Origin of the sequence: Pseudofrankia coriaricola (genome assembly GCF_001854805.1) — a bacterium.
In the GTDB taxonomy this organism is placed as follows: domain Bacteria; phylum Actinomycetota; class Actinomycetes; order Frankiales; family Frankiaceae; genus Pseudofrankia.
This window is the reverse complement of sequence record NZ_MBLO01000236.1, coordinates 57482-114076: the sequence shown is the minus strand read 5'-3', so window position 1 is coordinate 114076 and position 56595 is coordinate 57482. Positions and strand designations below refer to the sequence as shown.

Here is a 56595-nt window from a genome sequence, read left to right as displayed (position 1 = left end):
CCCGCCCGCCGAAATCGACGCCCTGTTCGCCGCGAACACGGTCGCCGACATCGACCTGCGTGACGTCCCCGAAGGCTCCCCCTACGGCCCCCCAGCACCGCCGTCCTCCCGCTCCGCCGACGGCTGACCGGCGGCGACCCGGCCGCGGCCCACAAGGGACCGCCGCCGTTCGCCGCCGGCTGGAATGAGGTGGCAGACCGGACCGGTACCGTCCGCGGCAGATGTCACCCAAATCCGAACTCCGGGCCCTCGCCAGTTCGGATCCGAGTACAGATCCGCCGATCAGGCTGGTGGCGCGGTGGCGCGGCCGGGCCAACCTGGCTGAAGCGGTGCTAGGCGGCGGGCTCGGGGGAGATGAACTCGATCCGGTTGCCGACCGGGTCGGGGCTGTAGAAGTGGCGGTGGCCTGGGAAGTCGTGCGACCAGGTCACCGCGACGGCCGCGGCGGCCAGGCGCTCGGCTAGCGCGTCGAGGTCGTCGACGAGGATCGCCGGGTGACCCTTGGTCGCCGGGGTGAAAGCCGGGTCGACGCCGACGTGCAGCTCGAAGCCCGCACCGCGGAACCAGGCGCCGCCGCGGGCCGCCATCGGCGGTGGCTTCGGCACCTCGGTGAGGCCGAGAAGCCCGACCCAGAACGCCCGGCAGGCATCCTCCGCGCCGGCGGGGATCGCCAGCTGCAGGTGATGAAGGCCGACGACGCCGGTGAACGGCTTGTCGACGGCGGTGGCTGTGCTGGCGCTGCTGGTCACGTGGCTTCCTCCGAACGCCTGGTCCCCTCGGCCGAGCGTAGATCCGCCGCCCTGTCCGCGCCCCGCCCTCGAACGGCCGTCACCGGCCGCGACGGCGGCCACTTCCCCGGGACGGCCGGTATCGCTCCTGCCTATATTCGCCCTTGTCGGCAGGTGACGCCGACCGGACGGAGGGACGCACGCTGATGGCCCGCCTCGTCCCGCTGGTCGACCTGTCCGGATGGAGTGGCGGCGGCGCCCGCCGCCGGGAGATCGCCGCCGCGGTCGACGACGGCTGCCGTCGGGTCGGCTTCCTCGAGATCGTCGGGCATGGCGTCGAGCCGGCCACGATCGGCGCGGCGCTTGCCGCGCTCGACACCCTGTGGTCGTTGCCCGCCAGCGCCAAGCTGCGCCACGTCCCCACCGACCTCATGACCAACCGTGGCTACAGCCCGCCGCGTGCCGAGTCGCTGGCCTACAGCCTCGGCGTCGACGCCGGCCCGGACACGTTCGAGGCGTTCAACATCGGCCCGGAGGGCTGGCCGGCCGGCGACCCGGTGTACGAGCGCGAGCGCGACGGCGTCTTCGCCGCGAACCTGTGGCCGGGCGAGGTCCAGGCGCTGCGGCCGGCGCTGACCGCCTACTTCGGCGCCGTCGCCGGGCTCGCCCGCCGGCTGGCCGAGATCTTCGCCGTCGCGCTCGGGCTGCCGGAGGGCTACTTCGCCCCGTTCACCGACCACTCGACCGAGACGCTGCGCGCGCTGAGCTACGTGACCGCCGCCCGCCCCGACGCCAGCGACTCGGGGGAGCCGGCCCGGATGGGCGCGCACACCGACTACGGCATCCTCACCGTTCTCTACGGCGACCGGGTGCCCGGCCTGGAGATCGTCGGTCCTGACGGCGCCTGGCACTCGGTCGTCCCGGGGCCGGGCGGGCTGCTGGTGAACCTGGGGGACCTGCTCGCCCAGTGGACTAACGACCACTGGCGCTCGACCGTGCACCGGGTGGTGCTGCCCGCGCCAGTGGCCGGCCGCGAGGCCCGGCGCCGCTCGATCGCGTTCTTCCATGACGGCAACTACGACGCCGTCGTCGAATGCCTGCCCACGTGCACCGGGCCGGACGACCCGCCGCGCTACCCGCCGGTCGTCGCGGGCGAACACCTGACCGCGAAGCTCGCCGCGCCACGCCTGCATCGCCCGACCACGGCCACCTCGACGCTGGGTGACCGGGCCGACGCGGTCCATCCGTGACCTGACCAATGCCGCTTGCGACGGCGACATCCCGGGTTTGGCCGGAAGCCGCCTCTTTCCGCTCCCCTGACGATGCGGCGTCGCTGAGACCGCCAACCTGGCTCCTTCGTGGTGAAAGCTCGTTGGGGGCTCTTCTGGCGGTTTTCTGGCCAGGGAAAGAATGCGCGAGTGCAAGTCGGCTTGAAAGGTAGAGTGGGTTTAACCAGCGTCTTCCGGATTTGCTATTTCCTGTCCGTGTTCTTTATGGTTGACGGCATGCCGAGTGGGGAACACGAGTCGCCGCTGGAGCTGGCCGAGCAGAATCCGGAGGTCCTGGTCTGGCTGTTGGATAAACTTTTTGACGTCAAGGTCTCCGACTTTCACCATGCCCGGCCGCAGCCGACGGAGGTCCGGAAGCTGGTGCCCAGCACCTACCGCGCCGACGGGATGACACTGTTGTGCGACGCGACCGACAGGTCGTTGCTGTCTGTGGTGCTGGAGGTTCAGCGTGCCTGGGATCCGGGCAAGCGCTGGACCTGGAAGACCTACGTGGCGCACCTGGAAGCGGAGCTGGAGGTCAATGCCGCGCTGCTGGTCTACTGCCCTGGTGCGGCGGTCGCCCGCAGATACCGGGCCATGTTCGAGTCGGAGGGTGTGAGCCTGCACCTGCGCCCGCTCGTCTTCACGCCGGGCGACGTTCCTCTGGTCGTCGACGTCGAGCGGGCACAGGCCGAACCGGCGTTGGCCCTGTTCTCTGTACTCTGCCATGGCGGGGATGCTGACATCGAGGCCGCTTTTCCCGCACTGTTGGAGGCGCTGCGGGCGCTCGGCCCGAAGAAGAAACCCCTGTATCATGAGATCGTTCTAGCTGGGCTGCCAGAGGCGCTCTGGAAGCGTTGGGAGACGTATATGACCAGCACCGTCGGCCGTCGGTACCGCAGTGAACTTCTCAACGAGACCGACGCTCGTGCCCACGCCGAGGGCAAGGCCGAGGGTGAGGCCCTCGGCGCGGGGCGGATGTTGCTGACCGTGCTTGAGGCACGCGGAATCCTCGTTTCCGAGGACGTCCGCGAGCGGATCCATACCTGCACAGACCTGGACCAACTCGACACGTGGTTCCGCCGCGCGATGATTGCCAGCACCATCGACGACGTCATCCGCGAATAGACCAGGCCCTGGCTGGCAAGAATGTGCGTCGCAGCGCAGAACCGCCTCGGTCCGCGCGACGTGTCGAGGTGCACCTGACCGGCGGTGCCGGCGGTGCCGTCTGGCTGGTTCCGTGTCGGTAGGTAGTCAGGCCAGGAGAGTGCCGCCCTCGACAGCGAGGATCTGGCCGGTGACGAAAGCCGCTGCGTCGGAGGCCAGGTAGACGACCGCGGCGGCGATCTCCCGTGGCGTCGCGGTCTGGCGTTCGAGGACTGTGCGGCGCCCGATGCTGGGCGAGTCGCCGCCGTGTGCCCGCTTCGCGATGACGCCGTCGGCATGCCAGCGGCTGCCCGCGCTCACGTCGTTCGCCCAGTCGTCGGGGAGCGTGCCGTAAGGGGCGACGGCGTTGACCGTGATCCCATGCGGCCCGACCTCCTTGGCGAGGATCTTGGTGAACGTGTGCACCGCGCCCTTCATCGCCGAGTACACGGCGAGCGTCGGGTCACCGATCAGTCCCGCCGTCGACCCGATGTTGATGATGCGCCCGGAGGCTCGGTGGATCATGCCGGGCAGCACGGCGTGCGCACAGTTGAGCGTGCTGGTGAAGTTCAGGTCGACGTCGCGGCGCCAGGTGTCCGGGTCGGACTCGGCGAAGTAGGCGAACGCGACGTTGCCGCCGACGTTGTTCACCAGTAGGTCGACCGCGCCGAAACGCTCCTCGACCGTGGCCACCATCCTGCCTACCTGCGCGCGGTCGAGGACGTCGACGGAGTGGAACACAGCGTTCTTCGCGCCCGCGGCGAGCGCCTGCTCACGCACCCTTTCACCCGCGGCCTCGTCCCTCGCGGCGATTACGACGTTCGCGCCCTCGGCCGCCAGCGCCAGCACGATGCCCCGGCCGATGTTGGAGTTCCCGCCGGTGACAACAGCCGTCCGCCCCGTAAGACCCGTGTCCACGCCGAACCTCGTCTCCGTGATGCGCCGTGGCCCTCGCCGCGAGCGTCCTCATACCAGCACGGACCGCGGTCACCCGCACCCGTTGCGACCGCCATCCGATCCCGGGACGTCCGCCGCGCGTCACCGCAACCGTCTCGCGGACCACACGCATCGAGCGTCGGTTGGGTTTCCTTGCCGACCCCCAGGGCCCTGACGCCAGCGCCAGTGTCGGCGCCTGAGCCTGTGGGCCGGTCCGGCGGGCCAGATCACCGGACCGGCACACGGGTCGGGCCGCCGCGGTCAGGCCGCCGTGAGCTCGGTCCGCAGCCGCAGTGCCCGCTGGGTGACCTCGGCGAGGACATGCTTGGCGGCCGCCAGCTCGGCCGCCAGCTCGGCCGCCAGCTCGGCCGCCAGCTCGGCCGCCAGCTCGGCCGCCAGCTCGGCCGGATCGAAGCCGCTGAAGACCTGTCCGCCGACCCGCTGCACCGACGCGAACACGGCCGCGTGCAGCTCCGCCCCCCGCGTGGTCACGCTCACCGGGCCGGCACCGTCGAGCCCGGTGAGCAGACCCGCGTCGTCCAGGCGGCGCAGCATCGCGTCGACCTGCTCCTCGTCGCGGCGCAGCTGGCGCTGGCTCGTCAGGAAGGCCCGCAGCTCCGGGAAGGTCATCGGCGGGCGCAGCGATCTGGGAGGTCAGCGATCTGGGAGGTGAGGCTCAGCGCCTCAGGCGGCCTGGGCCGAGGGGCGTCGCGGGCGGTGGCCGGCGACCTGGTGGATACGCGCGGTGTCGATCGTGGCGGTGAGGGCCGTCCGCGGGAGGGCGAGCAGCGCGGCGCGCAGGTCGTCGAGGTGGGTGGCGGAGGCGAGGCCCGCGGCCAGAGTCGCGTCCCGGGTCGCGTCCAGAGCCTCGGCCAGCAGGAGCGGCGAGTCCAACGGCAGGGGAGCGGCGCTCAGGCCGGCCGAGATGTCGGTCAGGCCGGCGGCCGTGAACAGCGCGGGCAGCCGCGGGCCGATCTGTGGGTCACCGCCCTGGGCGCGGATCGTCATGGTCAGAAGCTCGATGAACTCGGCCAGGGCCCCTGGAAGCGGGTCGTCCGGCGTCGCCGTCGTCGACGGGACGGTGAAGTAGACGTCCTCGACGGCTACCACGCCGCCGGGACGGACCGCGGTGGCCATGGCGCGCAGCGTCTCCATCGGGTCCGCGAGATGCCCAAGCAGCAGCCGGCAGTAGGCCAGGTCGAACCGGCCGCGCGCGGCGGGCAGCCAGCCGGCTTCGGCGTTCAGGAACGCGACCCGCGCGCCCACCCGGGCCGCGTTGTGGCGGGCGACCCGCAGCGACGCCGGGTCGCCGTCGACGCCCACGATCCGCCCGCCGGGCCGGACCTGGCTTGCCAGCAGCACGCTGACCTGGCCGTGCCCGCACCCGACGTCCAGGCAGCGCCAGCCCGGTCCCAGGCCCAGCCCGGTCAGGAACGCCTCCGTGCCCGGTTCCAGCGCCCTGGACTGCCTGGCCAGCCGATGCGCGTCGGCCTCCCCGCCGTGCAGCGCGTAGCCGACCGTCGGCCGCACAGCCCTCGCACCGGCGGGTGTCTCGGCCGGCGGAGCGACGGCCCGCGCCGACGGTGCCGCGGCCGCACGCGTGGATGGCGCCGCTGCGGTCCGGTCCGACGGTGTCCCGGTGGACGGGGACGTCGCCCCGCCCGCCGCCTCGGCCGGTGGGGCGCCAGCCGGCGCCCGCGCGGGTGATGGCTCCGGGCCTGGCGGCCACGCGGCTGAGGACGAGGACGGCGGCTCGGCCGCTGGGACCTCGCCCGGTGGGAGGACCGGCGGCACGGGAGGCGGGAACCGGTGGACGGTGATCTCCTGGGGCTGGTCATGGCTGACGTGCTGGCCCGCGCGGAGGCCCGGGGCCGTGCCTGGCGGGGCGGTGGCGGGCGGGGCGACAGCGCCGGGTGAGGCAGCAGCGTCGGGTGAGGCAGCAGCGCCGGGCGGGGCGGTGGCGGCGGGCGGGACGGTGGTGCCGGGCCGCGCCGTGACCGGCGCCTGGTGCGCGGTACCTGCCGGTACTTCAGGTGCCGGCTCCTGCGTCTCCCGCGGGCCGGCGCTGCCCGGTGGGTGGGCGGGCAGCCGGGCCGCCGCCTGGTCGGCGAGCCTGCCGAACCAGGACCAGGCGCGCTCGGCGGCGCGGTCGGCCCGCTCCGCCCATTCGGCCAGGTGCGGATGCTCCGCGTGCCCCCCGGCCCCGGCGCTCCAGATGTGTCGCTCGACGACGTCGTGACCGTTGCGGCCGTGGTCATGGCCGGCGCCGGCGCCGGCGCCGTGGTCGGGATCGTGGCCGTGGCCAGCGTCGTCGTTGTGGCGGTCGTCGTGGTCATCGACGTCGTGTTCGCCGCGTTCATCAAAGTCTTCGTCGGCGACGCCGCTGTCCAAGGGGGAAGGCCCGTCCCGGCGCCGGGCGCCGAACTGGGCGTAGGGGTCGGGAGCGTACGGGCTGGACAGGCCGGAGCCGTACGGCCCCGGGCCGGCCGCGGGCCAGACGAGCCGGGTGGCGGAATCGGTGCCGTCGCCGTGGTCGTCGCTGTCGGCGTGAGCCTGGTCCGCCATGCGTCACCCCCCGGACCGTTGCCACCCCATCGTGCGCGCGGGAGCCGACCGCCCGCCACCCGGAGGGATGGCGGGGCACGACCGGTGCTCGGCAGGGCCGCTCAGGAGCGGCGGACCAGGGTGGCGGCGCGGTCGCGCAGCTCGTAGCGGACGACCTTCCCGGTGGCGTTGAGTGGGAGCGCGTCGACGATCTCGACGTAGCGCGGCGCCTTGTAGTTCGCCATGCGCTGCCGGGCCCAGGCGATGATCTCCGCCGGTTCGGGCGCCGGCTGGCCGGCCCGCGGGACGACGTACGCCATGCCGACCTCGCCGAGCCGCTCGTCGGGGACGCCGACGACGGCGACCTGGGCGATCACCGGGTGCTCGGCCAGCATGCCCTCGATCTCCGCCGGGTAGGCGTTGAAGCCGCCGACGATGAACATGTCCTTCTTCCGGTCGGTGATGGCGATGTTGCCACCGTCGTCCATCACCCCGATGTCACCGGTCCTGAGCCAGCCGTCGGCGTCGATGGTCTCGGCGGTCGCCTCGGGGCTGTCGAGATAGCCCTTCATGATGTTGAACCCGCGGGCCAGGATCTCGCCGGGCTCGCCGCGCGGCACCTCCTTGCCCGCGTCGTCGACGACGCGGATCTCGATGCCCTCGAGGGCGCGGCCGGAAGTGCGCGCGACCAGCTCCGGGTCGTCGGTGTGCCGGCACATGGCGACCGTTCCCGTGGTCTCGGTCAGGCCGTAGCCAGTGACGACGGTGCGCAGGCCCAGGTCGGCGCGCAGCCGGCGGACCAGCTCGACCGGCACCGCCGCGGCGCCGGTGACGGCGAGCCGCCAGCTCGACAGATCGTAGCCGGTCAGGTCGCTGTTGAGGATCGTCTGGTATACGGCCGGCGGGCCGGGCAGCATGGTGATCTTCTCTTCGCTGACGAGCCGCATCACGGCGGGCACGTCGAAGACCGGGTACGGGACGAGCGTCGTGCCGACCAGGATGGTCGCGAGCAGGCCCGCCTTGAGGCCGGCGGTGTGGAAGAACGGGTAGACGAGCAGGTAGCGGTCGCCGTGGCCGAGCCCGATGACGTCGGCCCAGGCCTTGTAGAGCCGGGTTGACGGGCCGTGGGCGAGCATCGCGCCCTTCGGCTTTCCGGTGGTGCCCGAGGTGAAGATGATGTCGCTGAGGCTGTCGCCGGTGAGCGCGGCCGCGCGGGCGGCGGTCGTCTCGGCGGGAACCGAGGCGGCGCGGGCGGTGAGGTCGTCCCAGGGGATGGTGCCGGGGCTGACCGGTCCGTCGAGCACGACGACCTCGCCGAGGTCCGGCAGGTCCGGCTCGGCGAGGATCGCGGCCGCGTAGTCCGTCTCGAGGAAGTCGGTGACGGTGAACAGGATCCTCGCCCGGGTCGCGCGCAGGAGATCCGCGGCCTCGCCCGCCTTGAACCGGCTGTTCACCGGGACGAGGACCGCGCCGGCCCGGTAGATCCCGAGCGCGGCGACCATCCAGCGGTAGCCGTTCGGCGCCCAGATCGAGACTCTGTCGCCGGCCTCGACACCGCTGCCGACCAGGGCCCGCGCCACCTCGTCGGCGGCGGCCGCGAGCCCGGCGAACGTCAGCCGGACGTCGCCGTCGACGACGGCCTCGTCTTCGGGCCACCGCCGGGCGGCCCGCTCCAGCACGGCCGGGATCGTGGCCGGCGGCACGTCCTCGACGGCTGACGCCCCCGCGCCCGGGCCGCCGTCCGCGCGGGCCCCGCCATGATCGCCCGGCTTTGCGCCTAAGTCGTCGTCGCTGTCTCTGGTGGTCATCCGGCGCTCCGCTCCCTGTGGCTCGATGGTTCGGTGGCCGGCGCGAGGGCCGCCCTGTCCGGGTGCCCTCCCGTGGGCCGCCCGAGGCTGTCTCGGCGGTGGCGAGAAGAAGCTGACGTGGGCCCGCGGCTGGACTCCCGCGCGCGGCTCATGACGATATGCGTTCTTCGAACGTGGGCCAATCGGATCGTGGATCGTCGCGAAGCGACGGCCTACGGCCGACGTGTGGGAATGCGGCGGATGTTTCGCGCCCAGATTCGTCCGCTTTGCGCCATAGCCGGTCCGTGGCCGTCCGGGAACGGCTATGGCGACGGGTGAAGATCACTTCTTGGGTATGCGGGCCGGGACTGCCTGTCCCGGTCGGACGACCTAAAAATGTCCGTCCGGCTAGAGGGTCAAAGGGTGTGCGAAAATGATCTTCCTTCGCACACCCGGCGGCCGTTGTCCCCAGGATCACTAGAGGGTCAAAGGGTGTGCGAAAATGATCTTCCTTCGCACACCCGGCGGCCGTTGTCCCCAGGATCACTAACGGGCCGGCGAGCCGTCCGGAGGCGGCGCGAAGGCGGCGGCGACAGTGGACAGGAAGATGTCGTCAGGAAGTGCCGCGCTGTCCGCGGAGACCTCCGGGTCCATTGCGTGATACGCGGTGACCATCGCCGAGTACAGCCGGGCAAGGCAGCCTGGGTCGCCGGGGCGCAGCGTGCCGTCGCGCTGACCCCTGACGAACAGCTCGGCCTCCAGCTCGATTGCCGCGTCGTAGCCACGGGCGAAGCCCTCGCGGAAGCCGGGTGTGCCGGGTACGCCGGGCGCGGACATGAGCTGGATCGAGAGCCGGCCGAACTCCGGGTAGCGCCGGTGGAAATCGACCTGTGTGCGGGCCAGCCGCGCCAGCAGCTCGGCGCCGGTGCCCTCGGCCGCCAGGCAGGAGGCCATCAGCTCCATCAGCTCGACGGTGCGCCGGTTGAGCACTGCCTGCAGCAGTTCTTCTTTGCTGTCGATGAACAGGTACAGGGCGCCGATCGAGAACTCGCACCGTTTCGCGACCTGCTGCAGGCTGGTGCCGCGGTAGCCCTGCCGGCCGAACAGCTCCTCGGCCGCATCCAGGATCTGCTCCCTGCCGACGCGCAGCCGCTCCTGTCGGCGCAGCTCGCGTGGGCTGAGGACCGCGGGCCCGCCCGCGTCGTCCTTCGCCGTGCCCGTGCCGTGCCTGGCCGTGCCCGTGGCGCTCTTCCCCGTGCCGCCGTCAGTCCCGGCCGCGCCCGTGCCCGCGCCGTCGGCCACGACGGCTTCGCCCCGCGCCGTGCCCGTGGCCCCGTCGCTCGCCGTCGCCGTCGCCGTCGCGTCCGCCGGCCGCGCGGTGCGCGCCTGCGCGCCGCGGGCGCCGGCGGCGGCCGCGTGGGTGGCGGCCGGGCGGGCCTCGGCGGGGGCGGCCGGGGCGGGACGGGAGGTCCTCCCCGGCGACGTGGTGGCCATGTCCCCCAGTGTCGCACCGGACGCGACCAGCGGCGCCGGTCAGGCCGAGGGGCGTCGCACGTCGCCCGCCCGCTGGCCACTGCCCAGGACTCGTCCGGTACTCGGCGGGACTCCCGGCGCCCAGCGGTGCTCTTTCAACCATTACAGGGAAGATTCTGTTCCCCCGCCGGCTCCACAACGAACCGACGGATGGCCCGCAACATCGGATGAGGCAGTGCCCTGGCCGCTCCGCGACGGTGATCCACTCAGGGTCTCCGCCGGACGCCGCGGGCCGTGACGAGAGGTCCGCCGACCTTGCTACCGCGGGCCCGTGCGGCGGCGCCTGTCGCCACGGGTCGGCGGCCCCGCATCCGGCGCGGAGCGGGAAGCCGCGGGCCAGTGGGAGGTGACTGCTGTCACGTTGATAGCCGCCAGTGCGCCCCCAGGCGGGCCACACCCATTACTCCGTGTACGGATCGGAGGGGGTGGGGAACACGGCGGCCGAACCAGGTGCGAACCCGCGGCGCGCGTCATTCCACTCCGTTGTTCGACCTGCGGGTTTGTTTCGTTCTCGCCGTCGGCGGGCGGTCCGGACGGACTCGGCGGCGAGAGGGTTGACCGCGCATGAGAACTACTGTGTGTGACGGGAGGTCACCGCTGCCAAAACGGCGGCCGTGCCCCGTTGTTCTGGCGATGCGATTCCGCTCGCCACGATGCTCGCGGTGGCTGTTCGCCGATGCCCCGTCATCCTGCGGATGCAGGGGGTCAGTACAGTTGCCCATACCTTCCAGGCAATGGGACGCGGCCAGGGGGACCACCCGGGAATCGGTGGTCCGCCAGTGCGCTCGCATCGTCTGGTGGGGGCAGTTGGCAGTTACGCGGACGGCGTGGCCCGCCGTTCACCCTACATAGTCGCCCCACACGTGGCCCGCACCCAAGGCGCCCTGCTGGCCGGGCGTCGGACGAGAGGACCGGATGCTCCAGAACTGGCCCATCCGCTCGAAGCTGGTGGTAATTCTCATCGTCCCCTTGGTGGCCCTCGCCGTGCTCAGCGCTATACAGGTGCGCGGCAACGTCGAGAGCGTGTCGTCCGCGAACCGGACCAAGGCACTCGCCGGCTTCGCCATCAGGGCGAACGCCCTGATCGCGGCCCTGCAGACCGAGCGCAACGGCTCGCACACGGTGATCGGTACGGGCTACGGGGCGCCGGCGGTCATCGTCAAACAGATCCTCACCGATGTCCGGCCGCTCGTGGACCGGGCGGCCGGTGACTACAACACCGCCGCGCGGGACCTGCCGGGGAGCGCGCGTAACAGCCTGGGCGACACCCTGGCCAGCATCGACGACCGGCTGTCCAAGCTGCCGGCCTACCGCCAGACGGTCGACCGCAGGCAGGCCACCCTGCCGCAGGACATCCTCTACTACGACGGCCTGATCACCGACCTCCTGGAGCTGGACGCCCGGGTGGCGTCCGGCAGCCGCAACGCCGACCTGATCTCGGGTGCCGCCACGCTGACGGCGATCTCGCGGGAGAAGGAAGCCGCCGCCCAGGTGCGCGGCAACATCGCCCGGATCTTCTTCCTGCAGCAGTCCGACCCGGACCTGGTCCTGCAGATTCAGGGCCAGGCAGGCGCCGAGGACGGCTGGCAGGCGCAGCTGAGGATCACCGCGACCCCGGAGGAGCGCCAGCTCTACGAGGCGACCGTCACCCCGCTGGCCAGGAACGTCGCGACCATGCGTGACGCGGTGCTCAAGTCGCTGATGATGGGCGGGCGGCAGACGACCGAGCGCGAGACCTGGCTGACCGTCTCGGCGCAGAAGATCTCCAAGATGGAGGACGTCGAGCGCCGGATCGCCACCGACCTCGCCGCCACCGCCGACCGGATCGCGACCCAGGCGACCCGCCAGGCCGCGATCAACTCCCTGGCTGTCGCGCTCGTCCTCGCGCTGTCGGTGCTCATCGCGCTGCTCGTCGCGAGCCCCATGATCCGCCAGCTGCGCCGGCTACGGGAGGGCGCGCTCGAGGTCGCCGACCACAGCCTGCCCGATGTCGTCGAGCGGTTGCACCGCGGCGAGCCCGTCGACCTCGCGGCCGAGACGTTCCCCGTCCCGGCGACCACCCGGGACGAGATCGGGCAGATGGCCGACGCGTTCGGCACCGTGCACGAGGTCGCCGTGCGCACCGCCGTCGAACAGGCCGCGATGCGCAAGAGCATCGGGGACACGTTCCTCAACCTCGCGCGCCGCAGCCAGGCGCTGATCCACCGCCAGCTGAAGATCATCGACGCGCTGGAGCGTAAGGAGACCGACCCGGACGAGCTCGAGGAGCTGTTCCGCCTCGACCATCTCGCGACCCGTATGCGTCGCCACGCCGAGGACCTCATCGTCCTCTCCGGCTCCAAGCCGGCCCGTGGCTGGCGCCGGCCGGTCCCGATCAAGGACGTCATCCGCGGTGCCGTCGCCGAGGTCGAGGACTACACCCGGGTCAAGGTCCTGCCGGTCGGCGGCGGCGCGATCAGCGGCCATGCCGTCGGTGACGTGATCCACATGCTCGCCGAGTTCATCGAGAACGCCACCTCGTTCTCCCCGCCGCACACCCCGGTGCACGTCACCGGCCACGAGGTCTCCAACGGCTTCGCCATCGAGATCGAGGACCGCGGCCTGGGCATGAACCCGGCCGAGTTCAAGTCCCTGAACGACCGGCTGGAGAACCCGCCGCCGTTCGACCTGACGACCTCCGAGCGCCTGGGCCTGTTCGTCGTCGGCCGGCTGGCCGAGCGGCACGGCATCAAGGTCCGCCTGCGCACCTCGCCCTACGGCGGCACGATGGCGATCGTCCTGATCCCCGGCACGCTGCTGCGGCCGAACGAAGGCGTCGTGGACGAGCTCACGCCCGCCGGTGCCGGCGGCGGGCGGGATGACGCTCGTGAGCTCGCGGCCGTCGGCGCGGGCGGCGCCCGGCCCGCGGGCGGTGCTGACGCGGAGCCGCTGGAGCTCGGCGCGCCCAACGGGCGCGGCGCCGGGGTCCCCGGTGGGATGCTCGCCCTGCCGCCGGCCGACGGCGGCCCCGCCGCCGTCGGCCGCGCGGGCGACCGGGGGCTGGCGGCCGACGAGCCGGGGTCGATGACGACGGACCTGGCGGTGCCGCCCGGACCGTTGTCCGGGGCGCTGGCGCTGCCGGCCCCGGCCGGCACGCTCGACCCGGGAGAGCTTCCCGCCCCGCCGCCGCTGACCAGCCCGGTGCCACCGGTGCCGCCGGAGCTGCCGGGCGACGAGTCCGGCCCGCGCGCGATGTTCGGCGGCCTGCCGGCCCGCGGCGACGACGAGCCGCTGCTCGACGACCTCCCTGTGTTCGCCACCGTGCGGTCGAGCTGGTTCATCGCCGACCGGCCGCGCCGCAACGCCGCACCGCCACCGCCCGACGACCCGCTGCTCGGCGTGCCGTCCGGGCCCGTGACGGCACCGTCGGCGCGGCCGGCGTACCCCACTGCCTACTCGGCGCCCGTGACCCCGACGCAGCACCCCGCCGATGACGCGCCTGACCCGCGCTTCGGTGCCCTGCCGAACCGGACCTCGCCGCGGCACTTCCAGCCCGGCGGCGCGCAGCCCGGTGGCCCGTCGTACTCGGCTCCCGAGGATCCGCACGGTCAGGCTACGCCCGGCGGCGGGATCGCCGGGGGCGGCCGGACCCGCGGGCAGCGGGGAAGCCAGGCGACTCCACAGCCGACCACCGAGGTCGGGCTGCCCCGCCGGATGCGACGGGCGAACCTGGCTCCCGAGCTGCGCCGGGACAACCCAGCGCAGAACCGCCCGCCGCAGGTGGTGGCCGGGCCACGCTCGCCGGAGGAGATCCGGTCGATGATGTCGTCCTTCCAGTCCAACTTCGGACGAGGGCTGGCGGACGCGCAGGGTTCCAGTGACGGTGACGATCAGAGGAAGGTGACCTGATGAGCCCGGTTGGGCCGTCCGAGAACATGAGCTGGCTGCTCAACAACCTCGTGAAGAAGGTGCCTGAGGTCACCTACGCGATCGCGCTTTCCTCGGACGGTCTGTTGCTCGCCACGTCGGCGGGAATGGACCGGGCAACGGCGGACCAGCTTGCCGCCGTTGCGTCGGGCTTCAACAGCCTGGCCCGGGGCGCGGGGCGGTTCTTCGGTGGGGGGAGCGTCCGGCAGACCATCGTGGAGATGGAGCAGGGCTTCCTGTTCGTCACCGCCGTCGGCGACGGCGCCTGCCTGGCGATCCTTTCGAGCCCGGGCGCGGATATCGGCCTGATCGCCTACGAGATGGCTCTCCTGGTCGCCCGGGTGGGAGAGTTCCTTACCCCAGAGCTACGCGCCGAGATGCAGGCGGCACTGCCGATCTGAATCGCAAGTGAACCTTTTCCCGCTCAGCTGGGCTTGAGATGGCCACCACGGCGCCCCAGGTGACGACGGAAAATGTTTCAAGTCAGCACGGACATCCTGAGGATCGGCACGGACATCCCGAGGAGAGTCGGAGTGTCGCGAGAAGAGGAGTGGTTCGACGACGAGGCCGGTCCGGTCGTGCGTCCCTATGCGGTCACAGGGGGACGCACCAGGCCGAGCAAGGGCTCGCTCGAACTGGTCGCGCTGGTCACCACCACGTCGCAAGGACGGGCGGCGGCCACGTCGCTCGACCATGAGCAGCGCGCCATCGCGGCGCTCTGCCTGCGGCTGCAGTCCATCGTGGAGATCTCTGCCCGGTTGAACATTCCGGTCGGAGTGGTCCGGGTCCTCGTGGGCGACATGCTCGACGCGGGCCTTGTCACGGTGCACCGGCCCGCACGTCCCACGAACCGACCTGACCAGGCCCTGATCGAGAAGGTGCTCAGTGGACTACAGGCCCTCTAGTGCGAGGCCGCCCAGAACCGACGCCGCACCAGCCCCGAGTCCAGTTAAGATCATTATCGCGGGCGGGTTCGGCGTCGGCAAGACGACCTTTGTGGGCTCCGTCAGCGAGATCACCCCGCTGACGACCGAGGCGGCGATGACCGCCGCCAGCATCGGCATCGACGACACGTCGGCCGTCAACGGCAAGACGACGACCACCGTGGCGATGGACTTCGGCCGGATCAGCCTGCTGGACAGCGTGATCCTCTACCTGTTCGGCACGCCCGGCCAGGACCGGTTCTGGTTCATGTGGGACGAGCTGGTGCTCGGCGCGATCGGCGCGGTGGTGCTGGTCGACACCCGCCGGCTGGCCGACTCGTTCCCCGCCATCGACTACTTCGAAGAGCGGGACATTCCGTTCCTGATCGCGCTGAACCATTTCGACGGCGCCAAGCGGTACGAGGTCGCGGACGTCCGCAAGGCGCTGGACCTCGAGTCGAACCGGCCGGTCGTGATGTGTGACGCTCGGCGGCGGGAGTCGGTTCGCCAGACCCTGGTGGCCCTCGTCCGGCACGCGCTGGACGTGGTCTCGGCGGAGAACCGCGAGCGCGACCTCGCCGGCACCTGACCGGGCGTGGACGACCCGGCGTCCCGGCCGGGTGGTGGGGCTGCCGACCCGCCAGCCGGCCCGCGGAACCTGGCCGTCCACCCAGTCGCTCCCGGCCGGCACCGGGAGCGCGGGGCGCGCGGCGCGCGGGGACACGTCGAAGGAGCGGCGTACTGGCGGGCGGAGGGGGCATTGTTGGATCTTCTCGGGCTCGATGACATCACGGCGGCGCTCTATCGGCTGTGGCTGCGCGACGAGAACCTCAGCATCGAGGGTGCCGCGGCCGCGCTGCGCCAGCCGATGGCGGTGGTGACCCGGTCGCGCGACCGGCTGGTGGCGCTGTCGCTCCTGGTCGCGTTGCCGGACCGGCCGGGCAGGCTGGTGGCGGCCCATCCCGAGGGGCCGCTGGACCAGCTCATCCAGGCCCAGCACGAGCAGCTGATCCGCCGGCACGAACACCTCGTCCGGGCGCAGTCGCAGGTGGCGGCGCTCGTCTCGGAGTTCCGCGCGAGCCGCCAGGAGGCGCCGGGCGGGGGAGGGCTGGACCGGGTCGCGAGCTCCGCCGCCGTGCGCACCGAGCTCATCGGGATGGTCGGCGCCGCGCAGCGCGAGGTGGTCTCGGTGCGAACCAGGGCGACGCTCGCCGAGCTCGCCGCGGACCTGCTGCCGCTGGAGCTCGACGCCCTGCGCCGCGGCGTGCGGATACGCGCCGTCATCGCCCGGCCGCGGGCCGGGCTGGCGTGGTCGACCGCTGTCGAGCACCTCGCCGAGGTGGTGGCCGCCGGCGCCGAGATCCGGCTGGCCGACGACCCCGCGGTCGACCTGACGATCGTCGACCGCCGGCTCGGTCTCGTGCGGCTCATCGGCGGCTCGGGTGGCGTCGGTCCGGCTGGCGGCGGCGGGCCCGGCGCGGCGGGCGCGGCGCATGGCGCCGACGTCGCCGCCATGGTCGTGCGTGGCACGGATCTCGCGAGCCTGGTGACCGCGCTGTTCGAGCAGCTGTGGGAGAACGCCGACCGGTTCGGCGTCCCGGCCGGCACCAGCGGTCCCGGCGGCGCCGGGACCGGTCCTGGCAGCGCCGGTGGCCTCCGCGTCACCCAGGAGAGCGGTGAGCTGGCACTGGCCGGCGCGCGGCCCGCCGCGGGCGCGGTGTCCGGCCGGCTCGGCGAGCCGCGGGGCGGGCCCGGGCAGGCCGGGCATGGCGGCCAGGACGACGCCGACTGGTCGGACGAGCCGGGCGAGGCGGAACCGGACAGGCGGCCGGGTGACGGCGACGACAACGCGCCCCCGTCGCCGGCGGAGCTGCTCCTGCTGCAGCTGCTCGCCGACGGCGCGAAGGACGAGTCCGCGGCCCGTTCGCTCGGTGTCTCGGTGCGCACGGTCCGCCGGATGGTCGCCGACCTGATGCGTCGCCTGGAGGCCCGCAGCCGCTTCCAGGCTGGCATCCTGGCGAAGCGCCGGGGCTGGCTGTAGCACCGGGGCTGGCTGTAGCACCGGGGCTGGCTGTGACGCCGGGGCTGGACAGGCGCCGCCGCTGGCGCGAGCGGCGTGAGACAGGACCCGGCGGGTGCCGGGCTGGAGAAAGGATGGTTGTAACACCGCTGGGTTAAGTGCACTAGTTGTGGCAACAGTGTGCCAGCGCAACTAGTTGCCATGGGGAGGCGTCCGGGAACGCCGGACGAAGCGGGGTGACTGGGCACAGACTTCCTGCGAGACACCGCATCCGGACCGGACGCGGCGCCAGGCCCAAACAGCACATCGGCCTCGTCAGCGCCGCAACGGCCGCCTCGGCCCCTGCGCCGCCGGCCACCGGAGCGGTTCTCACGGCTCGGCCTGCTCGACCGATAGATAGAGCTGTGAGGAGAGAAAGTGTCGACAACCCAACCGCGTACACCCGCGCAGTGCCCAGCGGGAGGTGCGCGGTGAGCCACCGGACGCTGATCGTCGCTCGGATGAATCCATCGGATGAACAATCCGTGGCGGAGGTCTTTACCGAGTCCGACGGCGGGGAGCTGCCGCACCTTGTCGGGGTGTCGCGCCGGGAGCTGTTCGCCTTCCACGGGCTGTACTTCCACCTCATCGAGGCGGAGGAGAGCATCCAGGCGCCGCTCGCCGACGTGCGGGACCACCCGCTGTTCGTCGACGTCAACACCAAGCTCGCGAAGTACATCACCGCGTACGACCCCGCGACGTGGCGCGGCCCGCGCGACGCGATGGCTAAGAGCTTCTACACCTGGAGGGCGGACTCCGTCCGTTGAGGGTGCCCGGCGGCGGCCATCAGCCGTCGGCCGCCGGCCCACCGCCGCCGCGCGGCGCCTGACCCGCGCCAGACCCGCCGGACGCCAGCCCCGCTGGCGCCGCGCGCGGCGCCAGCGCCGTTCTCCCGCCGCGCCCCGCGGCGACGGCGCGGCCATGTCACACGCCGAGGCCTCGTGACCCCAGGTGCCGCGCGACCTCGCGCCCGTGACAGCCGCCCTCCCACTGCGCCGCCCGCGTGTCGGAACTCACCCGCGTCACCGCCCCAGGCCCTGGCCTGACCATCCGGAGCCCGAGTGCGGGCGGGGCCGTACACGCATGCCCCGCCGCGGCCGGTGCCGACCGCCGCGGGCACCTTCTCGCCAAACGTGAGAAGTGGGCGCGCGGACCGGTCGTGACGGCTTCTCACGGGCTGGTCCCCGTGAATTCGGCATTGGCTCGGTGCTTGGCATCAAGCTGCCCATTTTCGGTCGGTGGCCACGCGGGGTGCTTTTGCGCGCGCGTTATCGTCCCACACCCGCCACGGACTCTCGCCAGGCGGCCGGCCGGTTGGCAGGAAAGTGACGGCGGCGACATTGTCCGCTAGTTCTGGTACTCATGGCCCATCGTCGGTGGTAATCCTTGGATAGTTACGCTCTAGAGGAGGGATAACTGTGCCCCAGCAGTGGGACTCCGCCGCTCTGCTCGATTTCCTGGTGACCCAGGCCGGTCTTCCCGAGTCCGACCTGCCGGCGACGCTCGACGTCACCTTCGAGGACATCGGCCTGGACTCGCTGGCCTACCTGCAGCTGCAGTCGGAGGTGTTCGGCTCCCACGGTGTGGAACTGCCCGCCGACCCCCCGCCTGGCTACACCCTGGCCGACATCCTGGATGCCGTGAACCTCGCGCTCGCGGCCCGCTAGCCCGAAAACCGCACGCTACCAGGCCTTTGCCCGCCCGCGGGCGGGCAAAGGCGCGTCGCCAGCCGACGCTCCCATGCCCCCGCGAAACCAGCCCAACAGTCCTTGAGGCAGTACCTACTCCCGAGGAGACCCCCGTGAACGGGCACACCGACAACTCGATCTGGATCGACGCGGACATCGAAACCGTCTGGGCGCTCACCAACGACCTGGAGAACTGGCCCCGCCTGTTCACCGAGTACGCGTCCGTTGAGATTCTCGAGTCCAGGGACAACACCTTCAAGTTCCGCCTGACGATGCACCCCGACGAGAACGGCCAGGTGTGGAGCTGGGTGTCCGAGCGCACCCTCGACCCGGTCAACCACCGGGTGCGCGCCTATCGCGTCGAGACCGGCCCGTTCGAGTTCATGCACATCGAGTGGACGTACTTCCCGGAGGGAACCGGTACCCGGATGCGCTGGGTCCAGGACTTCCGCATGAAGCCGGCCGCGCCCGTCGACACCGCCGGAATGGTGGTGCGCATCAACACCAACACGCCGCGCGAGCAGGCCGTCATCAAGGAGAAGGTGGAGAACGCCGCGCGCCAGGCGTCCGCCGCCGCCATCGCCGGGAGCGCCCGGTGACCCCCGCCACCGCGGTCGCGGCTCCGAAGATCAGATCGATCCACGACGTCCCGGCCAACCGCCGCCGAGGCGGTGACATCCGCACGATTCTCTCGCCGGCCACCGTCGGCTCGAAGGCCGGCTTCATGGGCACTCTGACGCTCGCGCCCGGCGAGATCGTCACCGAGCACTGGCACCCGTACTCGGAGGAGTTCCTCTTCTGCGTGCGCGGCGAGGTGACGATCCAGCTGGACGGCGAGGAGTACCTGCTGCCCGCCGAGAGCGGCGTCCACCTCCCCGTCGGGACCCGGCACCGGCTGGTCAACCACGGCGCCGAGGAGGCGTTCTTCGTCTTCTGCTCGGGGCCGCTCGCGCCCCGGCCGGACCTCGGGCACGTCGACACCGAGCAGCTGTCCGCCGCGCAGGCGGCGGCGCCCCATCCTCATGTGGGCAACGCATGACACGCAGACGCACGGCCATCACCGGCGTCGGGGTGGTGGCGCCGGGCGGCACCACCCGCAAGGAGTTCTGGGCGATGATCACCGACGGCCGCACGGCGACGCGGCGGCTGTCGCTCTTCGACCCGACGCCGTTTCGCTCCCAGGTCGCGGCCGAGTGCGACTTCGACCCGCTCGTCGCGGGCCTGAGTCCGCGTGAGGTGGCTCGTAACGACCGGTTCGTCCAGTTCGCGCTGGTCGCCGCGGCCGAGGCGGTCGCGGACTCCGGCCTGGAGTTCTCCGGCCAGGACGTGGACGGCGCCGAGCCGGGCGCCGGCCCGGTCGTCGGGGTGAGCCTCGGCAGCGCCGTCGGCGCGACCACCCGGCTGGAGAACGAGTACGTCGCGGTCAGCGACGGCGGCCGGTACTGGGAGGTCGACCCGCGCTACGGCAGCCAGTTCCTCTACCACGCGCTGGTCCCCAGCTGCCTGGCCACCGAGGTGGCGACGAGGTTCGGCGCGCACGGCCCCGCGTTCGTGGTGTCGACCGGCTGCACCTCCGGCATCGACGCGGTCGGCTACGCCCATCAGCTGATCGTCGACGGCGAGGCGGACATCATGATCGCCGGTGCCTCCGACGCCCCGCTGTCGCCGATCTCGATCGCCTGCTTCGACGCGATCCGGGCGACCTCGGCGCGCAACGACGACCCGGAGCACGCCTCCAGGCCGTTCGACGCGAGCCGGGACGGGTTCGTCATGGGCGAGGGCAGCGCCGTCCTGGTGCTGGAGGAGTACGAGCGGGCCGTGGCCCGCGGCGCGCACATCTACGCCGAGGTCGGCGGATACGCGTCCCGCTCGAACGCCTTCCACATGACGGGCCTGCGCCCGGACGGCAGGGAGATGGCCGAGGCGATCCGTCTCGCCCTCGACGAGGCCCGGGTGGACCCGAGCGCCGTCGACTACGTCAACGCGCACGGGTCGGGCACCAAGCAGAACGACCGGCACGAGACGGCCGCCTTCAAACGGTCGCTCGGGGCACACGCCTACCAGGTGCCGGTCAGCTCGCTGAAGTCGATGGTCGGGCACTCGCTCGGCGCGATCGGCTCGATCGAGCTCGCCGCGTGCGCCCTGGCGATCGAGCACGACGTCGTCCCGCCGACCGCGAACTGGGCCACCCGCGACCCGGAGTGCGACCTGGACTACGTGCCCAACATCGCCCGCGACCACCGGGTGGACGTGGCGCTCTCGGTCGGGAGCGGCTTCGGCGGCTTCCAGTCCGCGATCGTGCTCACCGCGCCGGGGCGGGCGGCATGACCGCGGGCACGGTTCTCACGCCGGGCACGGGCCGGGCCGCGGGGGAGGAGACGGCGCCGCTGGCGCGGCCGGTCATCACCGGGCTCGGTGTGATCGCCCCGGGCGGCGTCGGCGTCGAGGAGTTCTGGGCGGCGACCCTGCGCGGCGAGCTGGCGATCACCCAGATCACCCGGTTCGACGCGTCCGCCTATCCTGCCCGGCTCGCCGGCCAGGTGCCGGACTTCGACCCGGTCGACCACCTGGACAACCGGTTCATCGTGCAGACCGACCGGTGGACGTGGTTCGGCATGGCGGCGAGCCGGCTCGCGCTCGCCGACGCCGGCTACGACCCGGCGACGCGGGACCCCTACGAGACGTCGGTGATCTTCGGGGCCGGCTCGGGGGGCAACGACTTCGGCCAGAAGGAGCTGTCCCGCCTGCACACCCGGGGCCGCACCGCGGTGTCGGTCTACCAGTCGATCGCCTGGTTCTACGCGGCGACCACCGGCCAGACCTCGATCCGCCACGGCCTGAAGGGCCCCAGCGGGGTCGTCGTCGCCGACGGCACCGGCGGCATCGACAGCCTGGCGCAGGCCAGGCGCACGATCCGTCGCGGCACGGCGAGCGTGCTCGCCGGCGCCGCCGAGTCGGGCCTGACGCCGTACGCGCTGACCTGCCACCTCTCCAGCGGCCGTGTCAGTGCCGCCCGCGACCCGCGGGCGGCGTACAAGCCGTTCGACGTGCGCGCCAACGGCTACCTGCCCGGCGAGGGCGGGGCGACGCTGCTCGTCGAGCACCCGGCCGCCGCCGCCGAGCGGGGCGCGCCGAAGGTCTACGGCGAGATCGCGGGCTACGCCGCCACGCACGACGCCCACCATCACAGCCGCCCGGCCGACAGCCCGGCGTGGCTCGCGACGGCGATGCGCCGGGCGCTCGCGGACGCGGGCGTCGAGCCGGGCGAGGTCGACGTCGTCTTCGCCGACGGCGCCGGCTCGCGCGACCTCGACGCGCTGGAGGCGGCGGCGCTGCGCGACGTGTTCGGCGCGGGCGCGGTCGCGGTGACCGCCCCGCAGGGGCTGATCGGGCGGCTGTGCGCCGGCGGCTCGGCGCTCGCCGTGGCGACGGCGCTGCTCGCGCTGCGCGACGGGGTGCTGCCCGCCGTCGGCAACCTCGACGAGCCGGACCCGGCCTACGGGCTGGACCTGGTCCGCGAGCCGAGGCCCTGCGCGGCCCGGGTGGCGATGGTCGTCGCCCGCGGCTTCGGCGGCTTCAACAGCGTCCTCGTCCTGCGCCGTCCCACCTGATGACCCTGCGGAAAGGGGCCGCCGGGTGTGCGAGGAGCACATTTTCGCGCACCCTTTGGCCAGCTGGAGATCACGATCCCGGAGCACTCTCCATGACTTCAGACCCCGAGACAAGGAGCCCGATGTTCGCCGACCTGGCTGGCAAGCGCGCGCTGGTGACCGGTGGGACCCGTGGCATAGGCCGCGCGGTCGCCCTCGGCTTGGCCCGCGCCGGCGCCCACGTCGTCGTGAGCCACCAGCAGGAGAGTGAGGCCGCGGAGAGCCTGCGCCGCGAGCTGAAGGAGACCAGCGGCAACCACCTGGTGATGATCGCCGACGCGGCCGACCCGGCCGCGATCACCGCGCTGCTCGACGCCACCGGCGCCCACCTGGGCGGGCTGGACATCGTCGTGAACAACGTCGGCACGATCAGCCATGTCCCCTACGACCAGCTGTCCCTCGAGGACTGGAACGCCGTCCTCACCACCAACCTGACCGCCACCCACCTCGTCACCCAGGGCGCGCTGCCGCTGTTGGGCGGCTCGGGCACGGTCGTCAACGTCGGCTCGGGCGCCGGCGTCGTGGGGGTGCCGCTGCGTGCGCACTACACCGCCGCCAAGGCGGGACTGATCGGCCTGACCCGGTCGCTGTCCAAGGAACTCGGCGCCAAGGGCATCCGGGTCAACCTCGTCACCCCCGGCCTGACCGAGACCGACCACGCGAACGGCATGCCCGACGCGGTTCGCGCGGCCTACACCAACCGGATCCCGCTCGGCCGCCTCGGCACCTCCGAGGAGGTCGCCGCGGTCGTGCTGTTCCTGGCCAGCGACGTCTCCAGCTACGTCAACGGCGCCAACTACTCAGTCGACGGAGGTATCTGATGGCCCGTAGCGACTACGACGCCGAGATGACCGAAGGCACCGGCGCCGGGACACCGGCCGCCGACCTGCCCTTCCGGGTCATGCTCACCATGCACGTGCACCCGGGGCGCGAGGAGGAGTTCGAGCAGACCTGGCTGCGCATCGGCGACGGGGTCACCGGCCACCCGGCGAACCTCGGGCAGTGGCTCGTCCGCTCGGCCGACGAGCCGAGCACCTACTACATCGTGAGCGACTGGGTGAACGAGCGGCTGTTCCGCGAGTTCGAGGCCACCCCGGGCCACCTGGAGCACCGGAAGATCCTGCACCCGCTGCGGGCCCGCGGCTCCATGGCCACCGGTGCCCTGCTGGCCTTCCTGCCCGGCGCCGCGAGCGCCGGCCCGGCCGCCGCCCCGGCGATGGCCGCCATCATGACTCCCTCGGCTGAGCCGGCGCGCACCCCGGTGGCCGCGGGATGAAGATACGTGTGATGATCTGGGCCGCCGCGCCGGAAGGCAGGCCGGATGCCGTCGAGGAGACCTACCACCAGATCAGCGAGGCGCTGGTCGGCACCCCGGGCCTGCTGGGCAACCACCTGATGCGCTCGATCCACGACCCGAGCCGTTTCGTCGTGGTCAGCGAGTGGACCAACATGGCCGACTTCGTCGCCTGGGAGCAGGACGCGAGTCACAAGCCCACCACGTCGCCGCTGCGCTCCCTGCACGACCCCGAGCGCCGGCCGGTGATCTACGAGGAGGTCGCCGCCTACGGCGAGACCGGCCCCCTCTACGAGAAGACCGGCCCCCTCAAGGAGACCGCCCCCTGACGCCAGCGCTGGCCCTCCGACCGTTCTCTCCGTTCCGTCCTTCCGCTCTTCCGTCCGATCCGTCCTTCTACGCTGACTTGTCCACGGGTCCCCGCCGACTGGCTGCCGCGTGCTCCGGGCGCCGAGCGCGCCGACGGGCGCCGACGGGCGCCGAGCCGTCCACTGGCCAATCGGTGGGGGAGGCCAGCTGACCACCACCGAGATCAACTAGGGGAACCCGATGCGGGTGCTGTTCACCACCGTTCCGATGCACGGCCACTTCTATCCGATGGTCCCGCTCGCGCACGCCTTCCGCTCCGCCGGGCACGAGGTCCTGGTCGCCACGCCGGCGAGCCTCGTCGACGCGGTCACCTCCGCCGGTCTCCCCGTCGCCGTCACCGGGCCACCGCTCGGCCTCACCGAGATCATGATGGTGGACCGCGAGGGCCGCCCCGTGCCGCCGCCCGCGACCCCGGACGAGCTGATGGTCTCCGGCGGCAAGGCGTGGGGCCGGCTCGCGGCCCGCACCCTGCCGGCGACCGAGGCGCTCATCGACGGCTGGCGTCCCGACCTGGTCGTCGCCGAGCCGAGCGAGATCGCCGGCCCGCTGGTCGCCGCCCTGCGCGGCATCCCCTGGGTGCGCCACAACTGGGGTATCACCTCGCTGCCGCGCAGCCTGCCGTTCACCGCGCAGGAGCTGGCCGGCGAGCTCGCCGAGCTCGGCCTCGACGGCCTGCCGGAACCGGACGCGGTGGTGAAGGTCGTCCCGGCGAGCATCGCCGGCGAGGAGGACCCCGACGGCCTGCCCGCCCGCTACGTGCCGTACAACGGACCGGGCGTGCTGCCCGACTGGGCGCTGGCCAAGCGGAGCGGGCCGCGCATCCTGCTCACCTTCGGCAGCCTGGTGCCGCACATGCGGTTCCGCGACTTCGTCGCCGTGCTCGGCGAGCTCGCCGCCGGGCTGCCCGCACTCGGCGCGGAGGTCGTCGTCGGGGTGGAACCCGCGTTCGCCGAACGGCTCGGCACGCTGCCGGACGGAGTGGTCGACGTCGGCTGGCAGCCGCTGTCGCTCGTGCTGCCCGCCTGCGACCTGCTCATCCACCACGGCGGGTCGGGTTCGCTGCTGACCGCGCTGGCCCACGGTGTGCCGCAGCTCGCGCTGCCGCAGAGCTCCGACCAGTTCATCAACTCGTTCACCCTGGCCGGGATCGGCGCCGGCCGGATGCTGATGCCCGACCGGCTGGGCGTCGAGTCCGTGCTCGCCGAGGCTCGCGAGCTGCTTGACGACGCCGGCTACGCCGAGAAGTCGAAGGGCGTGGCCGAGCAGATCGCCGAGATGCCCACCCCGACGCAGGTCGCGGCGACCCTGGCCGAGCTCGCCACCGGTTGACTCTGAGCCAGTTCCCACGCCGACAGGTCCCCTGGACGTGATCTCCTAGGTTCCACGCCGTTCCAGGCCGGGGCGGAAACGCCCCGCCTGGCCGCTTCCGTCGGGCTCCCGCCGGCTCCCGCCGGCTCCGTCGGGCCGCTGGCCTCCGGCCACGAGAGCATCGCTCTCATTAAATGAATAGTGCCTACCAGGCTATGAGAGCGAGTTGCGCCGAGCTGGTGGGCGCGTCTAGGGTCGTCGCCCGGGCGGGGGATCCCGCCGCGGGCCTGTCCCGTGCCGGCCCCGCCCGTCGGAGCGCACACGAGACGGATGGGATCGGCGATGACGGGAACGAGGATTGTGACCCCCTTCGGCGCGAGGTCGACCGCGGCCGAGGTGGCGGCCGGGGTCGATCTCGCCGGCCGGCACGCCGTCGTCACGGGTGCCTCCTCCGGCATCGGCACCGAGACCGCGCGCGTGCTCGCCGGCGCGGGCGCCGCCGTCACCCTCGCGGTGCGCGACACCGCGGCGGGGGAGCGCATCGCCGCCGACATCGTCGCGGCCACCGGGAACAAGGACGTCGCCGTCGCCCCGCTCGACCTGACCGAGCAGGCGTCCGTGCGCGCGTTCGTCGCCGCCTGGGACGGCCCGCTGCACATCCTGGTCAACAACGCCGGGATCATGGCCTCGCCGCTCGTGCGCACCGCGGAGGGCTGGGAGCGGCAGTTCGCCACCAACCACCTGGGCCACTTCACGCTCACCACCGGCCTGCGCGGCGCGCTCGCGGCGGCCGGCGGCGCCCGGGTCGTGGCCGTGAGCTCCGCCGCGCACCTGCGCTCGCCGGTGCTCTTCGACGACATCCACTTCACGGCCAGCGAGTACAACCCCTGGGTCGCCTACGGCCAGTCGAAGACGGCGAACGTGCTGTTCGCCGTCGAGGCGAACCGTCGCTGGGCCGACGACGGCATCACCGCCAACGCCGTGCACCCCGGCACCATCGCCACCAACCTCGGCCGCTACCTCTCCCGGGAGGAGCTGAAGCGGATCAGTATCGGCTCGGCCGCCGCCGTGGCCGCCAAGGAAGCTCAGGAGTCCGGCGGCTCCACCGCCGCGGATCCCGCCGGTGCCGGTGGCGCGGGTGGCGGCGACGCTGTGCGTAAGCCGGGAGCTCCCAAGAGCGTCGCGCAGGGCGCGGCGACCTCCGTCCTGGTCGCCTCCTCCCCGCTGCTCGAGGGTGTCGGCGGCCGGTACTTCGAGGACTGCGACGAGGCCACGGTCGCCGGTCCCGGCGACCGCTTCGGCGTCGCCCCCCACGCCCTCGACCCGGAGGCCGCCGCCCGCCTCTGGGACGCCTCGGTCGCGATGGTCGGCTCCTGACCGGTTCTCGCGGCCCCGCGGCCCGGGCCACGGGATCTCATCCTGCGCCGTGGAAGCCTCGGCGTCCGGTTGGGTGCTGGGCCAGGCCGACGGCCCATTCCTGGAGCCGCTGGCCGTGTCGACCGGGACCGGTGGAGACGTACGACGGGTCGCCTGGAACCAGTCCGACGACGAGGGACGGGGCCCGCGAAGATCGCGGACCCCGTCCGGGTGACCGGTTCGCCGTTCGGCTCACGCGGCCGGGCCGCCGTAGGGGACGGTGATGATCTCCAGGATGTGCCGGTCGGGGCTTTCCCAGTAGACGCCGCGGCCGCCGTCGTGGTGGTTGATCTCGCCGGGGCGGGTGCGCATCGGGTCGGCCCACCAGGTCAGGCCGCGGTCGCGGACGCGGCCGAAGATCTCGTCGAACTCCCGGTCGCCCACGAGGAAGGCGTAGTGCTGCGGGTGGACCTCGCCGGTGGCCTGGCCGACGTCCAGGCTGACGCCGGCGACCTGTACGACGCGGAACGGCCCGTAGATCGGCGCGTCCGGCAGGCCGAGGATCTCGGTGAGGAAGGTGGCGGTGGCGTCCCGGTCGGACGACCAGACGATCGTGTGGTTGAGTTCGATGCTCACTTCCGCGCTCCCTTCGGCCTCGCCGCGGGGGCCTTCAGCCCCAGGGCCGGGACCAGGGCGACGGCGGCCAGCACGGCTGGCCACCAGAACGTGACGCTGAACGCATGGGCGCGGTCGGCTGTTCCCGACAGCTGGTGCTGCAGGACGACGGCGAACACGGCGGTGGCGACGACGCCGCCGGTCCGCTGGAGGATGCTCAGCAGGGTGGTCGCGCGGGCGATCGCGGCCCGGTCGAGCGTGGCGTACGCGGCCGCGCTCGTCGGGGCGAACAGGCAGCCGGCGCCGAGGCCGAGTATGACCTGCGCGGGCAGCAGGACCAGGTCGTTCCCCGCGCTCCCGGCCAGGGCGTAGCCGACGAATCCGAGCGTCAGCAGCGTGGTCCCGGCGAGGACCACGAGACGGCCGCGGCCCCGGTCGACCAGGCGGCCGGTGAGCGCCTGCGACACGGCCGCGCCCACGCCCTGCGGAGCGAGCAGCAGGCCGGTCTCCAGCGCCGAGGCGCCGCGGACCTGCAGGTAGTACAGCGGCAGCAGGAACATCGCGCCGGTCAGCGCGCCGACGCTGACGACCTGGACCAGGGCGGCGAGAGTGAAGCCGCGGGCGGTGAAGTGGCGCAGGTCCAGTAGCGGCGCCGCGACGCGAGGCGCGCGGACCGCGAACGCCACCAGCAGGGCGACGCCGGCGCCGATCCAGGCCAGCGCGGCGGCGCCGATCCCGTCCGTGTCGCCGGCGATCGAGGTGACACCGTAGACCAGCGCGACCAGTCCTGGGGAGAGCAGGCCGAGGCCGACGGCGTCCAGGCGCTGGGCGCGGCTGCCCGGCTGCGGCTCAAGCGCGCGGGCGGACCACAGCAGGCAGGCGACGCCGATCGGCAGGTTCAGGAAGAAGATCCACCGCCAGTCGGCGGCCGAGACGAGCACACCGCCGACGACCGGGCCCAGGATCGGCCCGAGCATCATCGGGATGCCCACGACCGCCATCGCCCGGCCCATCCGCTCGTGCCCCACGGCCCTGGCGACCATCGTCATCCCGACGGGGAACACCATCCCGCCGCCGACGCCCTGCAGCACCCGGAACGCGATCAGGCTGGGCGCCGACCAGGCGAGGCCGCATGCCAGCGAGCCGGCGGTGAACGTCCCGACGGCGACCAGCCAGACCGGCTTCGCGCCGAACCGGTCGACCGCCCAGCCTGTGACCGGGATGACCGCGGCGAGCGCCAGCAGGTAGCCGGTCATCACCCACTGGACGGTGGTCAGCCCGACGGCGAAGTCGCCCGCCAGCCGGTCGAGGGCGACGCTGACGATCGTCGCGTCCAGAACCGTGGTGATGGCGCCGAGCACGACGAGCGCGACGACGGTGCGCGCGCCTCGGTCCAGCGGCGCGGGCCGCTCCCGCCGCCGAGCCTTCGTCGTCAGGTCGATGGCCGGGTCGGCGGCCGGGTCGGTCGTCGCGCCCCGCGCGGTGGGGGCCGTCAGCTCGGCGGTGGCCTTTCCCCCGTTCGCGGCCGCGGCCGCGGGAGCGGGAGCGGGGGTTGTCGAGTCGGGAGGGGCCGGAGCCGTCGCGTCGTGCGCGGGCCGTGGCCCGGCCGGACGGGACGTGATCTTTGTCAGCATGGTGTCAGTGTCTCCTTGGTGTCGAACTAACTTTATCGTGACTCTAAATTTTGTGCGACGCCAAAGCAAGGGGGTAGGGTGATCCCATGACCGAGGTGGGCCTCCGCGAGCGCCAGAAGCTGGCGAGGCGGCAGCGGATCGTCGAGGCCGCGGTGGCGCTGTTCGCCGAGCGGGGCTTCGAGGCGGTGCCCGTCACCGAGATCGCGCAGCGGGCCGAGGTGTCGCCGGCGACGGTCTTCAACTACTTCCCGACCAAGGAAGACCTGATCTACGACGGCATGGCGGCCTTCCACGCCGCTCTGCTGGGGGCGGTCCGCGACCGCCGCCCGGGGGTCTCCGTGCCGGCGGCGTTCCGGGAGTTCCTGCTCCAGCCGCGCGGCCTGCTCGTCGCCCCCGACCCGGGCGCGCGAGAGCAACTGGCCGTCGTGGCCCGGGTGATCCGCGAGAGTCCTGCGCTGCAGGCGCGGGAGCGCCAGGAGGCGGAGCGGTCCACCGCCGCCCTCGCCGAACTCGTCGCGGCCGAACTCGTCGTGGGGCCTCTCGACCTGCGCCCCTGGGTGCTCGCGACCGCGCTGGTCGGCGTCAGCCGCGCCATGTCGCGCGCCGTCCAGCAGGCCGCGATCGACGGCCGGCTAGGCCCGGAGTTCACCGCCGAGCTGATGACCGCCGGCACCGACGCCCTCATCATGATCGAGCAGGGCTGCACCGCCTGACCGCGTAGCGCTGTTCGATGGTGCCAACAGCGCCCGAACTCGCACTCCGCCTGAATGCGCTCCAACGGCAGGACACCACCGCCCGCTGGCACTTCCCAGCCGACAAACCCGACTGACGGGGCCGACGGCTGGCCCTCGCGGGAAGACGCTCCCGGGGCGTGGAGCCGCCGCGGCCAGGTGAGTTGGAGCGGAGCGGCGGCCGTTGCTGAGATCGTCGCCTCGCACATCGCGCGTAATGCGACATCCGTGATGTCCTCCCGGCCTGGCATCTGGCATCCGGGGGTGTGGCCGTCGGGCCGGTGTCGTGTCGATGTGGGCTTTGGCCAGCTCTCGGCGTCGATCGCTGCCCGCCCGGGCCATCCTGGGTCCGAGTCACCTTTAGCGCATACATCGTTACTTGGCGCGAGATCGATCGGCGCGGCCTGGAGGTTGGCGTACACAGCGCACGCGACGTGTGCCCAGGCCGTCCCCGCCGGCGCGCGGCACGCCAGACACGTCCCTGGTCCCGGGCATGACCAGCAGCAGACTGAACGTGGCGGAGGCCACGGTGGACGACTCCCCATTGCTGTCACCCGACGAGGACCGTCTCGTCCGAGGCAGATTCGACGCGGCCGTCCGGGGCCTCGACCCGGCACGCCTTTCCGTCCTGTCCTGGTACCTCGCCGAGCGGCTCCTGCGATTGACGGATCCGGTGGCGGTCGAGCGGCGCGGACCCCGCGTGCGTCGGACACCCCGGCGCAGGCAGCACCGCGCCCCCGGCGATCGGGAGGGGACCTGGGCCYGGTGGGGCTTGGCCGCCCTCACGTTCCTGTTCGCCGGCCTGCTGCTGCTGGCCTCGACCCTGCTACCCCCGACTGACCGCTGCCCACTCGTGATTGTCGGCGCCAGTGCGCTGGCGGCCGTCCTGCTCTTCTTCTGGATCGGGTGGCTGCGCGTCGACGACGGTCTGGTCACCGCCGTCCTGCTGGCGCCCTACGTGCTGGCGCGCGAAATCCTCGCCGCGGTCCAGCAACCGGTGGACATCATCGCCCGCGCCGTCGACGACGCCCAGGGCCTTGTCCGCTGGGTGAGGCGATGGTTGGACGACGAACGCCTGCGCGCCCGGGCACGGCGCACCGCGCGCCGCCTGGGCGCACGGCAACTGCGGGTCCTGGTTGCACGTCTCGACGACCACCTGGCCGCATGCGCCGACGGCGCTGACCACTGAGGAGAGGGCCGGTTCCCTTGCGCCGACGTCCTACGCGGTTGCGCAGCCAGCTCGCGTTGTCGGCGGGCCGCCGGGGCCGCGCGCGGAACTTGGCCTGGACGACCGTGTATCCCGACCACTGCGTCCCGTCAGGCAGCGTCAGGCGCTGCCCGGTCGTCGCCTCCCGGCCCCCATCCCGACCCGCGCCGTGGATCCGGATGCCGGGCAGCAACCGGGCAGCCAGCGCCTGCGCCATGTGCTCGAATTCGGCCGCGCCCAGCCGAGTGAGATCATAGTCAGCCACGAACCCAGTCTCACCAGGCATCATTACAATGCGTACAGATATTGAGCGAACCGTAGCTGGCGGTAAGGTTACCGAGAGTGAACTTGGTGTGCATTGCCAGGGCTCTTGATCCTGGCGGTAGGCCGGGTTCGGAAGGCACTCACAAGGTGGCGGGTCGACGCCGCCCGCTGTCGGTCGCTCCGCGCAGTGAGAGCGCCTGGAGTCGACGAGACCCGGGGACGGCCTGCAAGGTGGACCGCTTCAGAACGTCGGCCACGGTTGGCGGCCACGGCGGCGGGTCAGCTGGAAAGATCGATGTCTGCGTAGACGGCGGCGTGGTCGGAGCCGGCGTGCACCTCTTTGGTCATCGTGTCGTAAATCGGCCAGAGCGTGCCCCGCCGACCGCCCCATACGCCTTTGCGGAAGATGCCGCCGCCGGTCGCCCTCGCGTACAAGGTCGGGGAAAGCAGGACATAGTCAATCTTGTTCCGGGCGGTGCAGTAGCCGTAGGTGCCGGGTCTGCCGCCGTCGTCGAAGGCGGGATGCGAGGAGATGTCGCGCAGGTCGGTGTTCCGCAGCAGCGGCGCCAGCGAGTCGCTGTCCGGTGTGTCGTTGAGGTCCCCGACCACCGCCACGTCGGGTAAGCCGTCGGCGACCAGGTCGCGGTAGATCTCCGCGATCCGCTGGGCCTGCCGGCGGCGGAGGGCGTCGGAGGCGACCTTGCCGCCGTACCCCTTGCTCTTGAGGTGGTTGACCAGCACTGCCAGCCGCTGCCCGGCCGGCGCGCGGAAATGATACTCCGGACAGTCCCGACTGAAGATCCGCCCCGCCGGGTCAACGTCGTCGACATGACTGTGCTGCCCTACTAATGGATACTCCGCGGTAGCCAAAATCCCGACGTTGATGCCCCGCTCGTCATTGCCGTCGACCACCATCACCTGCGGATACCTGGGCCGGCCGGCAACAAGCAGGCTCGCGTCCGTGAACCGTTTGAGCGCGATCCGGTTCTCTGCTTCGATCACGCCGAGGATGTCAGCGGCCACGTCGTGAATCACCCGGGAAGTGTTCAGCATCGCCTGCTCGTCGACCCGGTCGGTGGTCAACTCGACCCAGCCGATCCAGTCACCGCGGCCGCCGGCGACAATCGTGACCCGGCCGTCGCGCGACCGCTTCAGCAGCCGGCCACGATTCTGTCGCAGCCGAGCAAACCGCGCGCTGTCACTACCGGACAGACCGAGCCGACGCAGCAACCGCAAAATGCCGGCCTTGATCTCGGCCGTGTACTCCGGCTCCTCCAACAGCTTGCAGATCTGCTCGTACGCCTCCAACGCCGGCCGACCGGCCGACCAGGATGGCTGCTCCAGTACCCTGGCCCGATTGAACAGGTTCTCGACGTTGTAGCTCGCGATCCGCACTCAACCTCCCTCGGGCTGCCTACGGCAGCGCGCCGACCGGATCAGCGCAACGGACGGACATCATGGCCGGTTCGTGCCCATTACACCGCCCGCTCCGAGATGGCGCGGCGGTGCGTTGCCCGCCTTGCCCACCCTGGGTACGACGTGATCATCGTCGGTCACGGAAGGACGCCCGCGCGATCGCGGCGGGTCGTCCGCCCGGCGGCGTGGTCCTTGACCCGCTCGCTGGCACTTCCACGACGCGCCTCGCTGCCAGCCGCGTCGGCCGGACCTACATCGGCATTGCCCCAGGCTCCTCCAGCTACCAGCCGTATCTGACGCATTCCGGCGGGAGTCGCCCGAAGAGACGGGCTGGGGGTGAAGCTGACGGTCAACGCGTCCCAGTGCTGGGACGCAAGGCGGGCGGAGAAGCGGTCCGAGCATCCCGGTATCAGCGTTGACCTCTGGGATGCGACCGCGCTGACCGACATGTTGATCAAGGGGTTGATGGAAGACGTCCGTAGACATTTCCATCTCGGTGTGCCGCGCCGCGGGGATGATTTTCAGGTTTCCTACCGTCGGCGTTGGGCGGGAGAACAACATAGGGGCGTCAGCGTCCGTCGCACCATGTGCCCGGCAAGGCGCTGACGGCCCATGGTGGTGGCGGTTCGCTCTATACTGCCGGGATGTCGAGACGCTCCTCGCCGAGCGGGGCGATGCGACCTCGAGCCGAACGCGGCAGCGCCATCCCCGCGTCTCTGGACGACGTCATCAGCCTGGTCCGGGCTCGTGGCGCGGCGGCGCAGCTGTGCGTCATCAGGAACGGGCGGGTGATCCTCGACCAGTCGTTCGGCTGCCGGCCGGACGCGTTGTTCTTGCTGTTCTCCGCTGGGAAGCCGTTCACGGCCATGCTGGTGCACCTGCTTGCCGACCGTGGCCTGGTCAATCTGGACGACCCGGTCGCGCAGTACTGGCCGGAATTCGGCCACAACGGCAAGCAGGCGATCACGGTAAGGCATGTGCTGCAGCACCGCTCCGGCATACCGGTGGCACGCAACCTGGTGGCCGACGCCCTGTCGGCCACCAGCTGGCACCGCTCGGTGCGGGCGGTCGAACGCGCCCGGCCTGCCTTCCCACCCGGACAGGTTCCCGCCTACCACATCCTCAGTTACGGATTCATCCTCGGCGAGCTCGTGCAACGGGTCACCGGAGCAGAGTTGCGCTCCGTGCTACGCACGGAACTGCTTGACCCGTACGGGTTGGCTGACACCCATCTTGGGCTGCCCGCCCCGCTGTGGCAGCGGCACGTCCCCGTGCGCGCGGCCGGCCCCGGCGGAAGGCAGCTCCTGTTCAACCGTCGCCACGTCCGGCAGGCGGTCATCCCTGCCGCCACGATCTCCAGCACTGCCCGGGACCTCGCCCGCTTCTACCAGATGCTCATCCGCGGCGGCGAACTCGACGGCGTCCGCGTGCTCACCCCCGCCGCTATCGCGACCGCTCGCCAGCCTTCCTCCGATGGCCAGATCGACCAGTTCCTGCACAGGCCGATCCGCTGGTCGCAGGGTCTCCAGCTCGGCGGCCCAGCGCCCGGCGCGGCCCGCCCGCAGCCGATGGGCTCACGCAGCAACCCGGACACCTTCGGCCACAACGGCTCCAACTGCTGCATCGGCTGGGCCGACCCCGCCCGCGACCTCGTGTTCGCCTACCTGACCAACCAACTCACCGCCAGCATCGAAGGCTCACCCCATCAAAGCCAGGTAAGCGACGCCCTGCTCGCAGCCTGCCCGTGACAACCAACTACCAGCCGGACCGAGGCACAGTTGGGCTGACAGGTTCCGCCGGAGGGACGCACCTGGTCAACGTCACGGATGGTAGTGGGACCGAGGTCGCCGGAAGCGCCCGAACAGGCCGCTGAGCGCAGCTTCAGGGCGGTCGTTCCGAACGATCTGGCGGAGAAGAGGTCCGTCGAGTTGCCAGCCGACCAGTACATCGCGACATAGTCGCGATGTACTGGTCGGACCTGGAGCAGGTCCGCGGGTGGTTACTCTCCGATGGAGGCAACCGCGGCCAAGATCGCGTCGATAGCGACCTGTGGATGCGACACCATCGAGACGTGCGAGCCGGCCACTTCGGTGATCGTGGCGCCTGCGCGCTCGGCCATCGTGCGCTGCGTACCCGGCGGGATGACCCGATCCTCTGTTCCCACGACCGCCCAACTTGGCCGCGTCTTCCACGCCGGGGCGGCGGTGGTCAGTGCAGGTCAGGGAGGGTGGCGAGGGCGTCCAGGAGGGTCACGGACAGGGAGTCGGTACCGCCGTGGGCGACCCAGCGCTCGAAGGCGTAGCTGACGACGCCAGACAGGGCGCCGGCGTAGGCACCGGCGCGGGGGTCGTCGGCCCCGACGCCGAGGCGCGCGGTGACCGCCGCCTGGAACGCCGCCGCGGTGCTGACGGCGCCGCGGGCGAGCGCCAGCATCACGGTCTCCGGCGAGCGGTGCACCGCGAGGCCCCAGGAGAGCAGCAGCTCACGGTCCCCCTCGTGTTCGTGGTTCGTCTCCCGGACGGCGGCCGAGAACGCCTCGACCAGGGACTCGTGCGGCGGGCGGGCGCGGACCCGGGCGCACAGCAGTTCGATCAGGCTGCGCGGGAGCGAGGCGAGCACCTCGTCGCGGCTCGCGAAGTACCGGAAGAACGTGCGCATCGAGATCCCGGCGGCCGCGGCGATCCGCTCGACCGTCACGTCCTGCGGCGCCTCGTTCGCGAAGAGCGTCAGCGCGGTGCGTTCCAGCTGCCGGGCGACGCGCTCGCGACGAAGCTCCCATCCGTTCGGACGGTGCTCGATGGTCTCGGCGCTCATGGCACTGCATAATGCCGCACCGGACCCCGACGCTTCCGCCCAAAAAGGCCAGTACCCGGCCCCGGCGGCGGCCTTCGCGTCCGCAGCCGTCGCGCCAGCGGCCGCCACGCTCGCGGCCGCCGGGCAGCGGGCCGCGGCGGCCACGCGTCGGCGCGCGCGCGTGCGCGCTCCGCTCACGGTTCCGCGCGTGCGCGCTCCGCTCAGGGTTCCGTTGGTTCCGGCTCGGTCGAGAAGCGCCCTGCCCCATGACGCGTGTCATCTGACTGACCCGTGGCCGGTCGGCCCCACCTGAACGGCGCACCGGGCACCTGGCGTACCAGCGCCGGGCGCCCGGCCTGGCGCCCCCTGGCGACCGATCCGAGCGGGAAGCCCGCCCGCTGGTCTCGCGCCGGCACCGGCACCGGCATTCGCGCAAGGGCTACCAGCGGTGGTGGACGAGGGCGCGGATGCGGCGGTCGTAGAGGTCACGGATGGAGGCGGCCGTAGCGGTGCCGAGCGGCGGGGCGGCGGCGGCCGCGACGTTGTCCGTGACCTGCGCCCGGTTGCGGGCGCCGGGGATGACGGTGGTGACGCCCGGCTGGTCGATCACCCAGCGCAGCGCCAGGCGGGCCGGGTGGTCGGACAGCGCCGCGAACTCACGCGCCGCCTCGACGCCGGCCTTGTAGTCCACGCCGGCGAACGTCTCGCCGACGTCGAACGCCTCGCCGTGCCGGTTGAAGGCGCGGTGGTCGGACGGGTCGAAGACGGTGTTCTCGTCGTAACGCCCGGACAGCAGGCCGGAGGCGAGCGGGACGCGGGCGAGCACGCCGACGCCCGCGGCGAGCGCCGCGGGCAGGAACGCCTCCAGCGGCTTCTGCCGGAAGGCGTTGAGGATGATCTGGACGCTGGCCACACCCGGCCGGCGCAGCGCGGCGAGCCCCTCCTCGACCGTCTCGACGCTGACGCCGTAGTTCGCGATGCGCCCTTCGTCGACCATCGTGTCGAGCGCGTCGTACACCTCGGCCCCGATGATCACCGAGGTCGGCGGGCAGTGCAGCTGGACCAGGTCGAGCCGGTCGACGCCGAGGTTGCGCCGGGACCGGTCGTTCCACTCGCGGAAGTTCGCGAGCACGTAGTTCTCCGGCACCTGCGCGACCCGGCGGCCCATCTTCGTGGCCACCGTGACCCCCGAGCCGGGATGCTCCCGCAGGAACCGGCCGATGAGCTGTTCGCTGCGCCCGTCGCCGTAGACGTCAGCGGTGTCGAACAGGGTGACGCCGGCCTCGGTCGCCGCCGCCAGCACGTCGATCGCCGCGGCCTCGTCGACGTTGCCCCAGTCGGCTCCCAGCTGCCAGGTGCCCAGCCCGACGACCGACACCGGCCGCCCTGTCCGTCCCAGAACTCGTCGCTCCATGCGGCGATCCTAGGATCCGGCGGCGGCGGCTTCGAGGCGCCGGCCCGGCGGGTGCCCGGTGCCCGGTGCCCGGGGCCCGGCGGCGTCCCGGGCTCGCCGCCGCCGCCCTGTCCACCCGGTTTCTCGTTTGTTGTTTCGAGACCCGTACGCTGACCCCGTTCGCGGTCCGCTGCCCGCTCGTCGGCGAGGCCTGCCTCGGCCCCGTGGGCTCCGGCCCGTGCTGCCCCGGCCCGCGGGCGGCGACGCCAGTTCTCGACCACTGCTCTGCGGAGAGGCCAAAACGCCGGTGCAACACTTCATCGCCAGCCACGGGGTCCTCGCGGTGTTCCTGCTGATGGCCCTCGAGTCCGCCTGCATCCCGATCCCCTCCGAGGTGATCATGCTGATGGGCGGCGCGCTGGCGGCCGGGGCGATCGAGGGCTCGCACCCCAGCCTGGTGCTGGTCATCGTCGCGGGCGTCGTCGGCAACGTCGTCGGCAGCTACGTCGCCTGGGGGGTCGGCCGCTACGGTGGCCCGGCCGTGATCCGCCGCTTCGGCCGTTACGTCTTCCTGCGTGAGCACGACCTGGACAAGGCCGAGCGGTGGTTCGAGCGGCGCGGCGCGGTCTCGGTACTGGTCGGCCGCCTGCTGCCGGTCATCCGCACCTTCATCTCCCTGCCGGCCGGCATCGCGGCGATGCCCCCGCTTCGCTTCGGCGTCTACACGACCCTGGGCTGCATCCCGTGGACCGCCGTTCTCGGCATCGCCGGCTACGCCGTCGGCGACCACTGGGAGAAGATCGCCAACGCCTTCCACGGCCCGTCCTACATCATCGCCGGGATAGTCGCGGTCATCCTGATCGTCCTCGCCGCCCGCCACGTCAAGCGCCGCCGCGCGTCCACCGCCGCCGAGCCCGTGGCCGCCGACACCACCGACGCGCCCATCTCGGACCGGATGGCATAAGCCGGATGGCATAGGAAGTTCGGGCGGCTTCGCGCGGCCGCCTCGTTGGCCTCGCGGAGGCCCGACACACCTGCCCGGCCGGTGACCTTCGGTGCTCCGGAGGCGCCGAGATGTGTTCATCGCCGGGCCAACGATGTATAAAGATGTATAAAATAGACAAAGTCGAGACAGGCGGCTGGGGCGCAAACCGGCCCGGCGCGCCCCGCATGCCGCGACCGCATGCGCCGCGTCGGCTGGGATGTTAGCTTCTGAAAACTGACGGGCCGTCAGGTCTGGTCGGGGTCGTCCGTTGAACGCCCATGTCGCGGCGCGCGCAGCCTGCGTCAGGACCGTGAGCTGGGGCCGTGCCGGTCGCGAGGCCGGAGGCCCACATCAGGTTGTCCGGTCGAGGGCCGTGCGACGACGGCTGTGCGGCGCGCGGCCGGAAGCCCTCATCGAGCCGGAGGCCAAAGGCGGCGTGATGACGGCGAGCCTCACGCGGCCGGAGGCCGGCATTGAGCCATAGGGAGACGGAATGGGCGACTCGGCGGCGGGTGTCGTGACGGCGGCTCCTCGGGAGGTCGCGGCGGCGTTCTGGGATGCGTTGTACGCGCGGGACTGGCCGCGTATCCAGAGCTTTTTCGGGCCCGAGTCGATCTACTACGACGTGCCGACGACGCCCGCGGCGGCGGCGCGCGGTCCGGAGAGCATCGCGGCCCGGCTCAGGCTGGCACTGGCCGGGCTGTCCGAGTACAGCCATGGCGACTCCCGGGTCGTGGCCGAGGGGGACCTCGTCGTCACCGAGCACGAGGAGCACTGGGGCTGGCCGACCGGCGAGAAGGTCACCCTGCCGTTCGTGTCCATCCAGCGGGTCGTCGACGGCCTGATCGTCCTCTGGCGTGACTACTGGGACCTGAACACGCTGATGGCGGCGGCACCGCCCGGCTGGCAGGAGAGCATGGCCGCCGGCGACCTGTCCTGGGTCTTCGACGCCACCGGCCTGGCCTGACCACTCCCACCTGCCTGGCCTGACCGCTCCCCACCTGCCTGGCCGTCGGGCGCGCGGCGCCCGATTCGGCCCGAACCCGAAGGGCGCCCGATGACAGCTCCGGCCGTGCGGCCCGACCTCAACCTGCTCGACGGCCATTTCTACGCCGGCGACCACGGCGACCCGCATGCCGTGTACGCCTGGTTACGGGCCAACGAGCCGGTCTTCTTCGACGAGCACAGCGGCCTGTGGGGGGTGGCCAGCTACGCGGCCGTGCTGGAGGCCGAGAGGAACCCGCGCCGGTTCTCCAGCGCGGGCGGCTCCCGGCCGCGCACCGGCGCCATCCCGCACATGATCGACATGGACGACCCGGAGCACACCAAGCGCCGCAAGCTGGTGAACAAGGGCTTCACCCCGCGCCGGGTCGGCTCGCGGCACGACTATCTCACCGGGGTCTGCGACCTGCTGATCGACCAGGTCTGCGAGGCGGGGGAGTGCGACTTCGTCCGCGACCTCGCCGCCCCGCTGCCGATGATCGTGATCGGCGACATGCTCGGTGTCGCTCCCGAGGACCGGGCGACACTGCTGCGCTGGTCGGACGACATGCTGAGCGCGCTCGACGCCCACGTGTCCGCCGAGCAGCTCACCCGGTCGGGGGAGGCGTTCGCCGGCTGGACCGAGCACATCACCCGCGTCGTCCACCAGCGCAGGACCGAGCCGACGGACGACCTGGTCAGCGTCCTGGTGCACGCCGAGATCGACGGCGACCGGCTGGACGACCAGGAGGTCTACAGCGAGTCGCTGCTGATCCTCATCGGCGGCGACGAGACCACCCGCCACGTGCTCTCCGGTGGGATGGAGGCCCTGCTGCTGCATCCCGACCAGCGGGACCTGCTCGCCGCCGAACCGGAGCGGATCCCGGCCGCGGTCGAGGAGATGCTGCGCTGGGTCTCGCCAGTGAAGAACATGTGCCGCACCGTCGTCGCCGACGAGACCTGGTACGGCGCCGAGCTCAAGGCCGGCCAGCAGATGCTGCTGCTCTACGAGTCGGCCAACTTCGACGACAGGATCTTCGAGGATCCGGAGCGTTTCGACGTCACCCGCGCGTCGAACGACCACCTGGCGTTCGGTTTCGGCACGCACTTCTGCCTCGGCAACCAGCTTGCCCGCCATGAGCTGACGACCATGTTCACCCGCCTGCTCGCCCGGCTGCCCGACCAGGAGCTCGCCGCTCCCGCCCCCCTGCCCCGCCGCGCCGCCAACTTCGTCTCCGGCATCGAGTCCATGCCCGTCCGCTTCACTCCCTCCGCCCCGCTCGGCGGCCCGCGGTAGGCCGGCCACGACAGCCCGAGGCCGGCCACCCGTATGAGGTTTCGGCGTGGAAAGGCGGGGCGAGGGGTACCAGGCGGTCTACACTGACGTGACGCAGCTCACAGATGGGTGGAGTGTCGGCGCGCCGGCGACACCTCGTGGACGGGAGCGAATGTGGCGGACTCTCCTGAGGAGCCGTTAGCGGCGGACCAGCTGGCCATCACCGGCCTGCTCGCGCGTTACTGCGTGTTGCTCGACATCGTGGACGTCGAGGGCTGGGTGGGCCTGTTCACGCCGGACGCCGTCTACGACGTGGACGGGCGTACATACCGCGGCCACAACGACCTGCGCCGGCTGTTCAAGGGGACCCAGCGCGGTCTGCACATGGCCGGGCCGCCGGTCATCGAGGCCGACGGGCCGGATCGGATACGCACCACGCGCAACGCCTTGTTCGTCAATCGGCACAACGGCGCGCTGCGCCATACCTTCTACCGCGACGAGCTGGTCCGGACCGCCGACGGGTGGCGGATAGCGGGCTGTGTCTGCCGGTTCGTCACCGGCGACGGGATCGTCGCCTGGCCCGACCATGGTCTCGAGTCGCCCGTCCACGGCATCGACAGCCCCGACTGGGCGGACGCGTAAGCCGAGGTTCCGCCGCCGGAATCCGGATGCGAACGGCGCGCGTCCCCGGCCGTAGACACGACAGCGGCGTCCTCCTCAGGGGAGGACGCCGCCACGGCGGCCAACGGTTCTCGGGCGACCAACGGTTCCCGGCCGGTTCCTGGTGTCGATCACCGCCCGATCAATGCCCGTTCCTCGACCGGTTTCCCAGGTCGGCTACCTGCGGCTGGAGCGGGACCTCCAGATGGGCTGCAGGATGACGATCGCGCCGGCCGCCACGGCGATCTGGAGGACGTGACGGACCCAGTCGACGCCGCCGGTGTGCCGGACGCCGGCGGCACTGGCGATGACGTTGCCGATCAGCGCGCCGATGATGCCGGCGACGATGGTCAGCCAGAGCGGCAGCTGCTGCCGCCCGCGCAGCACCGCGCGCGCCAGAGCGCCGATGATCAGACCGGAGATCACGATCCAGATGATTTGGAACACGGTGGTGCCCTCGTTTCGTGCGTAGCCCCGAACACCCTGGAAGGCAAGGTGTGAAGCGGGAGAGTACCGCCTCCGCCCGGTGCATTGGGAGGCATCGGCATCAACCTGGCGGACAATCGAGGTTTACGGGCGTCTGATGGCACCTTCGGGAGACGAGGAACCGTCTGGTATCGCCGGCGTGTTCTCGGCGAGCAGCGGCGCAACCGCTCGGTGGTGATGCTCCGTATGCGCGCGATCCTGATGGGCGACCATCTGTAGTCGGTGACGTCACACCCGATCCCGATCACGGCCAATCCGCCCGCGCCCGCCGCGACGCTCAGCGGCCTCGCCACCCGCCCACGACGACGCCCGGCGACCCCACTGCGCGATCCCTGGCGAGCCAGGGTGATCCGGCGGCGGGCCCGTCCGACCGCCCACGCTCCCGGCTCCGGCCCTGGCCATTACCCGTGCGGTAATCGACCCGTTTCCCGAACCGCGACATGGTTGCCATGCCGGAACGTCCGGCCAGGAACCCGGGAGATTTCCGGTGGCATTTCCTGGAAGCCGCGAGGAGACCGCCATGAGTGTGCACGAGACAGCCGTCGAGCGATACCTCGCCGCCTGGAACGCGGCCGAGCCGTCGGGAACCGCGGCGGCCGTCGCCGCGGCGTGGGCCGAGGACGGCGGTTACACCGACCCACTCGCGAGCGTCACCGGCCATCAGGAGATCTTCGGTCTCATCGGCGCCGTCCAGGCGCAGTTCCCAGGACACCGGTTCCGCTTGTCCGGCACCGTCGACGGCCACCACGACGTCGCCCGCTTCGGCTGGGAGCTGGTCGCCGCGGACGGCTCGGCGCCCGTCGCCGGCTTCGATGTGCTCACCCTCGACCCCGACGGCCGCATCCGCTCCGTCATCGGCTTCCTCGACCGCGTCCCCGCGCCCGCCCCCACCTGAGGGCCAAAGCGGGTGAGGCGCCGTCGGCAGGGCCGGGAAGCCGTCGAGTCCGGTGTCAGTAGCCGCATACGGCCAGCGGCGTCCCCACGTAGGCGGCGGAGCGGTCGGGAGCGTGCGGCCGCTCGTGATGGTTCGATATGCCCATGGATCGCAAGCGGTTCACCCGACCGAGCCCCCGGGTGGTGACCGGGGCGTTCCTGGTCAGCGGAATGGTTCACCTGGCGCGCCCCTCCTTCTTCGAGCCCCTGATACCGCGGGCGCTGCCGCGTCCTCGCGAGATCGTCTACGTCAGCGGCGTCGCCGAACTGGTCTGCGCGGCCGGGCTGCTGGCGAAGGCCCCCTGGGCGGGACCCGCCAGCGCCGCCGTGCTCGTGGGCGTGTGGCCGGGCAACCTGCAGATGGCGCTGGACGCCACGGCCCGGGTCCGCCGGAGCGGCGGCCAGCCGCGTGACGTCGCGCTGGCCGCGCTGGCCTGGGCCCGCATGCCGCTGCAGATCCCGATGCTGCGCGCCGCGCTGTCCGCTCGCCGGGCCTCGTAGGCCGCCCCGGCCGCGGTCAGCCGTCGCCGAGGCCGGTGTCCTCCAGGTCGAGGTCGCGCTGACGCCGCGGCGGGCGGCGTCGCTGATCTCGCCCGCGTCGTACAGCCGGTTGAGCTCGGTGTTCTCGACGGCGATGAGGTCGCGGCACAGATCCCGGTAGGCCTCGGCGGCCGGGTCGGGCCGGCCTTCCCACGCGCCGTAGGCGAAACCGATGGTCGGCGTGTGCGAGGCGGCGACGCCGCCGATGATCCTGGTCGCTGTCCTTTTCCGCTCATCCGGTCGGCTGGGCGCCGCCGTCGACGACCAGGCCCGTCAGGTTCGTCCCGGTGATCAGACGGCCCGAACTGGCCCAAACGGGGCGGCGTCGTCCGACGGTGGTCGGGCGTGGTGGCGATGGTGAGAGAGAACGCGTCATCCGGCCGCGCCAGGTGGCGCGACGGGTCCTTAGCCTGGACCTCGTACCTTCTGAGCACGCGGGACCAGAACCGAGGACCAGAACCGAGGACCAGAACGCGGGGCAGAGAGCACAGGACGCGGGACGCAGGAGAGACGATGTCGTCCGGTTACGCCAGGTTCGACGATCTGCGCGCCGGTGTGGCCTGGGAGTTCTCCCGGACAGCCTCCACCCTGGAGGCGGCGAGCCCCGGCGACGTCGCCGGGCTGCTCGCCGACGTCGAGGCGGCCGCCGCCGGCGGCTGGTGGGCCTACGGCTACGTCGCCTACGAGGCGGCGGCGGGGCTCGACGCCACGCTCGCCGTCGACGCGCCGCTGCCCGGGCTGCCGCTGGCCTGGTTCGGCGTCTGCCCTCCGCCGCGGTTGGTCCCCACGGTGCGCGAGAGCGACCCCGCCTCCTACCGGGTCGGCGAGTGGGCCGCCGCGTGGGACGAGGACGCGCACACCGCGCGGGTCGCGGCCGTGCGCCGTGCCATCGCCGCCGGCGAGACCTACCAGTGCAACCTGACCACTCGGCTGACCGCCGAGACCGAGGGCGACGACCGCGCCCTGTACGCCGACCTCGCGCTCGGTCAACGCGGCTCCTACAACGCATATCTCGATCTCGGCCGCTTCGCCGTCGCGAGCGCCAGCCCGGAGCTGTTCTTCGAGACGAGCGGCCGCGCCGTGCGGATGCGGCCGATGAAGGGCACCGCGCGCCGGGGGGACACCCCCGCCCAGGACGCCGCGATGGTGGCCGCGTTACGCGCCAGCGAGAAGGAACGCGCTGAGAACATCATGATCGTCGACCTGGTTCGCAACGACCTCGCCCGGGTCGCGACGACCGGCAGCGTCCGGGTCACCTCGCTGTGCCGCGCGGAACGCTACGAGACCGTGCACCAGCTGACCTCGGGCGTCTCCGCGGTGCTGCGCCCTGACGCCGGGCTCACCGACGTGTTCCGCGCGCTGTTCCCCTGTGGCTCGGTAACCGGCGCGCCCAAGGTGCGCACCATGGAACTGATCCGCGACCTGGAGGACGGCCCCCGCGGCGTCTACTGCGGCGCGATCGGCATGGTCGCGCCACCGGGTGCGGCCCCGTTCGAGGCGCGCTTCAGCGTCCCCATCCGTACCGCCCTCATCGACCGGGCCGCCGGCCTCGCGACCTACGGCGCCGGCGGCGGCATCACCTGGAGCTCCGACCCGGCCGCCGAGTACGCCGAGCTGCGCGCCAAGGCCGAGATCCTCACCCGCCTCGCCAGCCCGGCGGTCCGCCGTTAGTGATCAGGGCCGGCCTGGCCGGGCCACCTGCGGCGACGGAAAGCCGCCGGCGGCCGGTGGCGCGAGAGGCCGCCGGTGATCCGGTGGGATTTTCGGCGCCCTGACCCCGACGATCCCACCAGATCACGGACGCCACCGTGTGGCAGCCGACCATCACCATGACCTCCGTAGCGCTGGCCTCATGGCCAATCGCACGGCGCCGCTGACGCACGGCCGCGCCCGTAGGCCTCCGTGCCTACAGCTCGGTCGCGAGTACACCGGGAAGATCGGCGAATCGCGCCTTCGCGTCGAGGCTGACGATGACCCGGCCGGTCTCCACGGCGTGCGCGGCGATGATCAGGTCATGCGCGCCGCGCGGTCGACCGCTCCGGCGAGCCCAGGCGATCAGCTGGGCGTGATGAACGGCTGTGCCCTCCGTGTATGCCAACACATCCAACACGGACATCATGGCGGCCAGCGATCGGGCACGTTCAGCCGCCCGGTTCGCGCTGTCAGCCATTTCGATTCCCACGCGATACTCGGCGACAGTGATCGCCGCGACGGCGAGTTCGTCATCATCCAAGGCGGACCGGTCGATCTTGCCGCGCTCGTACGCGATCAGCAGGTTGGTGTCGAGGATCAGGCGTCGGCCCACGGATCACCTTCATAGGACTCAAGGTCACCTACCGCGGCGGCGATGCTCTCCTCGAACGCGTCGTCGGGCGGCGCCGTCCCAGCCAAGACGGCCCGAAGATCCGCACCTGTTCGCCGATGCGTCGGGCCGATCTGAGCGATCGGCCGGTTGCCGCGGGTGATGGTGATGATCTCACCGGCCGCGACGGCGTCCAGCAGATCCGAGAACCTGCGCGAGGCCTCGGTCGCCGTGATGACCCTCATGACCATCAGTCTAATCTGAGAATCAGATTTCGCCACCCCATCGGGGCCTCTGCCACGAACAGTGGCGCCCGGCCGCGGACCGTACGCCCCTTCGGCGGCAGGCCAGGGCACAGGATCCGCGAGTCGGCCCCGGAGCCCGTGGGGAAGCTGGAGCCAGCCGGCATGCGGCTGATCATCTGGGTCGGCCTAGACCGTTGAGTCCATGCGGGTGCTCATCTGCCGCCGGCTGCCAGTATCGACCCTGCCTCGCCGGTCTGGTCCCGGACCCGAGTAATTTCGTTTCCTCGCTCTGGCTCCGACGAGCCCACCGGATCACGACCTTCGCCGGCACGGTCGCGGGGGAGGGCCGTCGATGACCCGCGAACAGGGACCGGATGGCGGCCGGCGGGCCGCGTCCGTGCATGACGCGCCGGTGGACCTGAGCGGCTGGTGGTCCGGCGACCCGGCCGCGCCTGAGGCCATCGCCGCCGCCGTCGACCGGGCCTGCCACGAGACCGATTTCCTGCTTCTGGAGGGCCACGGGGTCCCGGACGACGCGATGGACCGCTTTGTGGCGTGCTGCGACGAGTTCTTCGCGCTTCCCGAGGCTGACAAGCTGGCCTGCCGGCTTCCCAAGGTCCCCGATGGCAACAACATCGGCTATACCGCCTTCGGCGAGGAGGCGTCGGCAGCCCGAACAGCAGTCGATCATGGATGGTGACCGCCGGCGTATGGGCGCCCCTGGCGGGCTCCCCCGCCATCTTCCGAACCACGGGCTGACGTCGCACCCCCGGGCCGCCCGGCGCATGCGACATCCAGCTGGTGCGCGTCCCTTGCGGCCGCAGGCTCCCGCGTCGAGTAATCATCTACTCGGCTGTAGTAGCATCGCGACCGTCCAGGCGAACCTGACATTAACGTATGAGTAGGGTTAGTCCATGTCGGCCAGGAAGGTCCCGGATCGGGCGGTCGTAAGCCGAAGGGAAGGGCTGGGGTGAGTCGGAGACGCGACCTCCTGGTGGCCTCTGCCTCGGCCGCCGCGGTTGGTTCCGACTGCCCAGGGGTCAGCGTCGTCCGACCGGCGTTCGGCCACGCCGCATGACCATGGCGACGAGTGCGATCGCGTCGGGTTGTGCCGCCAGAACCTGATCACGGCGCCGCGGCTGGTGGCTGCCTCGGTGTTCACGGTGGCATCCGGCTGCGCGCCGCGAATGGCACCAGCTCGCCCGCATGATTGGCGTGGTCATCCTCCGCATCGGCGCCGACCGCGCCCGCAGGTCTCCCGACAACTGAGAAGGGCACGGTGACCGAGAGGATGTCGCCATCGTCCGGCCGGCACCGAGCCGCGTCCAGACCCAGAGCCAACCCGCCATCTCAGGCTCGTCGCGACCTGCCGTCACTGACCGGTCTGCGAGGCGTCGCCGCCACCCTCGTGTTTATCCGCCACATCGACGCGGATGTCGAGGAAGCAATTCCCATGGTGCCACTCGGCAACATCGGATATGTCGGTGTCATGTTCTTCTTCATGCTCTCAGGATTCGTACTCACCTGGTCCGCCCGTCCGGGAACCCGTGCCCAGTTCTACTGGCGTCGGTTCGCCAGGATCTACCCGCTGTACCTTGTCGCGATCGTGTTGTGGCTCGTCGTCGCCTGGTCGTTTGGGCTGATCGGCGAATTCGGATCGAAACCCGCCTCCATTCTTCCGAGCTTGCTGCTTATTCAGGCCTGGATTCCCACCCAGTCGATCTACTTCGGCTGGGGCGGCGCGGTGCTGTGGTCGCTGTCGTGCGAGGCGTTCTTCTACCTCGTCTTCCCGCTTGTTTACCAGCGGCTCGCGGCCCGGACCAACGCGGACCGGATCCGCGCGGCCCTCCTCGTCGTCCTGCCGACGGCGGCCGTGGCCTGCCTGGCCGGCGCGGTGGACCCCCGCCTCGACCTCGCCCTCTACGCCAACCCGGCGGTGCGGGTCGGAGAGTTCGTCCTCGGTATCGTGCTGGGACTTCTGGCACAGGACGGCGTGCGCGGCACAGCGAGACAGCGCCGGGCACTCGCCGTCCTCGCGATCGCCTGGCTAGCCGTCCCGATCATGCTCGGTTACCGCTACAGCGACCACCCGGGCCTCATCGACACCCTCGCCCTGCCGTCGTTCGCGGCAATCATCTTCCTGGTCGGCACCCGGGAGGCGGACGGCCACAGAGTACCCATCGCGAGTGCCCGCCCTCTCGTCTATTTCGGCGTGGTCTCCTACGCCTTCTATCTCGTCCACCCCGGCGCACTCGCGGTCGTCAGTAAACTCGGCTGGTTCGACACGACCAGCGCAGCCGCGGCGGCTCTTGCCGTACTCGCGGGTTTCCTCTTCTCCATCGCGCTTGGCGCGCTCCTGCACCACACCGTGGAACGGCCAGCCCACCGATACCTGCTGCATAGATTCCGAGGCCCGCGCGATCAACGGGTCAAACTCGCCGCGCGCCCAGTCGGAACCCGGTAGGACAGCGGCCGGCGCAGGTGTTGGCCCAGCCCTCACCTCTACTTCGCGAGGGCTTCAACCTCCACGGCAGTGCTTCCTCTGTCGCTGTCCGCGGCCGGGCTCACCGGGGTGCTCGCCGCCGTGGCGGTCGCGCTCATGGCCGGCGGCTTCACCACCCTGCGCCGCGTGACGATCTGACAGACCGGCGGACCGAGCCACCGGTGGCTTCGGCGTGGCGTCCCAGCTGGCGAGGAGCTTGAGGCCGTCGGCCGTGGGGGTGCCGGCCGGCGCGGTGTAGACGAGCAGGGTGAGCGCGGTCGCGAGGCCGTCGAGGACCGCGTCGGAGGCGCCGGCGAGGTTCCCGCGCTCCATCCGGACGTAGTAGTCGATGCTCACCCCTGCCAGCAGCGCGACCTCCTCGCGACGTAGGCCCTTGACGCGGCGGTTGCCGCCGCCGTAGGCGGGCAGCCCGGCCTCCTCGGGGGTGATCCGCTCCCGCCGCGAGACGAGGAACTCGCGGGCCTGGGCCCGGTTGCCCGCGCGGCTGTCCATGCCTCACGGTAGGCGCGGCCAGCGGCAGGAAGGGGGTACTGCTGTTGCCTGGAAAGCCAGGCACTCCCCGGGATGGTCGGGCCGCGCCAGAGTCGGTGAGGTGACCGCATCGACCACCGCAACCACCCGTCACGCTGCCACGACGTCGATCCTGGCGGTAGGCCTTGCCAACTGTTTCATGATCTGTTCGACGGCCCGATCATCTTCCACGCCGTACCGAAGATCCAGGTCGCGAAGGGGTACGTCCACGCGGCCGGTCGGACGCTGCACGTCACCAAGGGCGTCGGCGCTGCGATGCCGCGAGACGGCACCGCGATCGTGAAGCGACCGGCGACACCGTCCATGCCCCGCCCGGTGGGTGGCACTGGCACGGCATGATGCGTGACCGGTTCGTGACCCACCTGGCGATCTGGGATGCCGCCGCGGAATCGGCCGCCGCGGAGACCACCTGGGAGGAGCCGGTCACCGACGACGACTACCAGCGGGCTCGACCGCGGTAACCGCGCCGCACGCGGCACGACACAGGACTGGGAGAAGTGACCATGAAGCACATCACGTTGCGGGATCTGGATGTTTCCCGGATCGGCCTGGGCGCGATGGGGATGTCGTTCGGGTACACCGGAGCGAGCAGCGACGACGACGAGTCGATACGGACCATCCACCGCGCTCTGGATCTGGGTGTCACCTTCATCGACACCGCCGAGGTCTATGGACCGTTCACCAACGAGGAGCTGGTGGGGCGGGCGCTCAAGGGACGCCGGGACGAGGTCGTGCTGGCCACGAAGTTCGGCATGATCTCCCACACCGGCCGCGGCGGCCTCGACAGCAGCCCGGCCAACATCCGTACCGCGGTCGAAGGGTCGCTGCGGCGCCTGGGCACCGACTACATCGACCTGTACTACCAACACCGCGTCGACCCGGACACCCCGATCGAGGACACCATCGGCGCCCTGGCCGGGCTGGTGTCCGAGGGGAAGATCCGCCACCTCGGGCTGTCCGAGGCCGGGGTGAACACCATCCGCCGCGCGCACGCCGTCCACCCGATCACCGCGCTCCAGTCCGAGTACTCCCTGTGGACCCGCGACCCGGAGCCGGCCGTCCTGCCGCTGCTGCGCGAGCTGCGCATCGGCTTCGTGCCCTACTCCCCGCTGGGACACGGGTTCCTCACCGGCCACATCCGCTCGCTCGACCAGCTCGACGACAGCGACTGGCGCAAGACCAACCCGCGGTTCACGGGTGGGAACTTCCAGCGCAACCTGCGCATCGCCGACGAGGTCGCGGCCGTCGCCACCGAGGCCGGCGCGACCCCGGCCCAGGTGGCGATCGCCTGGCTGCTGACCAAGGGCGACGACATCGCCCCGATCCCCGGCACCAAGCGGGTCTCGCGCGTCGAGGAGAACATCGCCGCCGAGAGCCGCACGCTCACCCCTGAGCAGATCGACAGGCTGGATCGGCTCACCCCGCCGGCCGGCGATCATCACAACGAGGAGCAGATGCGGATGATCGACCGCTGACCCACGCACGCTGTGGCTCGGCCGGAGCGCACGCGCCCGGACGCACCCGCGCGCGAGCCGTGTGGTCGCGGGTGAAGACCCGGCGCGGCCCCGGCACGCCCGTTCACTGCTTCTTGGTCTCTCGATCACAAAGGACAACCACACATCGTGCGAGCGACATTCATGTACGGAGCCGGTGACGTCCGCGTCGAGGACGTCACCGACGCGAAGCTGCACGAGTCGACGGATGCCGTCGTGCGGGTGGTACTGGCCTGCGTGTGCGGCTCTGACCTGCATCCGTATCACTCCATGCCTCCCGCCGACGAGGGCGTCCCGATGGGGCATGAGTTCCTCGGCGTGGTGGAGGAGGTCGGCTCGGAGGTGGCCGGCCTGGCGCCCGGTGACTTCGTCGTGTCCCCGTTCGCGTTCTCCGACAACACCTGCGCGTTCTGCCACGAGGGGTTCCACACTGCCTGCGTGCACGGCGGCTGGTACGGCGCCCGTGGGATCGGCGGCGCGCAGGCCGAGGCGGTGCGGGTCCCGCAGGCCGCGGGAACGCTCGTGAAGATCCCGAGCGACGTCGACGAGGCGCTGTGGCCCTCGCTGCTGACCCTGTCGGACGTGTACCTCACCGGTTACCACGCCGCGCACATGGGCAGGGTGGCTCCGGGCAGGACCGTCACCGTCATCGGCGACGGCGCGGTCGGCCTGTCCGCGGTCCTCGCCTCGAAGCGGCTCGGAGCCGAGCGGATCATCCTCATGGGCCGGCACACCGACCGCACCGACCTGGGACGCGAGTTCGGAGCCACCGACGTCGTCGCCGAACGAGGCGAAGAGGGCATCGCGAAGGTCCTGGAACTCACCGGCGGCGAGGGCAGCCACATCGTGCTCGAAGCCGTCGGACACATGCCCGCCTACGAGCAGGCGTACGGCATCGTGCGGCCCGGCGGCACCATCTCCCGGGTCGGCGTGCCCCAGTACGAGCAGGCACCGGTCGGGTTCGGGTCGCTGTTCGGCAAGAACGCCACCCTCACCGGCGGACCCGCCCCCGTACGGGCATACATCGAGCAGGCCCTGCCCGACGTGCTCGAAGGCCGGATCGAGCCCGGCAAGGTCTTCGACCGCACCGTCGACCTCGACCACGTCGCCGACGCCTACCAGGCCATGGACTCCCGGCAGGCCCTGAAGGTCGTCGTCCGTCCCTGACCCGGCGGCCCCTGACCCGGCGGTCCCAGACCCGGCGGCGCAGGTCGCCCCATCGCTTCAGCCCGGATGAGAAGGAGGCCGACGATGGCACCCACCGACCAGGCCCGCCGCAACCATGACGCGCTGTTTCCCGGTCACGTGTCCACGCTGGCGGTGACCGACCCCGAGCTCATCGAGTACTTCGACGACTTCGCCTTCGACGAGGTCCTCGCCGAGAGCCGTCTCGATGTCCGCACCCGGCTCATGGTCCAGCTCGCGGCGATGATCGCCTGCCAGGCCCTGGCCGAGTACCGGGTCATGCTCGGCGCGGCGCTCACCGCCGGCGTGAGCCCCGTCCAGGTCAAGGAGATCGTCTACCAGGCCGTGCCCTACGTCGGGATGGCGAAGGTGTTCGGCTTCCTGCACGCCACCAACGACGTCCTGACCGAACGCGGCGTCAGGCTACCACTGCCTGGCCAGTCCACCACGACCTCGGAAAGCCGCGCCGCGCGTGGACTGGCGGTGCAGAAGCAGATCATCGGCAACGGTGCCGTGGACGCTCTGTACGCGGGTGCACCCGCGGACGAGCAGCCCATCCAGCGGTTCTTGTCAGCCAACTGCTTCGGTGACCACTACACCCGCACCGGCCTCGACATTCCCACCCGTGAGCTGCTCACCTTCGCCATGCTCGTCGCCCTCGGGGGCTGCGACCCGCAGGTCAAAGGCCACGTCGCGGCGAACCTGCACGTCGGCAACGACCGGGCCCGCCTGCTCGACGTCCTCACCCAGCTCATCCCCTACATCGGCTATCCCCGCATCCTCAACGGGGTGCGTGCCCTGGACGAGGTTGCCGCCGGCCCGCGGCGGTGACACACCCCTGGATCAGCGCGGAGGACGCGATGACACAACGCACCTGGCTCGTCACCGGCGTGAGCAGCCGGCGACCTCCGCCACGAGTACCGGCGCGCTGTCCTCAGGTACCGCGTGCGGTACCGGGTGGGCAGGTGGGTGACGGCGGAGGCCGGCTGAGTAGCTGCCAGGCTGGTCCTGACGACCGCCGCGGAGCAGGGGCGCCGACGCGGAGCGCCTGGCGCCCGCCCGCGCCGTAGCCTGGCACTGCGACCACCGCGTCCTCCGCGACGGCGGCTCGACCGTCGTGCCGCGACATCATCGTGCCGCGACACCGGAGGCCGTGACATCGGAGGCCGTGACATCGAAGACCGTGACACCCAAGGTCGTGACACCGCGGGCCGTGACACCGAATCGGGCGTCGGGCGCGCGAGGCTTTCGCATCGGCGCGCGTCCAGCGCCAGGACCGACTCCCAGGAGACCGAGACCGTATGACCGCGCAGATCCTTGACGGCAGGGCCCAGTCGGCGGCGATCCTTGATCGCGTCGAGCGGGAGGTGGCCGAGTTCGTCGCCGCCCACGGCCGCGTCCCGGTGCTGGCGACGGTGCTCGTCGGCGACGATCCGGCCTCCCGCACCTATGTCCGGATGAAGGCGAACCGCTGCGCCAAGGTCGGCATGCAGTCGCGCCGCCTCGAGCTGGACGCGTCGATCTCGACGGAGACCCTGATCGAGGCGATCCGGGAGCTGTCCACCGACCCGGAGGTCGACGGCATCCTGCTGCAGCACCCGGTGCCCGACCAGATCGACGAGCGGGCCGCCTTCGAGGCGATCGCCCCGTCGAAGGACGTCGACGGCGTCACGAGGACGTCGTTCGCGATGATGGCGTTCGACGAGGGCGGCTTCCGGTCGGCCACGCCGGGCGGGATCATGGCGTTGATCGACGCCTACGACATTCCGCTGGCCGGTAAGCATGCCGTCGTAATCGGGCGCAGCCCCATCCTCGGCAAGCCGGTCGGCATGCTCCTGCTCGCGCGCAACGCCACCGTCACCTACTGCCACTCCCGCACCGCGGACCTGGCCGGCCACGTCGCCCGCGCCGACGTCGTCGTCGCCGCCGTCGGCCGTCCGGCCCTGATCAAGGGTGACTGGATCAAGCCCGGCGCCGTGGTCGTCGACGCCGGCTACGCCGACAACCAGGGCGATGTCGAGTACGAACCGGCTGCCGAGCGCGCCTCCTACATCACCCCGGTTCCCGGTGGCGTCGGCCCCATGACCATCGCCGTCCTCATCGACCAGACCATGCAGGCCGCCCGCGCCCGCGAGTCCGCCCGCGCCGGCGACCTCACCCCCGCCGGCACCCCGGAGAAGTAGGCGGGCCCACGTCGCGGCGGACGCATCCGCCGCTGTGATCATCCGAATCGGGACTGGATCCGGATCCGTGCTGGTGCCGCCGGCGCCCGCCGCGGCCAGCGGCGCCCGCGGCTCGCGGCGCTGGCGGGCCACGACGTTGGCGGCCTGGTCAGAGGTGCCTGGGGCGGTTGACGAAACGGCCTTCCCTGGGTGAGTAGAACCAGCCGCCGCCGGCCTTCGTGCCGCCGTCGACGGGGATGTTGTGGCCGGTGACGAACGACGAGAGGTCGCTGGCGAGGAAGAGCGCGACGCGGGCCTGGTCCTCTGGCCAGCCGAGCCGGCCGACGGGCGCCCACGAGCCCCACAGGTCGTCGTGGTCCTCGTAGCCCGTGAGGTAGTCGACCTGCGGCGTCTGGGTCAGGTCGGGACCGATCCCGTTGACCCGAATGCCGTGGCGGCCCATGGTCACCGCGAGGCTGGTCGTGAAATGAGCGGCGCCGGCCTTCATGGCGCCGTACACCGGGTCACCCGGGTATCCGCGCATCCCCTCCACCGAGTGCATGTTGACAATGCTCCCGCGGCGCCGCTCCATCATCGACGGGATGAACGCGCGCGTGACGGCGAAGACGTGCAGCAGGTTGATCTCGTACATCTGTCGCCACGACTCGGCCGACGACTGGGGGGAACCGCGTGAGCGGCCGGTAGTCACCGACGTTGTTGACCAGCACGTCGACCCGGCCGTGCTCGGCTAGCACCGCATCCGCGAGCCGCGCCACGTCCTGCTCCACCCGGACGTCGAGTACGTGCGCGCGCACCGTCCCGCCGGTGTCCGTCACCTCGGCACGCAGCCGTTCGGCCCGCTCCGGGTCGATCTCGGCGGCCTCGACGAGAGCGCCATGCTCGGCGAACAGCCGCGCGATGGCGCCGCCGATCCCGTCGCCACCCCCGGTGACCACGGCGACCCGCCCCTCAAGAAGCCGGTTCCAGTTCTCTATCGGCGGCACCTGCGCGGCCCGCCGTTCCTCGCTCCCGCTCGCCGGGGCACCGTACTCTTCCCGGAAGCCGGCAGTGAGAACAATGTTCTAGTGAAGGCCGGTCGATCACGGCTGGCCGCATCGCGCGCCGCGTCGTGCGCCGCGTCGTGCGTCGCGTGCCGCATGCCAGGTCGGGTCCGGTCGGTTCGGATCAGCGGGGTGCGGCGCGGCTCGGCAGGATGCGTCGCGGGGCCGCTCGCCCGCGCAGCGCGGGCGACGCCCTGATCGCTGGCGGACGGTGTGACAACCGGCGGGCTGGGGGATCCCGGCCCGCATGCCAGAGGAGGTACGGAATGTTCGAACTGGCGGGGCACGTGGCGCTGGTGACCGGGGCAGGCCAGAACATGGGCGCGGGCGTGGCGCGCGCGTTAGCGGCCCAGGGGGCGGTGGTAGCCGTGAACGATCTCTCTCCCGAGCGGGCCGAAGCCACGCGCAAGGAGATCGAGGCGGCCGGTGGGACGGCGATCGCCGTCGCGTTCGACGTCCTGGATGCCGACGCGGTGCGGGCGTCGGTGGCGTGGGTCCGGGCCGAGACGGGCCGGCCCATCGACATCCTGGTGAACAACGCCGGCATTCACCCGGACATGGGCGCCGTCCAGTTCCGCCAGCTCGACCCGGCCCGGTGGCGCGGACCGATCGACCTGAACATCTACGGTTCGCTGCACTGCATTCATGCCGTGCTCGAGGACATGTGCGCGGCCGGCTGGGGACGGATCGTGCAGATCTCCTCGGGCGCCGGCCGCACCGGGCTGAACATCGGCGTCGCGGTCTACGGCGCCGGCAAGAGCGGCATCGAGGGTTTCATCCGCCACCTTTCCCAGGAGGTCGCGGCCCACGGCGTGACGGCGAACAGCCTCGCGCTCGGCCTGATGAACAACTCAGCCCGGGGCGACGCTTCGGTCACCGCCCACATGGCCGCGTCGGTCCCGGCGAAGCGGCTCGGCACCCCCGAGGACGTGGGCGCCGCCGTCGTCTTCCTCGCCTCCCCGGAGGCATCCTGGCTGACCGGCCAGACCATCAACCTCAACGGCGGTGCGACGACGAACTGAGTCCGGAGCTGGAGCGTGTCACTTGGGCACGTTCATGGACAGGCTGATCCAACACAGTTCGATCCGGTGGCGGGCATGTGTGTTGGACTGGCCCGTCTATGGACAGGCCCAGATGACACGGTTCGGGGCTGGCGGTGGAACCGCAATCCCAGGCTGGGTCTCGGGTCTGATGCTGCCCCGCGAAAACGCTCCAACCCAGTTCCGTTGGCCCGCCAGCGGCCGGATCAGCCGTGTGTGGCTGACTACTTTGCGTATGCGTGAAGGGTTGGGAGCTGGCTGGGGTGTCGGCGTCGCGTGGGGCGGCGGCCCAGCGCCACCCGGGTGGGCGGCCGGGTCAGCGGCGGGAGGTCGTCAGGCCGTAGTCGTAGGGGAAAAGCGGGTCGTAGTTCTTGTCGCCGATGTTGATGGGCTCCTGGGATTCGGCGCGGGGCCAGGTGACCGGGAGGCGGCCGGTGTAGGAGCGGTCGCCGAACAAGGTGTCGGCGACGCCGGCGCCCTCGCTGCCGGGCAGCCAGGACATGACGAACGCGTCCATCTTCGCGAGCTTGTCGGTGACGATCTGCGGCCGGCCGGCGACGTCCAGGACGACGCAGGCGCTGATGGCGCCGCACACCTTGTCGATGTTCGCGCGGTCAGTGTCGGACAGGTTCAGCGTGTGGCCGTTGCCGACGTCGCCCAGGCCCTCCGCGTACGGGGTCTCGCCGATGACGACGACACCGACGTCGTGGCCCGCGGTCGGCGCGGACGCGTCGGCGCTGTAGGTCACGTCGGCGGCGTGGCGCTGAATACCCTGCAGGATCGTGGTCCCGGGGATGATGTCCCCGGAGGCTCCCTGCCAGGTAGTGGTCCAGCCGCCCGCCTGGTTGCCGAGGTCGCTCGCGTTCACCCCGGCCACATAGAGGCGCTGGGAGGACCGCAGCGGCAGCGTGTCGCCGTCGTTCTTCAGGAGAACCTGTGACTCGGCGACGGCGCGGCGGGCAAGGGCGCGGTGCTCGGGCGAGCCGACCGTGCCGATGTTCCCACGGTTGGTGAAGGGATGCTCGAAAAGGCCCAGCTCGAACTTGGCCTTCAGGATCCGGCCGACCGCGTCGTCGATGCGCGGCACCGGGACCCGCCCCGCCCGCACCTCGTCCAGCAGCGTCCGCGCGAACCGCGGCGCGCTGTCGGGTTCCATGAACATGTCGATCCCGGCGCTGACGCCGGCGCGGACCTGCGCGGCGTAGTCGCCGGGGAGCTGCTGGATCGCCTTCAGGTCGCTGATGAGGAACCCGTCGAACCCGAGCTTCTTCTTGAGCACGTCGGTGAGCAGCTCCTTGTTCGCGCTCATCCGCACCGGGTTGCCGACGCCGTCCTCTGTCCAGTCGACGCTGGAGTACGACGGCATGATGCTGCCGACGTGATACTTCCCGACGGCCGTCACGTAGGGTGCGAGGTCGACCTCGTCGAAGTGGGAGCGGTCGGTGACCATGACGCCCTGGTCGACCGTGTAGGCGAAACTGGTGGACGTCCCGTAGGTGGTGTCGCCGTCACCCGCGAAGTGTTTGGCGGTGGCGAGAACGTGCGTCGGGCCGGCGAGATCCTGGGCGCCCTTGCCCTGGAGCCCTTCCAGGATCGTCTCCATCTGGATCACGAGGTTCGGGTCCTCACCGAAGCTCTCGTAGGTGCGGCCCCAGCGCAGGTCA

At 71.7% G+C, this 56595-nt stretch carries 56 protein-coding genes and 1 pseudogene (2 of these 57 only partly in view); 38 read left to right on the top strand and 19 right to left on the bottom strand.

Annotation, left to right across the window (positions count from 1 at the left end; all coding sequences use genetic code 11):
* Positions 1-127 carry the end of a CoA transferase gene (locus BCD48_RS31655; protein ID WP_071052043.1) on the top strand. The gene continues 2435 nt to the left of window position 1, outside the view, so only the last 127 of its 2562 coding nucleotides appear in the window; its start codon lies off the left edge, out of view; its stop codon occupies positions 125-127.
* A gap of 205 nt (positions 128-332) precedes the next feature.
* On the opposite strand, the gene BCD48_RS31650 is transcribed toward BCD48_RS31655, so the two are convergent.
* A complete protein-coding gene (locus BCD48_RS31650) occupies positions 333-749 on the bottom strand; it encodes a VOC family protein (RefSeq protein WP_071052042.1) in 417 nt (138 codons plus the stop codon).
* 185 nt (positions 750-934) lie between these two features.
* Between BCD48_RS31650 and BCD48_RS31645 the strand changes: the two genes are divergently transcribed.
* Together BCD48_RS31645 and BCD48_RS31640 are read left to right on the top strand one after the other, a co-directional pair.
* Complete coding sequence (locus BCD48_RS31645; RefSeq protein ID WP_071052041.1) at positions 935-1978, top strand: isopenicillin N synthase family dioxygenase; 1044 nt, start codon at positions 935-937, stop codon at positions 1976-1978.
* Positions 1979-2146: 168 nt separating this feature from the next.
* Positions 2147-3124 carry a hypothetical protein gene (locus tag BCD48_RS31640; protein ID WP_241842148.1) on the top strand — a complete coding sequence of 326 codons (978 nt, stop codon included), beginning with the start codon at positions 2147-2149 and terminating at the stop codon, positions 3122-3124.
* A gap of 126 nt (positions 3125-3250) precedes the next feature.
* Here BCD48_RS31640 and BCD48_RS31635 read toward each other — a convergent pair whose 3' ends face one another.
* The 5 genes from BCD48_RS31635 to BCD48_RS31615 all read right to left on the bottom strand — a co-directional run bounded on the left by BCD48_RS31635 (position 3251) and on the right by BCD48_RS31615 (position 9903).
* Complete coding sequence (locus BCD48_RS31635; protein ID WP_071052040.1) at positions 3251-4060, bottom strand: SDR family NAD(P)-dependent oxidoreductase; 810 nt, start codon at positions 4058-4060, stop codon at positions 3251-3253.
* Between the two features lie 279 nt (positions 4061-4339).
* Positions 4340-4708: a hypothetical protein gene (locus tag BCD48_RS52595; RefSeq protein ID WP_071052039.1), complete on the bottom strand. Its 369-nt coding sequence runs from the start codon at positions 4706-4708 to the stop codon at positions 4340-4342.
* A gap of 54 nt (positions 4709-4762) precedes the next feature.
* The gene (locus tag BCD48_RS31625) at positions 4763-6643 is read right to left on the bottom strand and encodes a class I SAM-dependent methyltransferase (protein WP_071052038.1); all 1881 of its coding nucleotides are present in this window, start codon (positions 6641-6643) and stop codon (positions 4763-4765) included.
* A 101-nt stretch (positions 6644-6744) separates the two neighbouring features.
* Positions 6745-8430, bottom strand: a complete 1686-nt coding sequence (locus tag BCD48_RS31620) for a FadD3 family acyl-CoA ligase (protein WP_241842147.1) — start codon at positions 8428-8430, stop codon at positions 6745-6747.
* A gap of 525 nt (positions 8431-8955) precedes the next feature.
* On the bottom strand, positions 8956-9903 hold the full coding sequence (locus BCD48_RS31615; protein WP_071052037.1) for a TetR/AcrR family transcriptional regulator: 948 nt from the start codon (positions 9901-9903) through the stop codon (positions 8956-8958).
* Positions 9904-10857: 954 nt separating this feature from the next.
* On the opposite strand from BCD48_RS31615, the gene BCD48_RS31610 reads away from it, so the two are divergent.
* The 16 genes from BCD48_RS31610 to BCD48_RS31535 all read left to right on the top strand — a co-directional run bounded on the left by BCD48_RS31610 (position 10858) and on the right by BCD48_RS31535 (position 26516).
* Positions 10858-13830, top strand: coding sequence for a sensor histidine kinase (locus BCD48_RS31610; RefSeq protein ID WP_071052036.1), 2973 nt, complete (start codon positions 10858-10860; stop codon positions 13828-13830).
* Positions 13830-14249 carry a roadblock/LC7 domain-containing protein gene (locus BCD48_RS31605; RefSeq protein ID WP_071052035.1) on the top strand — a complete coding sequence of 140 codons (420 nt, stop codon included), beginning with the start codon at positions 13830-13832 and terminating at the stop codon, positions 14247-14249. The genes BCD48_RS31610 and BCD48_RS31605 overlap by 1 nt, the downstream gene beginning before the upstream one ends.
* Before the next feature lie 132 nt (positions 14250-14381).
* Positions 14382-14753: a DUF742 domain-containing protein gene (locus tag BCD48_RS31600; RefSeq protein WP_071052034.1), complete on the top strand. Its 372-nt coding sequence runs from the start codon at positions 14382-14384 to the stop codon at positions 14751-14753.
* Positions 14734-15360 (top strand): GTP-binding protein, encoded by a 627-nt coding sequence (locus tag BCD48_RS31595; protein WP_071052033.1) that lies wholly within the window; start codon positions 14734-14736, stop codon positions 15358-15360. Before BCD48_RS31600 ends, BCD48_RS31595 begins: the two co-directional genes overlap by 20 nt.
* 6 nt (positions 15361-15366) lie before the next feature.
* Positions 15367-16812 (top strand): LuxR C-terminal-related transcriptional regulator, encoded by a 1446-nt coding sequence (locus BCD48_RS54290; protein ID WP_241842146.1) that lies wholly within the window; start codon positions 15367-15369, stop codon positions 16810-16812.
* Positions 16813-17261: 449 nt separating this feature from the next.
* On the top strand, positions 17262-17597 hold the full coding sequence (locus tag BCD48_RS31585) for a TcmI family type II polyketide cyclase (RefSeq protein WP_198543473.1): 336 nt from the start codon (positions 17262-17264) through the stop codon (positions 17595-17597).
* Positions 17598-18248: 651 nt separating this feature from the next.
* Complete coding sequence (locus tag BCD48_RS31580) at positions 18249-18497, top strand: acyl carrier protein (protein WP_071052030.1); 249 nt, start codon at positions 18249-18251, stop codon at positions 18495-18497.
* Between the two features lie 134 nt (positions 18498-18631).
* Complete coding sequence (locus BCD48_RS31575; protein ID WP_071052029.1) at positions 18632-19117, top strand: SRPBCC family protein; 486 nt, start codon at positions 18632-18634, stop codon at positions 19115-19117.
* Positions 19114-19557, top strand: a complete 444-nt coding sequence (locus BCD48_RS31570; protein WP_071052028.1) for a cupin domain-containing protein — start codon at positions 19114-19116, stop codon at positions 19555-19557. Before BCD48_RS31575 ends, BCD48_RS31570 begins: the two co-directional genes overlap by 4 nt.
* Positions 19554-20846: a beta-ketoacyl-[acyl-carrier-protein] synthase family protein gene (locus tag BCD48_RS31565; RefSeq protein WP_071052027.1), complete on the top strand. Its 1293-nt coding sequence runs from the start codon at positions 19554-19556 to the stop codon at positions 20844-20846. Before BCD48_RS31570 ends, BCD48_RS31565 begins: the two co-directional genes overlap by 4 nt.
* Positions 20843-22129 (top strand): beta-ketoacyl synthase N-terminal-like domain-containing protein, encoded by a 1287-nt coding sequence (locus BCD48_RS31560; protein ID WP_071052026.1) that lies wholly within the window; start codon positions 20843-20845, stop codon positions 22127-22129. Before BCD48_RS31565 ends, BCD48_RS31560 begins: the two co-directional genes overlap by 4 nt.
* Before the next feature lie 122 nt (positions 22130-22251).
* Positions 22252-22989 carry an SDR family NAD(P)-dependent oxidoreductase gene (locus BCD48_RS31555; protein ID WP_071052025.1) on the top strand — a complete coding sequence of 246 codons (738 nt, stop codon included), beginning with the start codon at positions 22252-22254 and terminating at the stop codon, positions 22987-22989.
* Complete coding sequence (locus BCD48_RS31550) at positions 22989-23444, top strand: antibiotic biosynthesis monooxygenase (protein ID WP_083419489.1); 456 nt, start codon at positions 22989-22991, stop codon at positions 23442-23444. Before BCD48_RS31555 ends, BCD48_RS31550 begins: the two co-directional genes overlap by 1 nt.
* A complete protein-coding gene (locus BCD48_RS31545) occupies positions 23441-23791 on the top strand; it encodes an antibiotic biosynthesis monooxygenase family protein (RefSeq protein ID WP_071052024.1) in 351 nt (116 codons plus the stop codon). The genes BCD48_RS31550 and BCD48_RS31545 overlap by 4 nt, the downstream gene beginning before the upstream one ends.
* A 220-nt stretch (positions 23792-24011) precedes the next feature.
* The gene (locus tag BCD48_RS31540) at positions 24012-25160 is read left to right on the top strand and encodes a nucleotide disphospho-sugar-binding domain-containing protein (RefSeq protein WP_071052023.1); all 1149 of its coding nucleotides are present in this window, start codon (positions 24012-24014) and stop codon (positions 25158-25160) included.
* Positions 25161-25481: 321 nt separating this feature from the next.
* Positions 25482-26516, top strand: a complete 1035-nt coding sequence (locus BCD48_RS31535) for an SDR family NAD(P)-dependent oxidoreductase (protein ID WP_071052103.1) — start codon at positions 25482-25484, stop codon at positions 26514-26516.
* Positions 26517-26747: 231 nt separating this feature from the next.
* Here the strand turns inward: BCD48_RS31535 and BCD48_RS31530 are convergent, their stop codons facing one another.
* Both BCD48_RS31530 and BCD48_RS31525 read right to left on the bottom strand, forming a co-directional pair.
* Complete coding sequence (locus tag BCD48_RS31530) at positions 26748-27131, bottom strand: VOC family protein (protein ID WP_071052022.1); 384 nt, start codon at positions 27129-27131, stop codon at positions 26748-26750.
* Positions 27128-28744, bottom strand: coding sequence for an MDR family MFS transporter (locus tag BCD48_RS31525; protein WP_083419488.1), 1617 nt, complete (start codon positions 28742-28744; stop codon positions 27128-27130). Before BCD48_RS31525 ends, BCD48_RS31530 begins: the two co-directional genes overlap by 4 nt.
* A gap of 86 nt (positions 28745-28830) precedes the next feature.
* Here BCD48_RS31525 and BCD48_RS31520 point away from each other — a divergent pair, with 86 nt between their 5' ends.
* Together BCD48_RS31520 and BCD48_RS31515 are read left to right on the top strand one after the other, a co-directional pair.
* Positions 28831-29457 (top strand): TetR/AcrR family transcriptional regulator, encoded by a 627-nt coding sequence (locus tag BCD48_RS31520; protein WP_083419487.1) that lies wholly within the window; start codon positions 28831-28833, stop codon positions 29455-29457.
* A gap of 511 nt (positions 29458-29968) precedes the next feature.
* A complete protein-coding gene (locus BCD48_RS31515; RefSeq protein WP_071052021.1) occupies positions 29969-30664 on the top strand; it encodes a hypothetical protein in 696 nt (231 codons plus the stop codon).
* A 561-nt stretch (positions 30665-31225) separates the two neighbouring features.
* On the opposite strand, the gene BCD48_RS31510 is transcribed toward BCD48_RS31515, so the two are convergent.
* Complete coding sequence (locus BCD48_RS31510; RefSeq protein WP_071052020.1) at positions 31226-32341, bottom strand: endonuclease/exonuclease/phosphatase family protein; 1116 nt, start codon at positions 32339-32341, stop codon at positions 31226-31228.
* 62 nt (positions 32342-32403) lie between these two features.
* Between BCD48_RS31510 and BCD48_RS55110 the strand changes: the two genes are divergently transcribed.
* Together BCD48_RS55110 and BCD48_RS31505 are read left to right on the top strand one after the other, a co-directional pair.
* Complete coding sequence (locus tag BCD48_RS55110; RefSeq protein ID WP_116271722.1) at positions 32404-32781, top strand: DNA methyltransferase; 378 nt, start codon at positions 32404-32406, stop codon at positions 32779-32781.
* Positions 32782-33036: 255 nt separating this feature from the next.
* Positions 33037-34110, top strand: a complete 1074-nt coding sequence (locus BCD48_RS31505; protein ID WP_071052019.1) for a serine hydrolase domain-containing protein — start codon at positions 33037-33039, stop codon at positions 34108-34110.
* A gap of 251 nt (positions 34111-34361) precedes the next feature.
* Here BCD48_RS31505 and BCD48_RS56015 read toward each other — a convergent pair whose 3' ends face one another.
* The 3 genes from BCD48_RS56015 to BCD48_RS31495 form a co-directional block, all read right to left on the bottom strand.
* Positions 34362-34574, bottom strand: a complete 213-nt coding sequence (locus BCD48_RS56015; protein WP_349308062.1) for an alpha/beta fold hydrolase — start codon at positions 34572-34574, stop codon at positions 34362-34364.
* The gene (locus BCD48_RS31500; protein ID WP_071052018.1) at positions 34571-35176 is read right to left on the bottom strand and encodes a TetR family transcriptional regulator; all 606 of its coding nucleotides are present in this window, start codon (positions 35174-35176) and stop codon (positions 34571-34573) included. The genes BCD48_RS56015 and BCD48_RS31500 overlap by 4 nt, the downstream gene beginning before the upstream one ends.
* A gap of 418 nt (positions 35177-35594) precedes the next feature.
* Positions 35595-36569: an aldo/keto reductase gene (locus tag BCD48_RS31495; protein WP_071052017.1), complete on the bottom strand. Its 975-nt coding sequence runs from the start codon at positions 36567-36569 to the stop codon at positions 35595-35597.
* 286 nt (positions 36570-36855) lie between these two features.
* On the opposite strand from BCD48_RS31495, the gene BCD48_RS31490 reads away from it, so the two are divergent.
* The 4 genes from BCD48_RS31490 (at position 36856) to BCD48_RS31475 (ending at position 40432) form a co-directional block, all read left to right on the top strand.
* Positions 36856-37512, top strand: a complete 657-nt coding sequence (locus BCD48_RS31490; protein ID WP_071052016.1) for a DedA family protein — start codon at positions 36856-36858, stop codon at positions 37510-37512.
* A 514-nt stretch (positions 37513-38026) separates the two neighbouring features.
* On the top strand, positions 38027-38500 hold the full coding sequence (locus BCD48_RS31485) for a nuclear transport factor 2 family protein (RefSeq protein ID WP_071052015.1): 474 nt from the start codon (positions 38027-38029) through the stop codon (positions 38498-38500).
* Positions 38501-38590: 90 nt separating this feature from the next.
* Positions 38591-39811 carry a cytochrome P450 gene (locus BCD48_RS31480; protein WP_071052014.1) on the top strand — a complete coding sequence of 407 codons (1221 nt, stop codon included), beginning with the start codon at positions 38591-38593 and terminating at the stop codon, positions 39809-39811.
* A 153-nt stretch (positions 39812-39964) separates the two neighbouring features.
* On the top strand, positions 39965-40432 hold the full coding sequence (locus tag BCD48_RS31475; protein ID WP_071052013.1) for a nuclear transport factor 2 family protein: 468 nt from the start codon (positions 39965-39967) through the stop codon (positions 40430-40432).
* 195 nt (positions 40433-40627) lie between these two features.
* On the opposite strand, the gene BCD48_RS31470 is transcribed toward BCD48_RS31475, so the two are convergent.
* Positions 40628-40897, bottom strand: a complete 270-nt coding sequence (locus tag BCD48_RS31470; protein WP_071052012.1) for a GlsB/YeaQ/YmgE family stress response membrane protein — start codon at positions 40895-40897, stop codon at positions 40628-40630.
* 559 nt (positions 40898-41456) lie between these two features.
* Here BCD48_RS31470 and BCD48_RS31465 point away from each other — a divergent pair.
* From BCD48_RS31465 to pabB, 3 genes are all read left to right on the top strand, one after another.
* Positions 41457-41831 carry a nuclear transport factor 2 family protein gene (locus BCD48_RS31465; RefSeq protein ID WP_071052011.1) on the top strand — a complete coding sequence of 125 codons (375 nt, stop codon included), beginning with the start codon at positions 41457-41459 and terminating at the stop codon, positions 41829-41831.
* Positions 41832-41974: 143 nt separating this feature from the next.
* Entirely contained in the window at positions 41975-42370 is a 396-nt protein-coding gene (locus BCD48_RS31460; protein WP_071052010.1) for a DoxX family protein, read from the top strand.
* A gap of 552 nt (positions 42371-42922) precedes the next feature.
* Complete coding sequence (gene pabB, locus BCD48_RS31455) at positions 42923-44080, top strand: aminodeoxychorismate synthase component I (RefSeq protein WP_071052009.1); 1158 nt, start codon at positions 42923-42925, stop codon at positions 44078-44080.
* A 235-nt stretch (positions 44081-44315) separates the two neighbouring features.
* On the opposite strand, the gene BCD48_RS31450 is transcribed toward pabB, so the two are convergent.
* Both BCD48_RS31450 and BCD48_RS31445 read right to left on the bottom strand, forming a co-directional pair.
* Positions 44316-44714 carry a type II toxin-antitoxin system VapC family toxin gene (locus BCD48_RS31450; protein WP_071052008.1) on the bottom strand — a complete coding sequence of 133 codons (399 nt, stop codon included), beginning with the start codon at positions 44712-44714 and terminating at the stop codon, positions 44316-44318.
* A complete protein-coding gene (locus BCD48_RS31445) occupies positions 44699-44956 on the bottom strand; it encodes a type II toxin-antitoxin system Phd/YefM family antitoxin (protein ID WP_071052100.1) in 258 nt (85 codons plus the stop codon). Before BCD48_RS31445 ends, BCD48_RS31450 begins: the two co-directional genes overlap by 16 nt.
* Before the next feature lie 412 nt (positions 44957-45368).
* Between BCD48_RS31445 and BCD48_RS31440 the strand changes: the two genes are divergently transcribed.
* Complete coding sequence (locus BCD48_RS31440) at positions 45369-45656, top strand: 2-oxoglutarate and iron-dependent oxygenase domain-containing protein (RefSeq protein WP_241842145.1); 288 nt, start codon at positions 45369-45371, stop codon at positions 45654-45656.
* 579 nt (positions 45657-46235) lie between these two features.
* Complete coding sequence (locus tag BCD48_RS31435) at positions 46236-47420, top strand: acyltransferase family protein (RefSeq protein ID WP_241842144.1); 1185 nt, start codon at positions 46236-46238, stop codon at positions 47418-47420.
* A gap of 282 nt (positions 47421-47702) precedes the next feature.
* On the opposite strand, the pseudogene BCD48_RS47560 reads toward BCD48_RS31435, so the two are convergent.
* Positions 47703-47951 (bottom strand): annotated as a pseudogene (locus BCD48_RS47560) (helix-turn-helix domain-containing protein); the annotation flags it as partial.
* A gap of 374 nt (positions 47952-48325) precedes the next feature.
* Here BCD48_RS47560 and BCD48_RS55105 point away from each other — a divergent pair.
* The 5 genes from BCD48_RS55105 (at position 48326) to BCD48_RS31410 (ending at position 52851) form a co-directional block, all read left to right on the top strand.
* Entirely contained in the window at positions 48326-48451 is a 126-nt protein-coding gene (locus BCD48_RS55105) for a hypothetical protein (protein WP_274536600.1), read from the top strand.
* Between the two features lie 42 nt (positions 48452-48493).
* Complete coding sequence (locus BCD48_RS31425) at positions 48494-49465, top strand: aldo/keto reductase (protein ID WP_071052004.1); 972 nt, start codon at positions 48494-48496, stop codon at positions 49463-49465.
* A gap of 162 nt (positions 49466-49627) precedes the next feature.
* Positions 49628-50650, top strand: coding sequence for a zinc-binding dehydrogenase (locus BCD48_RS31420; RefSeq protein ID WP_071052003.1), 1023 nt, complete (start codon positions 49628-49630; stop codon positions 50648-50650).
* Between the two features lie 84 nt (positions 50651-50734).
* Positions 50735-51499 carry a carboxymuconolactone decarboxylase family protein gene (locus BCD48_RS31415; protein WP_071052002.1) on the top strand — a complete coding sequence of 255 codons (765 nt, stop codon included), beginning with the start codon at positions 50735-50737 and terminating at the stop codon, positions 51497-51499.
* Positions 51500-51969: 470 nt separating this feature from the next.
* Positions 51970-52851, top strand: a complete 882-nt coding sequence (locus BCD48_RS31410; RefSeq protein ID WP_071052001.1) for a bifunctional 5,10-methylenetetrahydrofolate dehydrogenase/5,10-methenyltetrahydrofolate cyclohydrolase — start codon at positions 51970-51972, stop codon at positions 52849-52851.
* A gap of 148 nt (positions 52852-52999) precedes the next feature.
* Here the strand turns inward: BCD48_RS31410 and BCD48_RS56915 are convergent, their stop codons facing one another.
* On the bottom strand, positions 53000-53473 hold the full coding sequence (locus BCD48_RS56915; protein WP_274536601.1) for an SDR family NAD(P)-dependent oxidoreductase: 474 nt from the start codon (positions 53471-53473) through the stop codon (positions 53000-53002).
* The gene (locus BCD48_RS56910; protein ID WP_274536599.1) at positions 53355-53834 is read right to left on the bottom strand and encodes an SDR family NAD(P)-dependent oxidoreductase; all 480 of its coding nucleotides are present in this window, start codon (positions 53832-53834) and stop codon (positions 53355-53357) included. Before BCD48_RS56910 ends, BCD48_RS56915 begins: the two co-directional genes overlap by 119 nt.
* Before the next feature lie 323 nt (positions 53835-54157).
* On the opposite strand from BCD48_RS56910, the gene BCD48_RS31400 reads away from it, so the two are divergent.
* Entirely contained in the window at positions 54158-54913 is a 756-nt protein-coding gene (locus BCD48_RS31400) for an SDR family NAD(P)-dependent oxidoreductase (RefSeq protein ID WP_071052000.1), read from the top strand.
* A gap of 334 nt (positions 54914-55247) precedes the next feature.
* On the opposite strand, the gene BCD48_RS31395 is transcribed toward BCD48_RS31400, so the two are convergent.
* Positions 55248-56595, bottom strand: the 3' portion of a protein-coding gene (locus BCD48_RS31395) for a glycoside hydrolase family 3 protein (protein ID WP_083419499.1). The gene runs 581 nt beyond the window's last position; only the last 1348 of its 1929 coding nucleotides appear in the window; the start codon falls outside the window, past its right edge; it ends in the stop codon at positions 55248-55250.

Excerpts from the sequence above, each read along its gene's own strand:
- BCD48_RS31485 (WP_071052015.1), top strand. The coding sequence starts at position 38,027 with ATGGGCGACTCGGCGGCGGGTGTCGTGACGGCGGCTCCTCGGGAGGTC.
- BCD48_RS31610 (WP_071052036.1), top strand. The coding sequence starts at position 10,858 with ATGCTCCAGAACTGGCCCATCCGCTCGAAGCTGGTGGTAATTCTCATC.
- BCD48_RS31560 (WP_071052026.1), top strand. The coding sequence starts at position 20,843 with ATGACCGCGGGCACGGTTCTCACGCCGGGCACGGGCCGGGCCGCGGGG.
- BCD48_RS31625 (WP_071052038.1), bottom strand. The coding sequence starts at position 6,643 with ATGGCGGACCAGGCTCACGCCGACAGCGACGACCACGGCGACGGCACC.
- BCD48_RS55105 (WP_274536600.1), top strand. The coding sequence starts at position 48,326 with ATGATGCGTGACCGGTTCGTGACCCACCTGGCGATCTGGGATGCCGCC.
- BCD48_RS31545 (WP_071052024.1), top strand. The coding sequence starts at position 23,441 with ATGAAGATACGTGTGATGATCTGGGCCGCCGCGCCGGAAGGCAGGCCG.
- BCD48_RS31500 (WP_071052018.1), bottom strand. The coding sequence starts at position 35,176 with ATGAGCGCCGAGACCATCGAGCACCGTCCGAACGGATGGGAGCTTCGT.
- BCD48_RS31540 (WP_071052023.1), top strand. The coding sequence starts at position 24,012 with ATGCGGGTGCTGTTCACCACCGTTCCGATGCACGGCCACTTCTATCCG.
- BCD48_RS31520 (WP_083419487.1), top strand. The coding sequence starts at position 28,831 with ATGACCGAGGTGGGCCTCCGCGAGCGCCAGAAGCTGGCGAGGCGGCAG.
- BCD48_RS31495 (WP_071052017.1), bottom strand. The coding sequence starts at position 36,569 with ATGGAGCGACGAGTTCTGGGACGGACAGGGCGGCCGGTGTCGGTCGTC.
- BCD48_RS31605 (WP_071052035.1), top strand. The coding sequence starts at position 13,830 with ATGAGCCCGGTTGGGCCGTCCGAGAACATGAGCTGGCTGCTCAACAAC.
- BCD48_RS31535 (WP_071052103.1), top strand. The coding sequence starts at position 25,482 with ATGACGGGAACGAGGATTGTGACCCCCTTCGGCGCGAGGTCGACCGCG.
- BCD48_RS31565 (WP_071052027.1), top strand. The coding sequence starts at position 19,554 with ATGACACGCAGACGCACGGCCATCACCGGCGTCGGGGTGGTGGCGCCG.
- pabB (WP_071052009.1), top strand. The coding sequence starts at position 42,923 with ATGTCGTCCGGTTACGCCAGGTTCGACGATCTGCGCGCCGGTGTGGCC.
- BCD48_RS55110 (WP_116271722.1), top strand. The coding sequence starts at position 32,404 with ATGGCCGGTTCGTGCCCATTACACCGCCCGCTCCGAGATGGCGCGGCG.
- BCD48_RS31415 (WP_071052002.1), top strand. The coding sequence starts at position 50,735 with ATGGCACCCACCGACCAGGCCCGCCGCAACCATGACGCGCTGTTTCCC.
- BCD48_RS31615 (WP_071052037.1), bottom strand. The coding sequence starts at position 9,903 with ATGGCCACCACGTCGCCGGGGAGGACCTCCCGTCCCGCCCCGGCCGCC.
- BCD48_RS31445 (WP_071052100.1), bottom strand. The coding sequence starts at position 44,956 with ATGAGGGTCATCACGGCGACCGAGGCCTCGCGCAGGTTCTCGGATCTG.
- BCD48_RS31420 (WP_071052003.1), top strand. The coding sequence starts at position 49,628 with ATGTACGGAGCCGGTGACGTCCGCGTCGAGGACGTCACCGACGCGAAG.
- BCD48_RS31550 (WP_083419489.1), top strand. The coding sequence starts at position 22,989 with ATGGCCCGTAGCGACTACGACGCCGAGATGACCGAAGGCACCGGCGCC.
- BCD48_RS31400 (WP_071052000.1), top strand. The coding sequence starts at position 54,158 with ATGTTCGAACTGGCGGGGCACGTGGCGCTGGTGACCGGGGCAGGCCAG.
- BCD48_RS31620 (WP_241842147.1), bottom strand. The coding sequence starts at position 8,430 with ATGACCACCAGAGACAGCGACGACGACTTAGGCGCAAAGCCGGGCGAT.
- BCD48_RS31410 (WP_071052001.1), top strand. The coding sequence starts at position 51,970 with ATGACCGCGCAGATCCTTGACGGCAGGGCCCAGTCGGCGGCGATCCTT.
- BCD48_RS31465 (WP_071052011.1), top strand. The coding sequence starts at position 41,457 with ATGAGTGTGCACGAGACAGCCGTCGAGCGATACCTCGCCGCCTGGAAC.
- BCD48_RS31460 (WP_071052010.1), top strand. The coding sequence starts at position 41,975 with ATGGATCGCAAGCGGTTCACCCGACCGAGCCCCCGGGTGGTGACCGGG.
- BCD48_RS31480 (WP_071052014.1), top strand. The coding sequence starts at position 38,591 with ATGACAGCTCCGGCCGTGCGGCCCGACCTCAACCTGCTCGACGGCCAT.
- BCD48_RS31525 (WP_083419488.1), bottom strand. The coding sequence starts at position 28,744 with ATGCTGACAAAGATCACGTCCCGTCCGGCCGGGCCACGGCCCGCGCAC.
- BCD48_RS52595 (WP_071052039.1), bottom strand. The coding sequence starts at position 4,708 with ATGACCTTCCCGGAGCTGCGGGCCTTCCTGACGAGCCAGCGCCAGCTG.
- BCD48_RS31425 (WP_071052004.1), top strand. The coding sequence starts at position 48,494 with ATGAAGCACATCACGTTGCGGGATCTGGATGTTTCCCGGATCGGCCTG.
- BCD48_RS31505 (WP_071052019.1), top strand. The coding sequence starts at position 33,037 with ATGCGACCTCGAGCCGAACGCGGCAGCGCCATCCCCGCGTCTCTGGAC.
- BCD48_RS31645 (WP_071052041.1), top strand. The coding sequence starts at position 935 with ATGGCCCGCCTCGTCCCGCTGGTCGACCTGTCCGGATGGAGTGGCGGC.
- BCD48_RS31555 (WP_071052025.1), top strand. The coding sequence starts at position 22,252 with ATGTTCGCCGACCTGGCTGGCAAGCGCGCGCTGGTGACCGGTGGGACC.